At 69.0% G+C, this 48,625-nt stretch carries 44 protein-coding genes (1 of these 44 cut by a window edge); 19 read left to right on the top strand and 25 right to left on the bottom strand.

Going from position 1 to position 48,625, the window contains the following annotated elements; translation table 11 throughout:
* Positions 1–134 precede the first annotated feature (134 nt).
* The 4 genes from ACZ4UV_RS10625 to ACZ4UV_RS10610 form a co-directional block, all read right to left on the bottom strand.
* Entirely contained in the window at positions 135–1,649 is a 1,515-nt protein-coding gene (locus tag ACZ4UV_RS10625; protein WP_467837354.1) for an MFS transporter, read from the bottom strand.
* 397 nt (positions 1,650–2,046) lie between these two features.
* Complete coding sequence (locus tag ACZ4UV_RS10620) at positions 2,047–2,709, bottom strand: NAD(P)-dependent oxidoreductase (RefSeq protein ID WP_316769129.1); 663 nt, start codon at positions 2,707–2,709, stop codon at positions 2,047–2,049.
* A gap of 78 nt (positions 2,710–2,787) precedes the next feature.
* Positions 2,788–4,998 (bottom strand): MMPL family transporter, encoded by a 2,211-nt coding sequence (locus ACZ4UV_RS10615; protein ID WP_316769131.1) that lies wholly within the window; start codon positions 4,996–4,998, stop codon positions 2,788–2,790.
* A gap of 467 nt (positions 4,999–5,465) precedes the next feature.
* Positions 5,466–6,221 carry an SDR family NAD(P)-dependent oxidoreductase gene (locus ACZ4UV_RS10610; protein ID WP_467837351.1) on the bottom strand — a complete coding sequence of 252 codons (756 nt, stop codon included), beginning with the start codon at positions 6,219–6,221 and terminating at the stop codon, positions 5,466–5,468.
* Positions 6,222–6,335: 114 nt separating this feature from the next.
* On the opposite strand from ACZ4UV_RS10610, the gene ACZ4UV_RS10605 reads away from it, so the two are divergent.
* A complete protein-coding gene (locus ACZ4UV_RS10605; protein WP_316769134.1) occupies positions 6,336–6,815 on the top strand; it encodes a MarR family winged helix-turn-helix transcriptional regulator in 480 nt (159 codons plus the stop codon).
* 347 nt (positions 6,816–7,162) lie between these two features.
* Here the strand turns inward: ACZ4UV_RS10605 and ACZ4UV_RS10600 are convergent, their stop codons facing one another.
* Positions 7,163–7,828: a TetR/AcrR family transcriptional regulator gene (locus ACZ4UV_RS10600; protein ID WP_316769136.1), complete on the bottom strand. Its 666-nt coding sequence runs from the start codon at positions 7,826–7,828 to the stop codon at positions 7,163–7,165.
* A 363-nt stretch (positions 7,829–8,191) separates the two neighbouring features.
* Here ACZ4UV_RS10600 and ACZ4UV_RS10595 point away from each other — a divergent pair, with 363 nt between their 5' ends.
* A complete protein-coding gene (locus tag ACZ4UV_RS10595) occupies positions 8,192–9,274 on the top strand; it encodes a lipocalin family protein (protein WP_388915872.1) in 1,083 nt (360 codons plus the stop codon).
* A 166-nt stretch (positions 9,275–9,440) separates the two neighbouring features.
* Here the strand turns inward: ACZ4UV_RS10595 and ACZ4UV_RS10590 are convergent, their stop codons facing one another.
* Complete coding sequence (locus ACZ4UV_RS10590) at positions 9,441–10,238, bottom strand: IclR family transcriptional regulator (RefSeq protein WP_451021175.1); 798 nt, start codon at positions 10,236–10,238, stop codon at positions 9,441–9,443.
* Positions 10,239–10,416: 178 nt separating this feature from the next.
* On the opposite strand from ACZ4UV_RS10590, the gene ACZ4UV_RS10585 reads away from it, so the two are divergent.
* The 6 genes from ACZ4UV_RS10585 (at position 10,417) to hmgA (ending at position 17,257) form a co-directional block, all read left to right on the top strand.
* Positions 10,417–11,427 (top strand): fumarylacetoacetate hydrolase family protein, encoded by a 1,011-nt coding sequence (locus ACZ4UV_RS10585; protein WP_451021174.1) that lies wholly within the window; start codon positions 10,417–10,419, stop codon positions 11,425–11,427.
* On the top strand, positions 11,424–13,058 hold the full coding sequence (locus ACZ4UV_RS10580; protein ID WP_467837348.1) for a bifunctional 3-(3-hydroxy-phenyl)propionate/3-hydroxycinnamic acid hydroxylase: 1,635 nt from the start codon (positions 11,424–11,426) through the stop codon (positions 13,056–13,058). Before ACZ4UV_RS10585 ends, ACZ4UV_RS10580 begins: the two co-directional genes overlap by 4 nt.
* Before the next feature lie 211 nt (positions 13,059–13,269).
* Positions 13,270–13,983, top strand: a complete 714-nt coding sequence (locus ACZ4UV_RS10575) for a CoA transferase subunit A (protein ID WP_467837346.1) — start codon at positions 13,270–13,272, stop codon at positions 13,981–13,983.
* A 58-nt stretch (positions 13,984–14,041) separates the two neighbouring features.
* Entirely contained in the window at positions 14,042–14,695 is a 654-nt protein-coding gene (locus ACZ4UV_RS10570; RefSeq protein WP_316769148.1) for a CoA transferase subunit B, read from the top strand.
* Entirely contained in the window at positions 14,695–15,882 is a 1,188-nt protein-coding gene (locus ACZ4UV_RS10565; RefSeq protein WP_467837344.1) for a thiolase domain-containing protein, read from the top strand. The genes ACZ4UV_RS10570 and ACZ4UV_RS10565 overlap by 1 nt, the downstream gene beginning before the upstream one ends.
* Before the next feature lie 37 nt (positions 15,883–15,919).
* On the top strand, positions 15,920–17,257 hold the full coding sequence (gene hmgA / locus ACZ4UV_RS10560) for a homogentisate 1,2-dioxygenase (protein WP_450898704.1): 1,338 nt from the start codon (positions 15,920–15,922) through the stop codon (positions 17,255–17,257).
* 110 nt (positions 17,258–17,367) lie between these two features.
* On the opposite strand, the gene ACZ4UV_RS10555 is transcribed toward hmgA, so the two are convergent.
* The 3 genes from ACZ4UV_RS10555 to ACZ4UV_RS10545 are packed head-to-tail and all read right to left on the bottom strand — an operon-like array spanning position 17,368 to position 19,633.
* Positions 17,368–18,081, bottom strand: a complete 714-nt coding sequence (locus ACZ4UV_RS10555) for an RraA family protein (RefSeq protein WP_467837342.1) — start codon at positions 18,079–18,081, stop codon at positions 17,368–17,370.
* Positions 18,078–18,863: an HpcH/HpaI aldolase family protein gene (locus ACZ4UV_RS10550; protein ID WP_451020381.1), complete on the bottom strand. Its 786-nt coding sequence runs from the start codon at positions 18,861–18,863 to the stop codon at positions 18,078–18,080. Before ACZ4UV_RS10550 ends, ACZ4UV_RS10555 begins: the two co-directional genes overlap by 4 nt.
* On the bottom strand, positions 18,848–19,633 hold the full coding sequence (locus ACZ4UV_RS10545) for a fumarylacetoacetate hydrolase family protein (RefSeq protein WP_316769157.1): 786 nt from the start codon (positions 19,631–19,633) through the stop codon (positions 18,848–18,850). Before ACZ4UV_RS10545 ends, ACZ4UV_RS10550 begins: the two co-directional genes overlap by 16 nt.
* Positions 19,634–19,743: 110 nt before the next feature.
* On the opposite strand from ACZ4UV_RS10545, the gene ACZ4UV_RS10540 reads away from it, so the two are divergent.
* The 3 genes from ACZ4UV_RS10540 (at position 19,744) to ACZ4UV_RS10530 (ending at position 22,423) form a co-directional block, all read left to right on the top strand.
* Positions 19,744–20,481, top strand: a complete 738-nt coding sequence (locus tag ACZ4UV_RS10540) for a fumarylacetoacetate hydrolase family protein (protein WP_467837339.1) — start codon at positions 19,744–19,746, stop codon at positions 20,479–20,481.
* A 62-nt stretch (positions 20,482–20,543) separates the two neighbouring features.
* Positions 20,544–21,662, top strand: coding sequence for a DUF3500 domain-containing protein (locus ACZ4UV_RS10535; RefSeq protein WP_467837337.1), 1,119 nt, complete (start codon positions 20,544–20,546; stop codon positions 21,660–21,662).
* Between the two features lie 86 nt (positions 21,663–21,748).
* On the top strand, positions 21,749–22,423 hold the full coding sequence (locus ACZ4UV_RS10530; protein WP_316769163.1) for a GntR family transcriptional regulator: 675 nt from the start codon (positions 21,749–21,751) through the stop codon (positions 22,421–22,423).
* 9 nt (positions 22,424–22,432) lie between these two features.
* On the opposite strand, the gene ACZ4UV_RS10525 is transcribed toward ACZ4UV_RS10530, so the two are convergent.
* The 4 genes from ACZ4UV_RS10525 to ACZ4UV_RS10510 all read right to left on the bottom strand — a co-directional run bounded on the left by ACZ4UV_RS10525 (position 22,433) and on the right by ACZ4UV_RS10510 (position 26,763).
* Positions 22,433–23,248, bottom strand: a complete 816-nt coding sequence (locus ACZ4UV_RS10525; protein WP_467837335.1) for an HpcH/HpaI aldolase/citrate lyase family protein — start codon at positions 23,246–23,248, stop codon at positions 22,433–22,435.
* Positions 23,245–24,081: an HTD2 family dehydratase gene (locus ACZ4UV_RS10520; RefSeq protein WP_467837333.1), complete on the bottom strand. Its 837-nt coding sequence runs from the start codon at positions 24,079–24,081 to the stop codon at positions 23,245–23,247. Before ACZ4UV_RS10520 ends, ACZ4UV_RS10525 begins: the two co-directional genes overlap by 4 nt.
* 89 nt (positions 24,082–24,170) lie before the next feature.
* Complete coding sequence (locus tag ACZ4UV_RS10515) at positions 24,171–25,637, bottom strand: aldehyde dehydrogenase (protein ID WP_467837331.1); 1,467 nt, start codon at positions 25,635–25,637, stop codon at positions 24,171–24,173.
* 154 nt (positions 25,638–25,791) lie between these two features.
* On the bottom strand, positions 25,792–26,763 hold the full coding sequence (locus ACZ4UV_RS10510; protein ID WP_467837329.1) for a LysR family transcriptional regulator: 972 nt from the start codon (positions 26,761–26,763) through the stop codon (positions 25,792–25,794).
* Between the two features lie 132 nt (positions 26,764–26,895).
* Between ACZ4UV_RS10510 and ACZ4UV_RS10505 the strand changes: the two genes are divergently transcribed.
* The 3 genes from ACZ4UV_RS10505 (at position 26,896) to ACZ4UV_RS10495 (ending at position 30,367) form a co-directional block, all read left to right on the top strand.
* Positions 26,896–28,095: a CaiB/BaiF CoA transferase family protein gene (locus tag ACZ4UV_RS10505; RefSeq protein WP_316769174.1), complete on the top strand. Its 1,200-nt coding sequence runs from the start codon at positions 26,896–26,898 to the stop codon at positions 28,093–28,095.
* 49 nt (positions 28,096–28,144) lie between these two features.
* Positions 28,145–29,314 (top strand): acyl-CoA dehydrogenase family protein, encoded by a 1,170-nt coding sequence (locus ACZ4UV_RS10500; RefSeq protein WP_316769175.1) that lies wholly within the window; start codon positions 28,145–28,147, stop codon positions 29,312–29,314.
* Between the two features lie 231 nt (positions 29,315–29,545).
* Positions 29,546–30,367: an alpha/beta fold hydrolase gene (locus ACZ4UV_RS10495; RefSeq protein ID WP_316769177.1), complete on the top strand. Its 822-nt coding sequence runs from the start codon at positions 29,546–29,548 to the stop codon at positions 30,365–30,367.
* A 171-nt stretch (positions 30,368–30,538) separates the two neighbouring features.
* Here ACZ4UV_RS10495 and ACZ4UV_RS10490 read toward each other — a convergent pair whose 3' ends face one another.
* From ACZ4UV_RS10490 to ACZ4UV_RS10465, 6 genes are all read right to left on the bottom strand, one after another.
* The gene (locus tag ACZ4UV_RS10490) at positions 30,539–31,729 is read right to left on the bottom strand and encodes an acyl-CoA dehydrogenase family protein (protein ID WP_451017697.1); all 1,191 of its coding nucleotides are present in this window, start codon (positions 31,727–31,729) and stop codon (positions 30,539–30,541) included.
* Between the two features lie 186 nt (positions 31,730–31,915).
* A complete protein-coding gene (locus ACZ4UV_RS10485; RefSeq protein ID WP_316769181.1) occupies positions 31,916–32,803 on the bottom strand; it encodes an NADP-dependent oxidoreductase in 888 nt (295 codons plus the stop codon).
* Between the two features lie 23 nt (positions 32,804–32,826).
* On the bottom strand, positions 32,827–33,885 hold the full coding sequence (locus ACZ4UV_RS10480) for an LLM class flavin-dependent oxidoreductase (RefSeq protein WP_467837324.1): 1,059 nt from the start codon (positions 33,883–33,885) through the stop codon (positions 32,827–32,829).
* Between the two features lie 31 nt (positions 33,886–33,916).
* Positions 33,917–35,134: a DUF3500 domain-containing protein gene (locus tag ACZ4UV_RS10475; RefSeq protein ID WP_316769185.1), complete on the bottom strand. Its 1,218-nt coding sequence runs from the start codon at positions 35,132–35,134 to the stop codon at positions 33,917–33,919.
* Positions 35,131–35,991: a cupin domain-containing protein gene (locus ACZ4UV_RS10470; protein WP_316769187.1), complete on the bottom strand. Its 861-nt coding sequence runs from the start codon at positions 35,989–35,991 to the stop codon at positions 35,131–35,133. The genes ACZ4UV_RS10475 and ACZ4UV_RS10470 overlap by 4 nt, the downstream gene beginning before the upstream one ends.
* 45 nt (positions 35,992–36,036) lie before the next feature.
* Positions 36,037–36,639, bottom strand: coding sequence for a cysteine hydrolase family protein (locus tag ACZ4UV_RS10465; RefSeq protein ID WP_467837322.1), 603 nt, complete (start codon positions 36,637–36,639; stop codon positions 36,037–36,039).
* Positions 36,640–36,989: 350 nt separating this feature from the next.
* Here ACZ4UV_RS10465 and ACZ4UV_RS10460 point away from each other — a divergent pair, with 350 nt between their 5' ends.
* From ACZ4UV_RS10460 to ACZ4UV_RS10440, 5 genes are all read left to right on the top strand, one after another.
* Positions 36,990–37,532 (top strand): flavin reductase family protein, encoded by a 543-nt coding sequence (locus ACZ4UV_RS10460; RefSeq protein WP_316769190.1) that lies wholly within the window; start codon positions 36,990–36,992, stop codon positions 37,530–37,532.
* 219 nt (positions 37,533–37,751) lie between these two features.
* The gene (locus tag ACZ4UV_RS10455; RefSeq protein ID WP_388915934.1) at positions 37,752–38,621 is read left to right on the top strand and encodes a fumarylacetoacetate hydrolase family protein; all 870 of its coding nucleotides are present in this window, start codon (positions 37,752–37,754) and stop codon (positions 38,619–38,621) included.
* Positions 38,618–40,261, top strand: a complete 1,644-nt coding sequence (locus ACZ4UV_RS10450; protein ID WP_316769194.1) for a class I adenylate-forming enzyme family protein — start codon at positions 38,618–38,620, stop codon at positions 40,259–40,261. The genes ACZ4UV_RS10455 and ACZ4UV_RS10450 overlap by 4 nt, the downstream gene beginning before the upstream one ends.
* Before the next feature lie 24 nt (positions 40,262–40,285).
* The gene (locus ACZ4UV_RS10445) at positions 40,286–41,431 is read left to right on the top strand and encodes a thiolase family protein (protein ID WP_467837318.1); all 1,146 of its coding nucleotides are present in this window, start codon (positions 40,286–40,288) and stop codon (positions 41,429–41,431) included.
* A 72-nt stretch (positions 41,432–41,503) separates the two neighbouring features.
* Positions 41,504–42,238 carry an SDR family NAD(P)-dependent oxidoreductase gene (locus ACZ4UV_RS10440; protein WP_316769198.1) on the top strand — a complete coding sequence of 245 codons (735 nt, stop codon included), beginning with the start codon at positions 41,504–41,506 and terminating at the stop codon, positions 42,236–42,238.
* On the opposite strand, the gene ACZ4UV_RS10435 is transcribed toward ACZ4UV_RS10440, so the two are convergent.
* From ACZ4UV_RS10435 to hpaB, 6 genes are all read right to left on the bottom strand, one after another.
* Positions 42,239–42,955 (bottom strand): GntR family transcriptional regulator, encoded by a 717-nt coding sequence (locus tag ACZ4UV_RS10435; protein ID WP_388915942.1) that lies wholly within the window; start codon positions 42,953–42,955, stop codon positions 42,239–42,241.
* 556 nt (positions 42,956–43,511) lie between these two features.
* Positions 43,512–44,513, bottom strand: coding sequence for a 3,4-dihydroxyphenylacetate 2,3-dioxygenase (gene hpaD, locus ACZ4UV_RS10430; RefSeq protein WP_316769202.1), 1,002 nt, complete (start codon positions 44,511–44,513; stop codon positions 43,512–43,514).
* The gene (gene hpaE / locus ACZ4UV_RS10425; protein ID WP_451017703.1) at positions 44,510–45,997 is read right to left on the bottom strand and encodes a 5-carboxymethyl-2-hydroxymuconate semialdehyde dehydrogenase; all 1,488 of its coding nucleotides are present in this window, start codon (positions 45,995–45,997) and stop codon (positions 44,510–44,512) included. The genes hpaD and hpaE overlap by 4 nt, the downstream gene beginning before the upstream one ends.
* A complete protein-coding gene (dapA, locus tag ACZ4UV_RS10420; RefSeq protein WP_467837315.1) occupies positions 45,994–46,941 on the bottom strand; it encodes a 4-hydroxy-tetrahydrodipicolinate synthase in 948 nt (315 codons plus the stop codon). The genes hpaE and dapA overlap by 4 nt, the downstream gene beginning before the upstream one ends.
* Positions 46,938–48,395, bottom strand: a complete 1,458-nt coding sequence (locus tag ACZ4UV_RS10415; protein ID WP_467837313.1) for a fumarylacetoacetate hydrolase family protein — start codon at positions 48,393–48,395, stop codon at positions 46,938–46,940. The genes dapA and ACZ4UV_RS10415 overlap by 4 nt, the downstream gene beginning before the upstream one ends.
* A 15-nt stretch (positions 48,396–48,410) precedes the next feature.
* Positions 48,411–48,625, bottom strand: partial view of a 4-hydroxyphenylacetate 3-monooxygenase, oxygenase component gene (hpaB, locus tag ACZ4UV_RS10410; RefSeq protein WP_316769210.1) — the end only. The gene runs 1,237 nt beyond the window's last position; the window shows 215 of its 1,452 coding nt (coding positions 1,238–1,452); the start codon falls outside the window, past its right edge; its stop codon occupies positions 48,411–48,413.

Here is a 48,625-nt window from a genome sequence, read left to right as displayed (position 1 = left end):
CGTCTCCCCCCCAACCCACCCAAACACAAAAAAAAAAAAAAACAAACCCCCCCCCCCCCCCCCCGCGGCGGGGGGCGCGCGCCCCCCCCCCCCCCCCCCCCCCCCCGCCCCAACTGCCTCACGAGCCAGTCGCATTACACGGCCAGCGCGGTTCCCTCGACGGATGCCATCGCCTGCTTCTCGGCCACGCCTCCGTCGCGGGGGCGAAGGAAAATCACACCGATGAGCAGAGCGGCGAAGGCGACACCGGCGACGGCCAGCAAGGCGGTCGTAATGCCGGAGTCGCCGTAGATGAGCACACCGGGCGCCGGGGACTTCGCGGTGGGCGTCATGATGGCGAACACCGTGGTGGTCATGACGGCGCCGACGAGGCCCGAGCTGAGTCCGCCGGCCGACGACATCGCACCCTGCTCCGACGCCGACGTGCCCGCGATCACCAGGTTCGGCATGGAGGCAATCGCCGCACCGGACCCGAGACCCGCGATCGTGCACGCGACGAGGATCTTCCCCAGCGTGTCGTGCGCGGACACCAGCACCAGCGATCCGGCGGTGAGCAGGCCCAGGCCCAGATACATCAGCAGCCGGGGACCGACTCGCCGGACCAGCACGCCGACCGCGACGCCGGCCACCACGCTGGCGAGGGTGAACGGCACCGTCACCAGGGCGAAGTGGGTCGCCGAGAAGCCCAGGCCGTAAGTGCCGCCCAGCTTCCGCGGTGTCATCGCCAGCAACGCCAGCACCGTCGTCAGCACCAGCGCGAGGCTGTTGCCCAGACCCCCGCCCAGCACGCCGAACAGGACAGTCCGGCGGAACAGAACCCGCAGGTTCAGCACCGGTTCCTGGATTCGAAGCGAGACGAGGGCATAGACCGCGAGCACGGCCGCGGCGCCGATCAGCAGGCCGATGACCCGGGCCGAGCCCCACCCCCAGTCCGCGCCCTTGCTCACCGGCAGCAGGACCAAGGTGACGCCGCCGGCCAGGAGCAGCACACCGAGCACGTCCATGCGCGCGGGACGGCGCACGCTCGTCTCCGGCGTGGTCAGGACCAAGAGCACCCCCATCACGACCAGCCACGCGAGGTTGAAGACGTACACCGAACGGAATCCGAAGTGATCGATCAGCACTCCGATCAGGAACGGCGCACCGACCAGCAGCAGCCCCATGCCCGTCACCGACACGCTCGCCGCGAAGGGAACGAGCTTCTTCGGATAGACGTCCCGGATCAGCGAGTAGCACAGGAACAGCAGGGCGGTGAGCGCGCCGAGCAGAACATGGCCGACGATCACCACCCAGAACGCGGGAGCGGCCGCAGCGAGGATCTCGCCGAGGCCGGCCACGACCAGCGAAATCAGGATCATCCGGCGCTTGCCGTGCAGGTCGGCCAGCTTGCCGAACAGGGGGGAGGACGCGGCTCCGGCCAGGGAGGCCATCGTCACCAGCCAGCCACCCTGGGTGGTGTTGAAGTGGCCGATGATCCGCGGAAGCGCGGTGTTGGTGGCTATGTTGGCGAACGCCGCCGACTCGACGAGGCAGACCAGGGAGATCAGGGACAGGACAAGCCGTGGAGTCCATCCGGCACTGCGGAAGGAGACCGTGCCGGCGGGGACGGGAGTGGACGAGCTCAAGGGGTCCTCCGAACGCGTCGTCATTGATACGCCGTGGGTCCTTGAAATATCAACTCACATTTCTGCTATGTCAACCAGTCCGGTTGCCCTCTTGTCGTGCAGGTTTTGACATCTCAGAATGTCCCCGTTCGCGAGCGAATCCTCTCCGCGAACGCGGGCGGGGCAGCAGGGCCTGGTGACCGGCGGCTTTTCCTCATCGCGACCGGAACTTCCTGGCCTTCTCGGCCTTTCCCGTTTCGACGACGCCCTACGAAGGGTACGTTTCCGGCCACATCCGCGCCGAGCCACCGTGCCAGCGGCCGGTAGTGATGTGGCAGTCGGTCCTGGATCGGGTGCAAGTGGTTCCGTCACCCACACCAAAGGCAGTGATCGGAGGACAAGCTTGTCCTCCGATCACTGCACTGATGACGGGCGCGGGCGGTCAGCCTCCCGTGTTCCACACGACCGGCGCCTTGTGGATCCACGTGCCCTGCTCCACGGTGTCCAGGAGGAAGCCGGCGAGGTCGGCTCGGTTGATCCGCGTGCCCGGCTTCTCCGTCCCGGCCTCGGCTGCCCGCACCGGGGTGACAACGGGCTTGTCGGCGAGCAGGACCGCCCGGACAAGGGTCCAGTCCGTGTCGGAGGCGCGCACGACCTCGTCCACCCCGTCGTGGTCGGCGAAGCTGGCCTTGAGGTTGGAGAGCTTGACGAGGGCCTTGAATGCCGGGTTGAACTGGTCCCGGCCGTCTCCGGAGTTCTGGGTGGAGGTGAGGACGATCCGGCGGATGTGCTGCTCGCCCATGACAGCCAGGGTGTTGCGGATGGCGTCGGTCATGAACATGGGCGGGCTGACGGGCTTGGCCCAGGGGTTGTCGGAGGCGCGGGAGTTGTTGAGCGCACTGATCACCGCCTCGCTGCCCTGGGCGGCCTTGCGGATGTCGTCGATGTCCGAGGGCGTGCCCCGGATCAGCTCGACACCGACCGGGGGCTGGACGGCATCGGGGTTGCGCACCAGCGCCCGGACCCGATGGCCGCGTGCCACGGCCAGAGTGAGCACATGCGTTCCGGTGCGGCCACTGCCGCCGAGAACCAGCAGATTGGTCATGGAGATCACCTGGGTAGATGGGACAGACGAGGACGTCGAACCCGGATGCCTTGTCCACCGGGCTGTGCGGCACGGTCCTCAGGGGCGGGTGGACGCCTCGCGCTCCGGGGCCGGGCTGTCCGTCGACGGGGCTGGGACGGGCTCGTCCGGCGGGTCGACGGAGAGGTGGGGCATCCTGCGGTCCAGCCAGTCCGGGAGCCACCAGTTGGCCTTGCCGAACATGTGCATGGCCGCCGGGACCAGGATGGTCCGCAGGATGAAGGCGTCCAGGGCCACCGCGGAGGCCAGGCCGATGCCGAACTCGGCGATCGTGCGCTGCCCGCCGAAGACGAAGGCGATGAAGACGCAGACCATGATGGCGGCGGCGGCGGTGATGACCCGCGCGGTCTCCACCTGGCCGACCCGCACCGCTCGCGCGTTGTCCTTTGTGTGGATCCACTCCTCGTGCATCCGGCTGACCAGGAACACCTGGTAGTCCATGGACAGGCCGAACAGAATGGAGATCATCATCACGGGGAGGAAGGCCTCCACCGGACCTGCCCGACCGAGCCCCATGGCGTCCGAGCCCCAGCCCCACTGGAACACCGCGATCAGGACGCCGAAGGAGGCGCCGGCGGCCAGCAGGTTCATCACGGCCCCGATGAGCGGGATCAGCAGGCTGCGGAAGGCGAGCATGAGCAGCAGCCCGGCGAGGACCACGATCACCACGATGAACAGCGGCAGTTTGCCGGTGAGCACGGTCGCGAAGTCGTTGAATATCGCGGTCGTTCCGCCGACGTAGACCTTGAGGGTGGTGCCCTTCTCGGCCGTGGGGATCACCTTGTCCCGCAGGTGATCGATCAGGTCGGAGGTCTGCTTGTCCTGGGGGGAGGTGGTGGGGAACACCTGGACGATGCCCACCGTGGAGCCCGGTCGGACGGGCGGCGCGACGACGCTCGCGACCCCGTCGACGTCCTTCAGCTGGGCGGACAGTTTCGTCAGGGCGGCCTTGTCCTCGGCCGAGGGGGCCTGGGCGACCAGTTGCAGCGGCCCGTTGAAGCCGGGGCCGAAGCCGTCGGCCAGCAGGTCGTAGGCCTTGCGGGTGGTGTTGGACGCCGGGTCGTTGCCCGAGTCGGACGACCCCAGGCGCAGGGAGAACACGGGAATGGTGAGGGTGACCATCACCACCAGTGCGACCAGGGACAGCACTCGCGGACGTCGTTCCACCACAGCCGCCCAGCGGGCCCAGGGGCCGGAGGCGGCGTTCTCGGGCAGCGGCTCTCCCGCCGCCAGCCGGCGCCGTGCCCGCCGGCCGAGCACCCGGGTGCCGAGCAGTCCGAGAAGGGCCGGAAGCAGGGTGACCGAGGCGAGCACGGTCAGTGCCACCGTCAGCGCCGAGGCGACGGCGATGCCGTTGAGGAACTTGGTCTGGAGGACGAACATGCCGAGCAGGGCGATGCAGACGGTGCCGCCGGCGAACAGGACGGCGCGTCCTGAGGTGTTCACCGCCCTGACCAGGGATTCCTGGACGTCGATCCCGGACTGCAGGCCCTTGCGGTGGCGGGTGACGATGAACAGGGCGTAGTCGATGCCCACGCCGAGGCCGATGAGGGCGGACAGGGTCGGGGCGATCTCACCAATGGTCATCGCGTGACTGAGCAGGCCGGTGGTGAGGATGGCGGTGCCGACCCCGGCCACCGCGGTCAGGATCGGCAGGAGCATGGCGAACAGCGAGCCGAAGGCGACGAAGAGCACGATGGCGGCCGCCAGCACGCCGACGAGTTCGCTGGTGGCCGGAGGTGTCTGCTCGGTGCTCTTGATGGCCTGGCCGCCCAGTTCGACCTGCAGGCCGTCGGTCCTGGCCGCCTCGGCGGTGTCGATCACCCGCTGGATGTCCGCCTTGTCGAGTTCCTGCTGGACCTTGGCGAAGTTCACCTGGGCGTAGGCGGTGCGGCCGTCCTTGCTGATCTGGGCCGCGCCCTGCGGGCCGTAGGGGCTGGTGACGCCGCTGACCTCGGGCAGTTTCGCGATCTTGTCCAGGGTGCCGGTCATCCGCGCCTTCGTCGCGCTGTCGCGCACGGAGCCGGCCTTGACATGCCAGACCACGGTGTCCGTGTCACCCGACTGGGCCGGGAAGGACGACTTCAGCAGGTTCAGGGCCCGGGTGGACTCGGTGTTCGGCAACGAGAAGCTGTTGCTGTAGGCGCTTCCGGCGCCCTGCGACACCGCGGCGAGTCCGATGAGCGCTGCGAGCCAGAGCAGGAGGACGACGAGCCGGTGCTGATAGCACCATCGTGCAAGAGTGGACAATTCGAGCTCCACGTTCAGGGGTGGGCAGTTCGGCGGGTGCCGATAGACGGAAGGGCCGGTTCACCGCCGGCAGGGACGCTCCCGCTCCGTGCGGGGGTCGTGATGCTCCCGCCGGGAGCCGGAGCCGGTCAGCGCGCGCGGGCGATGGCGAGTCAATGGGTGGCACTCGTCGACAGATCGGCGGGACGCCGGGCTCCACCTCGGCCAGGAGCCCTTCGCCGCCTCGGCGGCTTCTCGCGGGTGGTGCGATGGGGAGGCACCTGGCCGGGTGCCGACGGTGTCGCCGTACCAGGCGGTCCGGCCGGCCCCTGAGACCGGGGTAGTGCCCTGGAACCTGGAAGCGTCCGCCGCGACCTAGGTGAGCACCAGGAGAGTGACGTGATGCTCCGACGGCCGCGAGGCGGCGGGCGTCGGCACCGCATACGAGTCCGGTGGCACCGATCGAGAAGATCTCCACGGCGGCTTCCTCACGCCGGCAGCCGGCTGGTCTCGCCGCCGTCGGCGAAGATGATCGCGCCGTTGATGTAGCTGCTCGCGGGGCCGGCGAGGAAGGCGACGATCTCGGCGATCTCGCTCGGCTCGCCCGCCCGGCCTCGGGCGCTGACCTGGTCCAGTACGCCGATCTGGTCCCCGAGCGCGGCGGAGAGGCCGTCGGTCCTCACCGGACCGGGCGAGACGGTGTTGACGCGTACCCCGCTGCCACCGAACTCGGTGGCCCAGTACCGGGTGAGGATCTCGACGCCGGCCTTGGAAGCCCCGTAGGCCGCGCCGATCGGCGCGGGGGTCCTGACGGAGCTCGACCCGATCGTGATGATCGAACCGCGTCCCCGGGCCGCCATGGCCGGGGCGAGGGCGCCGACCAGGAGGAACGGGGCCCGGGTGTTGACCGCGATGTGCAGGTCGAAGGCGGCGGCGTCGGTCTGCGCGGTCGGCGTGAAGGCGGTGAAGACACCCGCGTTGTTCACCAGGATGTCGATGTCACCCGCCTCAGCGGCCAACCGCAGTGTGTCCTCGGCGTCGGCCAGGTCCGCGGCCACGAACCGGGCGGATCCGCCCGCCTGCTCGATGGTCTTGGCCAGGGCCTCGCCACGGGTGCGGTCCCTCCCGTGAAGGACGACCTCCGCGCCCTGCTCGGCCAGTCGCTGAGCCACGGCACGACCAATGCCCGCGGTGGCTCCGGTCACCAGAGCGGTGCTGCCCTGCAGCGGGGTACCGGCACTCATCACGTTCTCACTTCCTGTCCGCGCAGGTTGGGTTCATGGCCCGAAACTATGCACCACAGATGTTCTGATGGCAATACGATCTGGCGGGCTGTGCAAGTGCGGTACATTGACCGGATGAGCGCATCCCCTTCCTCTGCCAACGGAGCCGGTCTCGAGTCGGAGCTGGGGTGGGCAATCCGCATGGTCTCCTCGACCTTCGGCCGAATGGCCACCAGCTGCGTGGAGGACCTGCCGGGCGGACCGCGGGGCTACCTCGTCCTGGTCGCCCTGGCCGCAGGCGAGCCCCCGTCCCAGCTCGCCCTCGCGCAGCAGGTGAACCTCGACCGAACCGTGGTGACCTATCTGCTCGACGATCTCGAGGCCCGTCAGATGATCACGCGCAGGCCCGACCCCCGCGACCGGCGGGCCCGCCAGGTCCTGATCACCGACGAGGGACGCACCCACCTCGAGCGCGCCCAACACAGCCTCTCCCTCGCCGAGGCACGCCTGCTCGCCGACCTCGACGAGGACGACGCCCGCCAACTCCGCCGTCTCCTCACGCGGGTGGCCCTGTCGGCTCAGCGCGAGGCGCTCGCCCCGGACACCGACTGCTGAGCAGCCCCGGGGCCCCGCGCCGGGTGTCGCCAGGTCACGGGGTCCCGGTAGCTCTACGACTCCTGCGAGACCGAGTCCGGTGGGCGCATGGACGGGCTGACCACCTCTTGAACCGCACCGGCCGCGTTCACCCGCTGCCCACGCTCCCCACGGCCGGCCGGCACGACAGGAGTGGACGAGGACGTCAGCGGCCGCATACTCGGCTGGACGGCAGGCGCGGTGACGCCGTGCACCTTGGACAGGTGGGCCACCGTCTGCGGGCAGCTCGCATGTCCGCCGTCAGTAGTGGTCCGTAGGTGAGTTGGCGAGTTGCCCCCCATTCGCGGAGCATGTCGTTTCACACCTCGCTACCGGCGCCTGGCGTCCCCCGGGGCCAGAAGGCCGTCCACCACCAAACCGGCCAGGGCCTCCGCCTTCGCGAGACGGTCCGCCTGCGTCATGTGCCCGTAGCCGCCCATGCGCCGGGCGAGCGGCTCCTGCACCAGTGCTGACACCGGAGTGATGACGGCGAAGAACACGACGTCCATCGGGACCCGTGCCATGCGACCGGATGCCATCAGCCTCTCCACACTGGGCGCGACGAGGGCCAGCGTCGGCTCGATGTAGCTCTGGTAGAGGTAGTCGAGCCGCTCGGTGTCCCGTGCGGATTCATCCGCCATCAACATGGCGAGGTACGGCTCGCCGATGGTGGTGCGGTAGAACTCGCTGACGAACTGCCGCACCACGTCCCCGTCGTCGCTTCCCGGGGCGGCCGGCGCCATGCGGGTGAGCTGAGCCCGGAGTGCGGCGTCCACCACCGCGCGCCAGTAGGCCGCCTTGGAACCGTAGCGGTCGTTGATGAAGGTGGGGCCGACCCCGAGACGGCGCGCGAACTCCCGCGCCGACGCCCGGTCGTATCCCAGTTCCGCGAACGCCTCCAGGCCTCGCAGCAGCACGTCCGGCTCCGAGGGCACCGCGGCGGAATCCGCGCCGGGACGGCCCGGGCGTCGCGTGGTGGTCGGCTTGCCTCCCACGTGTCCTCCTCTGTCGGCTGTGCGGGCGCGCGCCCGTCGGCCGGACCAGCGTAGCCGCCCCGATCGACACATCTGAGCGCCATCCCAGGTCAGCACCTGTGACGGATCTGGCGCACCGGCCCCTGCCGGGACACCGACTTGACAAGGGCCACGCGCCCCATAATCCTACAGGTGTTGGATAATTCTTCCGGGTGGCCGACGCGAAGCACCCAGGAACAGGCGCCGCCCGCCATCGGAGAGGCGCAGCACTCATCCGGCATCAACAGGTTTTCCTCCACCACACAACCGCATCCGCCGAGAGTACGAAACCGTTTCGTACACTCACACCGCAATCCGTGCGGGACATCCGCACAAGGAGTCATCATGCGCAAGTCCACCGTAGGCGCGGCAGCCGTCGCCTCGGCAGTCATCGCCTCGCTCACCCTCGTCGCGGGAGGAACGGCCACCGCGACCACCACCGGCGCCGGCCCGGCCGCGGCACACAGCACCTCCGGGAAGGGGCTGAACCAGACCAACCTCCCGGTCGCCGTCGACCCGGCCGCGGACCTCACCGCCAATCCCGACCGGGTCAACGAGTCCTGGTACGTCACCGCACACGTGACCGCCGGCGGCCACCGCTACGGATTTCTGGCCCACTACCTGAGCGCCGGTGACGCCAAGCAAGGACGCGCCGCCTCAGCTGTGTCGATCACCGACGAGGACACCGGCTGGTACACCAGGTCGGAGGCCACCCTCCCGGCCCGGGCGGGTCTGTCCGACAGGCAGGGCGTGGACATCCACACCGACAACATCACCTGGACCGGCGACGCCAAGGAACAGACGCTGCGCGCCAAGGTCCCCGAGGGGACCATCGACGTCACCTTCCGCCCCCGCGGCAACGTCCTCTACAACATGGGGACCGGCTACTTCCCCATGTTCGGCGACGCCAAGTACCCGAACTACGAGTACGCCCTCCCCACCATGGACACCTCCGGCACGCTGACCCTCAAGGGCCATTCCGAAAAGGTCCGCGGGCAGTCCTGGCTGGACCGCCAGTGGGGCCCCCTTCCCAACGTCGCCGCCGGCGAGGCCTCCTGGGGCTGGATGAACCTCAACCTGTCCAACGGCGACAAGGTCAGCCTCTGGAAGACGGAGGACAGCAAGGAGAACACCTGGGCGACCGTCCTGAAGCCCGACGGCACGCAGACCGTCGCCGAGGCGACCCTCACGCCCGACACCGCCACCCTCTGGACCAGCCCGACCACCGGCAAGAGCTATCCCACCCGCTGGAAGATCACCATCCCGGGCGAGCACGCCAAGCTCAACGTCAAGACCTACGCCGACGACCAGGAACTGGTGATCACCGGGCCCCGCTACGAAGGCGGCGCCGCCATCTCCGGCACCTACGACCACCGCCCGGTCACCGGCACCACCTACATCGAGGTCGCCCCCTCGAAGCAACCGTGACCTCCACCTGACCGCACGAGCCACGTCGTCGGTGTTCTCGGCGCCGCCCCTCAGGGACGGCGCCGAGATTCTTCAGGTGGGCCCCCGGACCCCTGGTCGGTGACCATGTCCGCGCAAGGGGTCGGCGTCGAGATGGGGCAGCAGCCCGCCTGTGCGCGCGACGAGGTCACGATCCCCTGGTTTGCCGGGCGCGTGATCCGTGCGCGAAAAGTCGCGTCTCGATGTGGCCGACCGCGCGTCCCACGGCGTCGGCCACGTCCCGTACCCGGGCCGGCGGCATGCGACTGATCGGTGCCGCGACTCCCACGCTGCCGATCGGCTGCCCGAACAGGTCGCGGATCGGCACGCCCACCCCGGCGACACCGACCGTGATCTGGTCCTCGATGTGGGCGAAGCCCTGGCGTCGGGTTCGAGCGACGAGCTCGTCGAGAGTCTGTTCGGTGATCCCCCAGTCGTGCTCGATCTGCTCCACGACGTCCCGCAGCACGTCGTCGCGTTCCGGTTGCTCGATGGCCGCGAGGATGGCGAGACCGGCGGCGCCCACACCGAGCGGACGGCGGCTGCCGATGCGCAGGGTGACGACCTGGATCGGCGCCGGGCCGCTTTCGACTTCCAGACAGACGGCTTCCGACCCGCTGCGCATCATGAGGAAGACGGTGTCGCCCAGTTCGGTCGCGAGCGTGATCAGGGCGGGACGGCTCCGGCCCCGGATGTCGAACTGCTGCGCGGCGGCGACACCGAGCTCGAAGGCAAGCGGTCCGAGGGAGTACATGCCGTCGGGCGAGTCCTGGTGCACCAGATGAGCTTCGCGGAGCTGGCTCAGGACTCGGTGGGCGGACGAGTGGGGCAGGCCGCATCGCTGGGCGATCTGGGTCAGCGCGAGACCGCCGGGCCCGGCGCTCGCGAGAGCCTTCAGTACGACGACTCCACGCTTGAGCGAGCCCACGGCTCCTGTCTGCGGCATGGTCCGGATAGTGGATCGGCTGAACGTCGGAAGTCAAGGGCGGTGGCGCGACAGGGCAGTGGCCACGCGAAAGAGGGGAAGGAACCGTCTTTCCGATAAACGGAAACTGCTCCTGACACCTGCGCGACCGGTCTCTTCAATGGGGCGCGAAGCCGAACGACTGGGGAAGGACCGCACAGTGAAGCTGGGCAGTTTGGTTGAAGGAGGCCGTGACGGCACTCTCGTCGTCCTCGATCGCACGCTGACCCGTGCCGTACCGGCGACCGGGATCGCGCCGACGCTCCAGGCCGCGCTCGAGAACTGGACCGAGGTGGAGGAGCCGCTGCGGAAGCTGAGCGAGGCCCTCGACGGGGACGGCGTCACCGGCGCCCTGCGCGTCGCCGACCTCGAGATGGCGAGTCCGCTTCCCAGGAGCCACCAGTTCCTCGACGGCTCCGGCTACCTCGACCACATGCGCAAGGCGCGGGCCGCCCGAGGCGCGGACATGCCGCCGAACTGGGAGACGGAGCCCCTGATGTACCAGGGCCTGTCCGACCGTTTCCTCAAGGCCCGGGACGAGATGGTGATCCCCGAGGAGGAGCTCGGTCTCGACTACGAGGCCGAGATCGCGGTGGTGCTCGACGACGTCCCGATGGGCACCTCCGTCGAGGAGGCGGCGGCCCACATCAAGCTGTTCGTCCTGCTCAACGACTACACGCTGCGGACCCTGACGCAGAGCGAGCTTCCCAAGGGCTTCGGGTTCCTCCAGGCGAAGCCGACCAACGGGTTCGCTGTCGCGGCGGTGACCCCCGACGAGCTCGGCGCCCGGTGGGACGGTGAGCGCGTCCACCTGCGGGTGCGGACCAGCCGCAACGGATCGGTCGTCGGCGAACCCGACTCGGGCACCGGCATGTACTTCACGTACCCGCAGTTCATCGCCCACGCCGCTCGTACGCGCGACCTCGCCGCGGGCACCATCCTCGGTGCGGGCGCGGTCTCCAACGAGGGCGCCGAGAGCGGGCACGGATGTCTCGCCGAGGTGCGCATCTGGGAGACCGCGACCTACGGCGCCGTACGCACCCCCTGGCTCCTTCATGGCGACGTGCTCGAGATGGAGGCCTTCGCCGACGGAGAGTCGGTCTTCGGCCCGCTCGAGCACCGCATCACCGCGCTGAACAAGACGGGCGAGCCCGCGGGCGAGCGGCGATGAAACGGTACGACGTGGTGATCGCGGGCATGGGCCCGACCGGGGTCACTCTCGCCAACCTCCTTGCGCGCAGAGGGTGGAGGGTCCTGATAGCGGACCCCGCGCACGAGGTCTACCCGCTCCCCCGGGCGATCACCGCCGATCACGAGGTGATGAGAACCTTCCAGGCCATCGGCGTCGCCGATGAGGTCGCCCAGGAGTGCGTCCCTCATCCGGGATCGGACTACCTCGGCGTCGACGGCGGGCTCATCAAGACGTTCTACCCGGCTCCGCCTCCGCACCCGCTGGGCTGGGAAGCCAACTTCCTCTTCTACCAGCCGAGGCTCGAAGCCCGGTTGAGGCGGGAGCTGGAGCGCTACCCGAACGTCGAACAACGACCGGGGACCTCGCTGGTCGACGCGGCCGAGAACGCGGACTCCGTCGTGGTCGTCCTGGAGCGCGACGGAGAGACGGAACGCGTCGAGGCGGAGTTCCTGGTCGGCTGCGACGGCGCGAGGAGCCGGACCCGCTCACTCGTCGAGCCCACGATCACCGATCTCGATTTCGACGAGTGGTGGGTGATCGTCGACGCCAACCTCGTCGCCGACACCGACCTTCCCCCCAGGGCCACGCAGTACTGCCGGCCCTCCCGGCCGGGCTCCTTCATCATCGGACCGGGCTCGCTCCGGCGCTGGGAGATCAAGGTGCTTCCGTCGGAGGACCCCCAGGACTTCAAAGACCATGCCGTGCTGAGAAGGGTCCTGTCCCGTTTCGTCGATGTCGACGCTCTCGAGATCGCACGGGTCGCCGTCTACAGGTTCCACGCTCTGGTCGCCGACAACTGGCGACGCGGACGCATCCTGCTCGCCGGCGACGCGGCTCATCAGATGCCGCCCTTTCTCGGGCAGGGCATGTGCTCCGGAATCCGGGATGCGGCCGGGCTCGCCTGGAAACTCGACGCCGTCGCCAAGCGCGGCTGGCCCGAACACGTGCTGGACACCTACGAGGCGGAGATGCGTCCGCACGTGGCCGAGGTCGTCGGGCTCGCGAAGTCGTTCGGCGAGATCATCGGCGAGCTCGATCCGGACCGCGCGAGGGCTCGGGACGCCCGGCTCCGTGAGGCACGCCGGCTGCGTCCGGACCCCACACGGCAGCAGGTCATACCGCCGCTGTCGGCAGGGCTGATCGCGTCGCCGCCGAACGTGGCGGCCGGCACCCAGTTCCCCCAGCCGTGGGTGAGGGACGCGAGCGGTGACCGGGTCCGCCTCGACGAGGTACTCGGCGACTGGTTCGCCGTAGTGAGCATCGAGAACGACGACGCCTCCCGGGCCGGCGCAGGCGACGGCTCCGGGCGGTTCTTCGAGAGCGCGTGCCGGGCACTCGGTGCCCGACACGTGGCCGTCAGGAGACCGACCGGTGGTGAGAACGGCCGTACGGCGTCCAGGGCGGGGGACGCGGCGGTGACGGAGGTCGTCGACCTCGACGGCACCCTCGTGGACTGGGCCTCCCGGCTGGGGATCTCCTGGGCGGTCGTTCGGCCGGACCGTTACGTCTACGGCACGGCCACCTCGCAGGGCGCGGCCCTCGGGCTCGTGGAGGAGCTGTGCCTGCGGGGAGAGGTGCTCGCGTCCGAGCCGGTCGTCGAACGGCACTGAGCGCTCCGCTGGAAGAACAGTGACAAACATGCGGGCCGGTGAGGACCGGTCGCGCCCACACGGCGGAGCCGCACATCGATACAGCCCCGCGCCCCTTACGGGGCGAGGAACAGCTGAGGCGTCTCCCGTCCCCTCCCCTTCGCCCACACCGATCCTCGACTCCCCCGTCCCCTCCCGCTCTGCCGACGAACCGGCCGTGAAAGGAACCGACATGGCTGTCATTCACCCCACCGCCACCGAGGCGCTGCACGATCTGCTGTCCGACGGGATGACCCTGGCCGTAGGCGGGTTCGGCCTGAGCGGCATACCTGACGACCTGATCGCGGCGGTCCGCGCGTCGGGCGTCCGGGATCTCACCGTCATCTCCAACAACATGGGGGTGGACGGGATCGGCCTCGGCGTCCTCATCGAGGGCGGTCAGGTCCGCAAGGTCATCGCCTCCTACGTGGGTGAGAACAAGCTCTTCGCGCAGCAGTACCTCGACGGAGTGCTCGACGTGGAGTTCAACCCGCAGGGCACCCTGGCCGAACGGCTCCGCGCGGGCGGCGCCGGGATCCCCGCCTTCTACACCCGCACGGGGGTGGGCACCGAGGTCGCGGCGGGCAAGAGGACCGAGGCCTTCGACGGAGTCGAGTACGTGCTGGAACGGGGCCTGGTCGCCGACCTCGCGCTGGTGCGCGCCCACCGCGCGGACACCGCAGGCAACCTCGTCTACCGCTACACCGCCCGCAACTTCAACCCGGTCGTCGCGACGGCCGGCCGGGTCACCGTGGCCGAGGTCGACGAGGTGGTCGAGGAGGGCGAGATCCATCCCGACCACGTGGTCACGCCGAGCATCTACGTGCAGCGCGTCGTACGGACGTCGAGCCGGGTCAAGCACATCGAACAACGCACCACGCGGCAGCGGACCGAGACGTCCGCGTGAGCGTGTACCGCGCAAGCCGCGCAAGAAGAAGAGCCGCGTGCGAAGAAGAGGAGCTGTCATGACATGGTCCCGCGACGAGATGGCCGCCATCGCCGCCTCCGAACTGACAGACGGTGCCTACGTCAACCTCGGCATCGGCATCCCCACTCTGGTCGCCAACCACCTCCCCGAGGGCGTGAAGGTCACCCTCCAGAGTGAGAACGGCCTCCTGGGCATGGGCCCGTTCCCCTACGAGGGGGACGAGGACGCCGACTTGATCAACGCCGGCAAGCAGACGGTCACCGTGCTGCCCGGCGGCAGCATCTTCGACTCGGCCGCCTCCTTCGCGATGATCCGCGGCGGACACGTCGACCTCACGATCCTCGGAGCCATGCAGGTGTCGGGCTCCGGAGACCTCGCCAACTGGAGCATCCCGGGATCCGTCGTCAAGGGCATGGGCGGAGCCATGGACCTGGTCGCGGGCGCGCGCCGCGTGATCGCCCTGACGACCCACCTCGCCAAGGACGGATCCTCCAAGATCGTCCGCGAGTGCACCCTCCCGCTGACCGGTGTCGGCGTGGTGGACCGTGTCATCACCGACCTCGCCGTCCTCGACGTCGTCGAGGGCGGCCTGGTGCTGGCCCGGACCGCCCCGGGGGTGACGGTCGACGAGCTCCGTGCCACCACCGAGGCCGAGTTCACCGTCGGCTCCGCGTACGAGGCGGCTGCCTGATGGCTCTCGCCCAGACCTTCGGAACCGACATCGTCATCTCCGGTTGGGGGCACACGCGCTTCGGCTCACTGCGCGACCAGTCCCTCGAAGACCTCGTCGTCGCCGCCGCCCGCGACGCGATCGCCGCCGCGGGGATCGACGCCGGGGACGTCGACGAGATCTGGTTCGGCCAGTTCAACTCGGGCCTTTGGCCACTGGCCTTCGCCTCGTCCCTGGCCCTCCAGATCTCCGACGGCCTGTTCGGCGTACCCGCCACCCGGGTCGAGAACGCCTGCGCCTCCGGCTCGGCGGCCGTCCACGGCGGAATCAAGTCCCTCCTCGCGGGCACCGCCCGGACCGTCCTGGTGATCGGCGCCGAGAAGATGTCCCACGCCCCGGCGGAGCAGGTCGGCGCCGCCCTGCTCGGGGCCGACTACGAACTCGCCGGCCAGGAGTCCCGCACCGGGTTCGCCGGGCTGTTCGCTAAGGTCACCGAGGCTTACCAGCAGCGGTACGGCGACCTGGGCGACGTTCTCGGGCAGATCGCCGCGAAGAACCACCGCAACGGCCTGGCCAATCCGTGGGCCCACCTCCACAAGGAGCTCACTCCCGAGTTCTGTGCCACGACGTCGCCCAGGAACCCCGTCGTCGCGGGTCCGTTGCGGCGCACCGACTGCTCGCCGGTCTCCGACGGCGCGGCGGCCCTCGTCCTCACGACCAGGCCAAGCGGCAGTGCGGCCCAGAGCCCGGTCCGGCTGATCGGCTTCGGCCAGGCGAACGACTTCCTGCCCGCCGGCAAACGCGACCCGGTCGAGTTCGCCGGCAGCGCCGCCGCCTGGAACCGCGCCAAAGGCATGGCCGGCGTGGAACTCGGTGACCTCGACCTGATCGAGCTGCACGACTGCTTCACGATCGCCGAGCTGGTGATGTACGAGGTGCTCGGGATCGCACCTCGGGGGAAGGGGCGCGTCGCGCTCGACGAGGGCACCGTCTTCCGGGGCGGCAGCCTGCCGGTGAACCTCTCCGGAGGGTTGAAGAGCAAGGGCCACCCGGTCGGCGCCACCGGGGTCTCCCAGCACGTGATGGCCGCGATGCAACTGTCCGGCACCGCCGGTGACATGCAACTGCCGGGAGCGCGTCGCGCCGCCGTGCACAACATGGGCGGGCTCGCGGTGGCCAACTACGTCAGCGTCCTGGAGGCGACCTGAGCCCGTCCCAGGCCCCGAACACCTAACGGAGGTACTCATGACCACAGTTGACAGGTCACTCACCGACATCACCGGACCGGCTTCCGCACGCGACCTCGCGTATCTCTCGGGTTTCGGCAACCAGCACGTCACCGAAGCCGTCCCGGGGGCTCTCCCGCAGGGCCGCAACAGCCCGCAGAAGGCACCGCTGGGACTCTACGCCGAGCAGCTGAGCGGCACCTCGTTCACCGCGCCGCGCCAGGACAACCTGCGTACGTGGGTCTACCGCATCCGACCGTCCGCGAAGCACTCCCCGTTCCGGCAGGTCGATGCCGGCGGCCTGACCGCGAGCCCGATCGCGAACGCCGCTCCCTCCCCCAACCGCCTGCGGTGGGACCCCTACGAATTCCCCGCCGAGCCGAAGACGTTCGTCGAGTCGCTGTTCACCATCGGCGGCAACGGCGATGTACGCGCGCAGTCGGGTGTCGCCATCCACATGTACGCCGCGGCCAGGTCGATGGACCGCGAGTACTTCGTCAACAGCGACGGCGAAATGCTGATCGTCCCGCAGCAGGGCGGTCTGCGCGTCGCCACGGAGCTCGGCGTCCTCGCGGTCTCTCCCGGCGAGATCCTCGTCCTCCCCCGGGGCCTCCGCTTCAAGGTGGAGCTGCCCGACGGTGTGGCTCGCGGGTACGTCCTGGAGAACTACGGCCAGATATTCAGGCTGCCCGAACTCGGCCCGATCGGTGCCAACGGCCTGGCCAACCACCGGGACTTCCTGTACCCGACGGCGGCCTTCGAGGACCGGGACGAGGAGGTGCAGGTCTTCAACAAGTACCTCGGCAACCTGTGGGTCTCCGACTACGACCACTCCCCCCTCGACGTCGTCGGATGGCACGGCAGCCTCGCGCCCTACAAGTACGACCTGAGCAACTTCATGGTGATCGGCACGATCTCGTTCGACCATCCGGACCCGTCGATCTACACCGTGCTGACGTCGCCCAGCGGAATCCCCGGGACGGCGAACGCCGACTTCGCGATCTTCCCGGACCGCTGGCTCGTCGCGGAGAACACCTTCCGTCCGCCGTGGTTCCACCGCAACGTCATGAGCGAGTTCGTGGGGCTCGTGCACGGCACCTACGACGCGAAGGCCGAAGGCTTCCTCCCCGGCGGCGCCAGCCTGCACAACTGCTTCGCCTCGCACGGCCCCGACCGTGAGACCTATGAGACCGCCAGCACGGCAGAGCTCAAGCCGCGCAAGATCGACAACGGGCTCACGTTCCTGTTCGAGACCCGGCTGCCCCTCATCCCGACCTCTGCCGCCCTCGCGTTGCCGACGCTTCAGGAGGACTACGACGCGGTCTGGGACGGCCTCCAGCGTCACTTCCAGGGCTGACACCGCCGTACGACACATCTTCCGGCCCGCATCCCATGGCGGGCCGGAAGCACGTGTGTGAAGCCACCAGCTCGGGACGGACAGTCAGTGTCGCCGGCTGCCCGGCATCGTCAATGGCTCTCGCGCCACTTGTCGAACTCCTGCTTCCAGCGACCAGTAGGAGGGAACAGCCTCTCGACGGGATTCCCTTCCGCGATCCGCTCTGCCACCCAGGCGTCCTGTTTCTCCTGGTCGGCCGCGGCGTCGGCCACCTCTTCGACGAGGTGTGCCGGGATGACGACGACACCGTCGTCGTCTCCGACCATGATGTCCCCGGGCTGGACCGCCACTCCCCCGCACGTGATCGTCGTGTCCGTCTCCCAGGGGACGTGACGGCGGCCGAGGACCGCGGGGTGAAGCGACTGGGTGAAGGTCGGCAGGCCGATGCCGACGACAGCGGCCGAGTCCCGAACACCTCCGTCGCTGACGATTCCGGCAGCGCCGAGCACCTTGGCGCGCAGGGCGAGAACATCGCCGAACGTCCCCGTGGAGGGATCCTGGCGCGCCTCGATCACCAGCACGTCGCCGGCCCGGAGATCGTCGAAGGCTCGTTTCTGGGCGTTGTAACCGGATCCGTACTCATCGGAGAGGTCGGGCCGGTAGGCGACGAAGCGGAGCGTTCGAGCAGGGCCGACGAGCTTGCCGCCCGGCACGCGGGAGTGGACGCCGTCGATCGACATGTCCGGGTAGCCCCGTCGGCGCAGTTCCGCGCTGATCGTGGCAACGGCAGTGTGCGTCAGCTTGTCCCGCACTCCGATGTCCAACGTGGCTCGGGTGCCCTTCACGACGTGCCTCCTCCCGTGTAGGCGGACATCAACCGCTCACTGCCCCGCGCCAGCAGATCGACGTCGGCGCCGACGAGGATGAAGTCGGCACCCGCTTCGATATAGCGCTGGGCGAGGGCGGGGGCGAACGCATTCACCCCGACCTTCCTTCCGGCACGCTTCGCAGCCGTGATGCAGGTGGTGACGGCGTGTACCACATCTGGGTGATCCTGCCGACCCAACAACCCCATGGATGCCGCCAGATCGGACGGGCCGACGAAGACGCCGTCGATGCCGGGCGTGGTGGCGATCTCCACGATGTTCTTCACCGCGGTATCGGACTCGACCTGCACGTACACCGAGAGCGTTTCCCGGGCCTGTCCCAGGTAGTCCGGCACCCGGTTCCAGCGCGACCCGCGGGCCAGCGCACTGCCGACGCCCCGGATCCCCTCCGGCGGATAGGTGACGGCTCGTGCCACTTCCCTGGCCTGCGCACCGTCGTCGATCATCGGAATCAGCAGGTTCTGCACGCCGAGGTCGAGATACTGCTTGATCGTGACCGGGTCGGCGCTGGGGGGCCGTACCACCGGGGTGATCGGGTAGGCGTGGGTTGCCTGCAGCTGGGCCAGCAGCGTCATGAGGTCGCCGGGGCTGTGCTCCGTGTCGATGAGCAGCCAGTCGAGGCCGCTGCCGGCGCAGATCTCGGCGACAAGGGGACTGCCGCTGCACACCCACATCCCCACCAGTGGCCGGTCCGCGTCGGCGAGTACCGAAGCGAATGTCGGGTCTAGACGAAGCGGCATGTGACCGCCCCCAGGTTCCCGTAGTCGGCATGGATCGTGTCACCGCGCTCGACCCACAGGGGACGGATGAAGGATCCCGAGAGAACGATGTGACCGGCGCTGAGCGTCGTGCCGTGCTGGAACAGCTTGTTCGCCAGCCACGCGACTCCGTTGGCGGGGTTGCCCAGCACGCCGGCGGCGAGGCCGGTCTCCTCGATGGTCTGGTTGCGGTAGAGGAGCGCGCCGACGCGCCGCAGGTCGATGTCGCCGACGGACACGGGACGACCGCCGACCACCATGGCTCCCAAGGCCGCGTTGTCGCTGATCGTGTCGACGATGGTTCGTCCCGCCAGCTCGATGTGGGAGTTGAGGATCTCGATCGCCGGTACGACGTACTTGGTTGCGGCGAGAACGTCGACGACCGTGCAGCGCGGTCCCGTGAGGGGCCGACTCAGCACGAAGGCCAGTTCGACCTCGACTCGCACGTTGGAGAAGTCGTCGTGCGGGATGTCGACACCGCTCTCCAGCACCATGTCGTCGAAGATGACGCCGTAGTCGGGCTCGGAGATGCCGGTCGCCTCCTGCATCGCCCGGGACGTCAGGCCGATCTTGTGTCCGACGACGGTATGCCCTTCCTCTTCACGCCGCCGCGACCACAGCCCCTGCACGGCGTAGGCATCCTCGACCGTCATTCCCGGGTTGCGGGCCGCCAGCAGAGGCACCACCGTGCGACTGTGACCCGCCTTGGCCAACTCGTCGGCGATCTCCTCGATGCGCGCATGTTCGAGCATGTACCCTCCCAGCCAATCGTGAGCTAATATCGTATATGATTACAGCTACGAAGCCATGCATGATGCTGGGGGCTCTGGTGATCAACCCACTCCGCGATCAGCCTTCGAAGATGGTGGCCGTCCACCTCAACTACCGAAGTCGCGCCGATCAGCGCGGCAGGACGCCCGCGTTCCCGTCGTACTTCCTCAAGGCGCCATCCACGCTGGCGCCCTCCGACTCCGTACTCGGCGTGCCCGCCGACTGTGAACTCCTCGCCTACGAGGGAGAGATCGCCCTCGTCGTCGGAGCCGAAGCGCACCGCGTCAGCCGTGACACCGCATGGCAACACGTCGGCGGGGTGACGGCGGCGAACGACTTCGGCCTGTACGACCTGCGCTATGCCGACCCCGGGTCGAACGTCCACTCCAAGGGCCTCGACGGATGCACCCCGATCGGTCCCTCAATCCTGGACGCGGCCCAGCTCGACCCATCGAGCCTGCACCTCCAGACCTACGTGAACGGTCGGCTGGAGCAGGACGCGCGAGTCGCGGACGACATGATCTTCGACTTCGCCTATGTGATCGCAGATCTGTCACGGTTCATGACGCTCCAGCCGGGTGACGTGATCCTGACCGGCACACCGGCCGGCTCCTCCGTCGCACAGCCCGGGGACGTGGTCGAGGTCGAGGTGTCCGGCATCCACGTGAACGGACTGCGCACGTCGACCGGCCGCCTGCGCACGTCGATCGTCAAGGACGACTACCACGTCGGGCCACTACTGCCGACTCCACAGGCCGACGCGGCCGCGAAGGCGGCGGCGTACGGGCACCCAGCCCCCAAGGCCACGGGCGCCACCCCGCGCGGGTAGCCGCCGTCCCCTGCTGCCGGACCGACACCATGTCAACCCACGGAAGCGAAGGACTCACCCAGGTGACTGCGCCGTACGAGGCCCCCGGCACCATCAAACGAATGCTGTTCGCCACGTGGGCGCTGTGGAACTCACTCACCCCCGAGCAGCGCGCCATCGCCACCTATCCCATGTCCGATCCCCGACGCCTCGACTGGGACTTCATCCCGAAGCCCGACCGCACCGGGATCGCGATCTCGGCGCTGCACGGGCACCAACGAACGCTGGCCCAGAACCTGCTGGCTTCAGGGCTGAGCACACGGGGCTACAGCCAGGCACTGCAGATCATGGCCATGGAGAACATGCTGCGCGAGAAGGAGGTCCATGAGCGCGGCCTCGGAGTCATCGCGGGCGACTTCCGCGATCCCGACAACTACTCCTTCTCGTTCTTCGGCCGCCCAGGCTTCGAGGACACTTGGGGCTGGAGAGTCCTCGGTCATCACCTCTCCCTGAGCTACACGATCATCGGTCAGCGCTACCTGACGGTCACACCGTGCAACATGGGTGCGCAGCCGGTTCCCTCGGGAGTCTTCCACCCGCTCAGGGACGACGAGGAACTCGCCTTCGAACTGCTGCACTGCATGTCGGACGCCCACCGCAAGGCGACGTTGATCCACGATGTGGCTCCCGCCGACTACGTCACCCGGCAGGTGCCCCGCGTCGGCCGCGTCGAACTGCCCGACCACGTCGACCTGGGCATCCCGAGCTACCGCATCTCGGACGCGGACCGGGAGGCGCTCAAGTTCGAGGCCGACCGGCCGCGCGGGGTGGCCGCGAGAGACCTGGACAGCCGGGGGTCCGCGCTGGTCAAGGACCTCGTCCGGACCTACGTCGGCCGCATCCCCGACGAACTGGCCGACACCTATCTCCGCACGCTCGACGGTACGAACGACGACAAGATCTTCTTCTGTTGGGCGGGCGGGACCGAGCACGGAACGTCGCACTACTACCGCATCCAGACCGACACGTTGCTCATCGAGTTCGACAACGCGATCGACAGCGGCAACCACATCCACTCGGTCTGGCGGGACTACCACAACGACCTGGGACACACGTTGCTGATCGACCATTACGAACAGTCGAAGAACAGCGATCACCATCTGTCCCGCCGGACTCGCTCCACCGTGCCCGCGGAGGGATGACATGCTGAGGGACGCCGGTCCCCCGCCTGCCAGCCGGCCGTGCCCCATGTACGTTCCAGACCAGACCCACCGGCGAGGATGAACCGATGCCTTCCCCCGATGCACAGACGACTCGCCTGTCGAAGTCACAGCTGGTCTACCGCGCACTTCGCGAGCGCATCATGGACGGCACCTACAGCCCGGGGTACCGTCTGGTCCTCGAACAACTGGCTCGTGAGTTCTCGGTCAGCGCCGTCCCGGTACGCGAGGCGGTGCGGCTCCTGGAAGCCGAGGGCCATGTCACCTTCGAGCGGAACGTCGGCGCCCGGGTCGCGATCGACGAGACGAAGTACGAGACGGCGGCGGAAGCGCTTGCGGTGGTCGACGGTGCCGCCGTCGGCCTCAGTGGTCCGCTCCTCACCGAGGACGACCTCGAGGCGGCCCGCGAGGTGAACGAGAAGATGCGCCGGAGCCGCGAATCCTTCGACCCGGTCGGCTTCGCCAGGCTGAACGGCGAGTTCCACGCCATCCTGCGCAGCAGGTGCCCGAACACCGACCTGCTGAACATGGTCGACAGGCAGTTGCAACTCCTCGACCGGATCAGAAGGTCCCCCTTCGACTTCGTACCGGCACGCTCGCTCCAGTCGGTCGAGGAACACGAGGAGTTGCTGGCGCTCATCGAACGGGGTACGGAACCGGACAAGGTCGAGCGCTACGCGCGGCAGCACAGGCTGAACACCTTGCAGGCGTTCATCGAGCAGCGCAGGCAAAGCGCCGAGTGAGCGCGCGCCTTACACGCGGGCGGCCAGTGCCAGGAGGCGCCGTGCGCGTTCCATGACGGGTCTGTCGACCATCTGGCCGCCGACAGTGGTGACGGAGTCACCGGCCTGGAGGACGGTGCGGGCCCAGCGCAGTTCGTCCGCGGTGGGGGCGAATCCGTCGGTCACGTACGAGAGTTGGTACGGGTGGATGCAGAGCTTGCCTGTGAAGCCCAGGCGTCGGGCGTGGGCGATGTCCGAGCCGAGGGCTTCCCTGTCCCGTACGGCTGTGGTGACGCCGTCGATCGGCGGGCTGATGCCCGCGGCGGCCGAGGAGAGGACCAGGCTGGAGCGGGCGTAGGTCAGTGCCGCATGGTCGTCGTGGGCGACGCCGAGTTGGGCGGCGAGGTCGACGTTGCCGAAGGCCGCCCGGACGACACCGGATGTGGCGCACACCTCGCGGGCCCGCTGGACGCCGAGGGCCGTCTCGATGAGCGGCACGAGGGCACACCGTCCGGCCGTACGGGCGGCGAGCCGTGTGAGTAGCGTCGGATCCTCGGCCTTGGGCACCATCACTGGGCAGCCGTGGTCGGCGGCCATGGCAAGGTCGCTCTCGGACCAGGGCGTGCCGAGCGGGTTGAGGCGTATGACCGCCTGGTTGCCAAGGGCGAGCCAGCCGGCGGCGTTGCTCCGGGCGCGGTCCTTGTCCTCGGGGGCGACGGCGTCCTCCAGGTCGATGATGACCAGGTCGGCACCGGAAGAGGCCGCCTTGTCGAAGCGGTCGGGCCGGTGTCCCGGGACGAACAGCAGGCTGGTCGCGGTGGCGATCCGGTCGTGGGGTGCGGTCATGCGAAGGTCACCTCGGCGGTGGCGTGCCGGTCCTCCCGGTGGGTGGCGATGTGCAGTTCGGTGCGGTCGTCCCCGGGGGTGCCGCAGGCGACGATGTGTTCGCCGGCGAACACCGGCCGCCGGAGCCGGTAGGAGAGCGAGCGCACGGGCCGGTCGGGAGCAAGGCGTCGGGGCAGTTCGAGCATGAGCAGGGCGAGCAGAGGGCCGTGGACGACGACGCCGGGGTAGCCCTCCTCGTCCCGGCAGTACGGGGCGTCGTAGTGGATGCGGTGGGCGTTCGCGGTCAGGGCGCTGAACCGGAACAGCAGGGTGGGATCCGGGCGCAGCGGAATCCGCCACGGGCTGTCGGGGTGGGGGGAAGCGGATGCGTCGATGCCGGCCGGGTGCTGTCCCGCCGTGCGTCCGGACCGGTAGACGATGTCCTGTTCCTCCACCAGGCAGACACGGCCGTGCTGGCGGAACTCACGGCGTTCGGTGACGAACAGCATCTCTCCGGTGCGGCCCTGCTTGGCGGTCACCGCGGCGAGGCTGCTGGTCCGCTCGGCCGGCTCGCCCAGGCGCAGCGGCCGGGCGATCTCGCAGCGGCCGCCCGCCCACATGCGCTGCCGTCGCGGGACGGGCGGCAGGAAGAGGCCGTCGACGGGGTGGCCGTCGACGCCGAGATCCCGCCCGGCGGGCCAGCTGAGGAAGTACAGCCAGTGCCACAGCGGGGGAAGCGGATCCCCGGTCTTCGCGACCGTGTCGGGTAGGTCCAGAACCGCCGAGAGGGCGGCCACCGGCCCGGTGGGCAGGGGGTCTTCGTCGGTGACGGGCCCGGGAGTCCAGGACTCCACGTATGAGTCAAGTGGGGGCGGAGGGGGCTGCATCGTCGGTGTGTCCTCTGTCCTCTGTCCTCTGTCCTTGTCGGCCACCGCGAGTTCTCTCAGCGGAGGACGAAGGGGTTGCCGGTGGGGGCGCCGGTGTTGATCCATACGGTCTTGTCCTCCAGGTAGGAGGTGAGTGCGGCGATGCCGTTCTCGCGGCCGATGCCGGAGTCCTTGAAGCCGCCGAAGGGAGCCAGGTAGCTGACCACGCGGTAGGTGTTGACCCAGACGGTGCCGGAGCGGATGCGGTCGGCCATGCGGAAGGCGCGGCCGATGTCGCTCGTCCACACGCCGGCGCCGAGGCCGTAGCGGCTGTCGTTGGCGATCTCGACGGCCTCGTCCTCGTCCTTGAAGGGGATGACGGACAGGACGGGGCCGAAGATCTCTTCCTGGGCGATGCGCATGCCGTTGCTCACGCCGGTGAAGACGGTGGGTTCGACGAACCAGCCGCCACGGTCGGCGGCCTTGCCGCCGAGGGCGAGTCGGGCGCCTTCCTGCTGCGCGATGTCGATGTAGTCGAGGACCTTGGCGTACTGGGTGGGGGTGGTGATGGGGCCGACCTGGGTGGCCTCGTCCATGGGATCGCCCATGCGTGCGGTGCGCGCCAGCTCCACGAGCCTGTCCACGACTTCGCCGTGCACATCCTCCTGCACCAGAAGCCGGGAGCCGGCGATGCAGGTCTGCCCGGTGGCGGCGAAGATGCCGGAGACGGCGCCGTTGACCGCGGCATCGAGGTCGGCGTCGGCGAAGACGATGTTGGGGGACTTGCCGCCGAGTTCGAGGCTGACGTGCTTGAAGTCGCGGGCGGCGGCCTCGTTGATACGACGGCCCGTGGCGTCCGAGCCGGTGAAGCTGACCTTGCGGACCAGCGGGTGCTCGACGAGTGCGGCGCCGACGTCCCGGCCGAAACCGGTGACGACGTTGAACACGCCGGGCGGCAGCCCCGCATCGTGGAAGAGCCGGGCCAGTTCGAGAGTGGAGGCGGAGGTGAACTCCGACGGTTTCACCACCACCGTGCAGCCCGCGGCGAGGGCCGGAGCGATCTTCCAGGCCAGCAGCAGAAGCGGGGAGTTCCAGGGCGTGATGACGGCGACGACCCCGACGGGCTCCTTCTTCGTGAAGGCGAAGTAGCCCTTCTTGTCCAGCGGCGGGACAGTGCCCTCGACCTTGTCGGCGAGCCCGCCGTAGTAGTGGAACCACTGGGGGACGTAGGCGACCTGCCCGTGCATCTCCGTGAACAGCTTGCCGTTGTCGCGGACTTCGAGCTCGGCAAGGTGTCGGGCGTTCGAGGCGATGGCGTCGCCGAGCCGACGCAGCAGGGCGCCGCGGGCGCTGGCGGTCAGTTCGGCCCAGGGGCCGGCGTGCAGGGCGTGATGGGCGGCGCGGACCGCGTCGTCGACGTCCTGGGGTGTGGCCTTGGCGATCTCGGCCCACTGGGTGCCCAGGTAGGGGTTGTCGGTGGGGAACCACTCACCGCCGGCGGCCTCGCGGCTCTCCCCGTCGATGAACAACTCGTAGCGCTGCATGGAAGGGGGGTCCTGTCGGCTAGAAGTCGGCTCACATCACACAGCATCATGAGTGCTGATAGCCAAGGTTGAACAATAGAAAGCCGTGATGGTCGCATGCTCCGCATGCATGCATGCGGAGCATCGCCGCAGGGGCACCCTGGACCTGGGCGAGTCACTCTCCCGCGGCAGGGGCGTCGTCTCCCCGGACCTGGACCTGGACCTGGACCTGGGCCGAGGGCCATCTGCCCTGAGCCACGGCGGAGTTGATCTGGTGGACCAGCTCCCGTGCGACGACCTCCACGGCGGGCGGGGTGCGCCCGAACCGCGGCGTACCGAGGACGACGGAGCGCCACACGTCGGGCTCGCTCAGCGGCGCGGCGCTCAGCGCGCCCCGAGCGACGTCCTCGGCGATGCCCACTCCGGGCAGGACGGTCCAGCCGTGTCCCGCCTGGACGAGTTGCTTCTGCACCCGCATGGAATTGGTCTGCACGGCGACGTCTACGGCGGCCCCGGACCGCACCGCGGCCGCGTCGATCAGCCGGCGGAGCGCGTGCCCCGAGGTGGGCATGACGAGCGGGTGCTTCGCCGCCTCCGGAAACGGCACGGGACGGTCGGCCCGGAGGCAGGCCGACGGCGGCGCGACCGCCCACAATCGCTCCCGCAGCAGCGGATGCGCGCTGAGCGAAGGCGTGCTGTCCAGGTTGTAGAGCAGGGTCAGGTCGAGGTCGCCGTCGTCGAGCCACTGCTGCAGATGCCCGGAGTAGGCCGTCATCAGGCGGAGTTCGACGCCGGGGTGGTCACGGGCGACCGCGGTCACGAGTGGCTCGGCCAGCAGGTCGCTGGTGCTCTCCAGCAGCCCGACGGTGACGATGCCGGTCACCACGCCCGGGGTCGGCTGTACCTCGGCGCGGGCCCGCTCCAGCTCGTTCAGGGCACGCTGGGCCCGGTCGACCATGATCGCCCCGGCCTCGGTGGGCCGCATGCCCGTCCTGGTCCGTTCGAAGAGGGCGATGCCCAGTTCCTGCTCCAGGGTGCGGATCTGCCGGGTGACCGCGGGCTGCACCAGGTGCAGCAGCTCCGCGGCGCGCGTGACACTGCCCACCTCGGCGACCGTGACGACCGCCCTGAGTTGCTTGAGGTCCAAGACGTCGTTCTTCCTTCCGCTGCCATCCGAAGCACGCATGGGGACATGACGTATTGGTATTTCACCTTCGCCGTCATGAGTGTTCATGATGGCACCCCGGCATGGGACCCACACCCTCCTGGAGGTCACCTCATGACCGAGCCCCCCGCGGCACCGCCGCTCTCCGGCATCACCGTCGTCAGCGTCGAACAGGCGGTGGCCGCCCCGTTCGCCACCCGCCAGCTGGCCGACCTCGGCGCACGGGTGATCAAGGTGGAGCGGCCCGGCGGGGGTGACTTCGCCCGTCGGTACGACACCACGGTGCACGGCGAGTCCAGCTACTTCGTGTGGCTCAACCGCTCCAAGGAGTCGGTGACGCTGGACCTGAAGACAGACACCGGCCGCGCGATCCTGGAGCGACTGCTCGCCGACGCCGATGTGTTCGTGCAGAACCTGGCCCCGGGCGCGGCCGCCCGGATGGGCCTGGGCGCCGAGGCCCTCGCGGAACGCTTCCCCTCCCTCATCCCCTGCTCGATCTCCGGCTACGGCTCCACCGGCCCGTGGGCCGACCGCAAGGCGTACGACCTGCTGGTGCAGTGCCAGACCGGGTTGGTCTCCCTCACCGGCAACGAGCACGGTTCGGCACGGGTCGGTGTGTCGATCGCCGACATCGCGGCCGGCATGTACGCCTACTCGGGCATCCTCACCGCCCTGTTCACCCGGGCCACCACGGGTGTCGCCCGTGCCGTGGAGGTCTCGCTGTTCGAGGCGCTGGCCGAGTGGATGAGTCAACCCGCCTACTACACCCGTTACGGCGGCACCCAGCCCCCACGCCTGGGCACCCAGCACGCCACCATCGCCCCCTACGGCTCCTACACCGCCGCCGACGGCAAGGCCGTGCTGTTCTCCGTCCAGAACGAGCGCGAATGGGCCGCCCTGTGCGGGCGGTTCCTGGACCAGCCCGGGCTCGTCACCGATCCGCGTTTCGCCACGGGCTCGGCCCGGGTGGCCCACCGTGAGCAGTTGAACGCGATCGTGGCCGAGCGTTTCGGCGAACTGGACAGCGACGAGGTGACGAAGCTGCTGGACGCGGCGGGCATCGCCAACGCCGGCGTCAACGACTTGACCGACTTCCTGGCACACCCGGTGCTCAGCGGCAGGGACCGCTGGAGGGACGTACGGATTCCCGGAGGAGCCGCGGTGTCCGCGCTGCTGCCGCCGGTGGTTCTGGCCGGCACGGCCCCGCGCATGGACGCCGTCCCCGGCGCCGGGCAGCACACCGACACGATCCTGGCCGGCCTGGGATACAGCCCGGCCGACATCGACGGCCTGAAGGCCGAGCACGTCATCTGAACCGCGCTTCGCCACCCGAGCCTGTCACTTCAGCAAGGAGCATCGCCGCATGGGCATCCTGGACATCCTGTCCGAGGACGAACAACTCGTCGTCCGTACCGTGCACGACTTCGTCGACAGGGAAGTTAAGCCCGTCGTCCGGCAGTTGGAGCATGCCGACACCTACCCCGAGGCCCTCGTCGAGCAGATGAAGGCCCTCGGGATCTTCGGTCTCGCCGTCCCCGAGGAGTACGGCGGCACCCCGGTCTCCACCCCCTGTTACGTCCTGGTCACCGAGGAGCTGGCCCGTGGCTGGATGAGCCTGGCCGGAGCGATGGGCGGCCACACCGTGGTCGCCAAGCTGCTGCTGCACTTCGGCACGGAGGAGCAGAGGCGCCGGTATCTGCCGAGGATGGCCACCGGCGAGATCCGCGCGACCATGGCCCTGACCGAACCGGGCGGCGGCTCGGACCTGCAGTCCCTGCGCACCGTCGCCCGCAAGGGCGCCGACGGCGGATACGTGGTCAGCGGGACGAAGACCTGGATCACCAACTCGCGGCGCTCCGGGCTCATCGCCCTGCTGTGCAAGACCGACCCGGACGCCACTCCGGCGCACAGGGGCATCTCGATCCTGCTCGCGGAGCACGGTCCGGGCCTGACCGTCTCCCGTGACCTGCCCAAGCTCGGCTACAAGGGCGTGGAGAGCTGCGAGCTGTCCTTCGAGGACTACCGGGCGCCGGACGACGCGCTGCTCGGCGGTGTCGAGGGCAAGGGCTTCGCGCAGATGATGAAGGGCCTGGAGACCGGACGCCTCCAGGTCGCCTCCCGCGCGCTCGGGGTCGGCCGTGCGGCGCTGGAGGACGCCCTCGCCTACGCCCAGGAACGCGAGTCGTTCGGCAAGCCGATCTGGAAGCACCAGTCCATCGGCAACTACCTGGCCGACATGGCGACTTCACTGACAGCGGCGCGACACCTCACCCTGTACGCGGCACGGGAGGCGGACGAGGGCCGCCGCGTGGACATGGAGGCGGGCATGGCCAAGCTCTTCGCCTCCGAGACGGCGATGCAGATCGCGCTCAACGCCGTGCGCATCCACGGCGGTTATGGCTACTCCACCGAGTTCGACGTCGAACGGTACTTCCGTGACGCCCCGTTGATGATCGTCGGCGAGGGGACGAACGAGATCCAGCGCAACGTCATCGCGAGCCAGCTCGTCAAGCGCGGAGGGCTGGACGGCTGACGCGGCAGGTCTTCGAGGAACCGGACCTGTGATCCGCCACGGCAGCCCGCCGAATGCTTGACACTTCAGAACCGAATTGAAATATTTACTTAAGGTCATTTAAACATGTCTCAATGGGGTCTACGAGGCCTCTGAGGCCGTCTACGCCACGGAACCCGTCGTCCGGAAGACGGTCGGCTCCGAATCACGAGCAGGATCACCCAGCTTCCATGTGATCGAAAGTTGGCTCCAATGACATCCGCATCCGCACAGTACGGTTCCGCCTTCACCGAAGGCGTCGCCCAAGCCGACGGCCACCCCATCCGGTACTTCCGCGCCGGCTCCGGCGACACCCTCGTCGTCATCCACAGCGCCGTCGGTATCCGCTTCACCCCCATGCTCGACCGCCTCGCCGAGCAGTACGACGTCATCCTCTTCGCACTGCCCGGCTGGGGCGACGAGCCCGACGGCGGCCGCGAGCTGACACTCACGGAACTGGCCGACACCGTCCACCAGGCGACCCAGAACCTCGGGCTCAAGAGCTTCCACCTGCTCGGAAGCACGCTGGGCGGCGACGTCGCCCTCAACATCGCCCTCGATCACCCGGAACGGGTGGCCTCTCTTGTCCTCGACACACCGGGCACGTTCCACGAAGGGGCCGAACCCTCACCGGGAAACATCACACCTGAGGAAGCCCTTGCCAAGGTTCGCGTCCACCCCGAGCGGGAGCCGGTCTTCGTACCGCCTCACCCCGACTCCCAGGCTCGGATGTTCGCGTTGATCTCCAGGCTCCAGGGAGCGAACCCCGACTACTCGAAGCAGATCACCGAACGTCTGCCTGAACTTTCTGTTCGCACGCTGGTGGTGTTCGGCGAGAAGGACGGCTTGATCCCACCCCAGAACGGACGCACTTTCGCCCGTCTCATGCCCGACTGCAGCTTCGTCCTCCTTCACGATGCCGCGCACGACGTGCAGGGCGACCGCGCCGAGGATCTGGGCGCCCTCGTGGCCGACTTCCTCGCTCACGGATCGGACTTCCAGCTTCCCCCGGACGCCACCCTCGTCACCCCGTGAGTCACGCCATAGCGCCATGAAAGTGGGCGGTCAGCTCGGAATCCCGAACTGACCGCCTACTTCGCTGCCTGGCCCCGGGCGCTCCGGTGGCAAAGGCGACGCCCGCACGTCGAGTACGGAACGTCGCCAGTCCTGTCACTGATCAGGCCGCCACTTCACAGACGGGCGCGGTCACAGACCGGGGGGCACAACAAGTGCCGTGCCCATCCACTGCAGCTCCGGCGGCGCGCCGATGAGTTCGTGACCGATGTCCGCCAGCTGACTGCGGCTGATCACCGCGTGCTGACAACCGGAGATGGCGTCGCGGATGATGCGCTGAAGAGTTCCGGCGCGCAGTGCGGTGCCTCCGCCCTTGTTGAACGCCCACAGGGCGACATCCCGACAGATGTCGTGCATGTGCACGCTGGCGCCGGCGAGCAGACTGGTCTGCCGACGGCTGAGGGGCTCCCCACGTGCAGCCGAGGCGTCGACCTCGGCGAAGACTTCGGCCCCGAACGCGCGAGCGGAGCGGTAGGCGAGTTCGAAGTCCGCGTACTCGGTGCGGAAGACCGGGTTGTCCGCGAGCCGGGTCGCTCCGGGCTTGGGGTCACGGCTCGCGAAGGCGGCGATCTCGTCGAGGAGTCGACGGGTGGTGCCGGACGCCCACGTCTGGCGCCCGAGATGAACCACTGCCAGCAAGCCGGCGGCGACGTCGGGGAACAGCGGCACGGCGTGGTGATCCGGAACGAAGTAATCGGTCACGGTGAAGTCGACGGAGCCGGTGCCACGGAGCCCGATCGTGTCCCAGTTACCCCGGAGGGTGGTCTCCGAGGCCGGTACGAGGAACATGAACGGCGGGCCGGGGACGGGCTGGTCGCCGTCGAAGGCCAGGGAGTTGCACAATACGTAGTCTGCGTTCGGAAGCCCGCTGCAGTACGAGTAGGACGCGGTGAGCCGGTAGCCGCCCTCGACCCGGACGGCGCGCCCGCTGGGGTAGGCGGTCGCGGAGAAGTTCGGAACCCCGTCGGCGAAGAGTGTTTTCTCGACGGCTTTGTCGAAGAACGCCGACAGGAAGCCGACGCCCGCGAAGATTCCTCCGGTCCAGCTGATCGACCCGTCGATGTAGGCGAACTGTTCGAGGACCTGGGCCGCGTCGCCGGGAGACAACGCCAGGCCACCCAGGTCCTTGCTGACGAACATCCAGCCGAGGCCGCTGTCTCGCAGCAACTCCATCGTGCGGTCCGTGAGCTTGCCCGCGTCGTCACAGGCCGGGCCTTCGGCCTGGAGGTCGTCGGCCATCGTGTCCAGGGCGGCGAGCAATCGGTCGCGGCCGGCGGCGGAGTCGGTGCCGGCTACATCGGCCACGTCAGTTGTGGTGGTCATGGGAACCTCGATCCGTGAGAACGGTGCTGTCAGGGCGAGAACCGCGGGAACGGTCCTCCTGTGTTCGGCTCGGCCGAACCTTTCTGTGATGCGATCTGAAAAACGTGCCCGCACGGTGTTCCGGGGGGCGCATTCCCGGCCGGGCAGGAGATCCGCCAGGCCGTCAAGGGTGCGGAGGAGCAAGCGTTACGAGGGCAGCAGCACCAACCGCCCCCGCACCCCGCCCTCCGCGAACCGGGCGTGCGCCTTGGCCGCGTCGTCCAGGGCGTAGGTCCCGGCCACCCGAGGGGTCAGCACCCCTTCGTCGGCGAGCCGGACCAGCTCGGCCAGGCTCGCTCCGTCGGCGTTCACCTCGACACCACTGATCCGCACGCCACGCTCCGCCGGCGGCAGCAGGTGTGGCAGGAGGCCGACGAAGGCGCCGCCGTCCCGCACCCATGCGAGGGCCTTTTCACCGAGGACCGCCGCGTCGAGGACCGCGTCGACGCTCTTCGGCTCCCCACTCGTGACGTGCGCCGCCCCCAGCGACCGTACGAACTCCTCGTCGCCTTCCCGCGCCTGGCCCGTCACCACGAGCCCGCGGCGGGCGGCGAGCTGCACGGCGTAGGCGCCGACCGCGCCCGCGGCGCCGGTCACCAGGACCGACTGTCCCTCCGTCAGCTCCAGGAGGTCCAGGGCCTGGAGCGCGGTCAGTGTGTTCAGCGGCAGAGTCGCGGCGTGCGCCGAGTCCACCGTCGTGGGCGCCTCGGCGACGGCGTCCGCGGGTACGACGACGTATTCGGCATGGGTGCCCAGCGGCTTGACCAGGCCGAAGAGGAGCGCAACGACGTTGTCTCCGACCTTCCAGTCACTCTGCTCGCCGACCGCGTCGATCGTCCCGGCGACGTCCCACCCGAGCCCTATCCGCTGTCCCCCTCCCCCGTAGACCCCGGACCGCGCCGCGACGTCACACGGGTTCAGCGCGGCCGCGGCCACCTTGATCCGCACTTCCCGCGCCCCCGGCTCGGGCACCTCGGTGTCCACGACCTCCACGACCTCGGGTCCGCCGAAGCTGTTCACTACTGCAGCACGCATGGCATGTCTCCTGAAATCATTGATCACTCGTCTGAAGCGGCGGTGGTTGTGGGGTGCTGCCAGGCCCGGAGTTCGGGCATGACGTGTTCGGCGAACAGGTCCATGGAGTGGCGGACCGCGGCCGTGTCCATGAACACCTGGCGGAAGGACAGGGCGAGGTTCGTGTTGCGTGCCGACCGGACCCGCCGGAGCAGCGACTCGGCCACCTGGTCCGGTGTGCCGACGTGGTACGGGATCGGTGAGTCGGCGGCCCAGTCGCGCAGTCGGTCGGGTGCGGGCACGTCGAGTCTGCCGCCGGTGAATTCCAGCCCGACCCATTCGTGGCCGGCGAGGAAGGTGAGCCAGTGGTGGACTCCGCGGGCGGCCTCGGCCCACGCCCGGTCCTCGTCGTCGGCGACGTGCACCATGGACAGGAGCCCCGACCCATGGTCGGCGGGGTTGTGCCCGTGGGCGCGCAACTCGCTGTCGAACAGCTCCATGAGCTGCGGACCGAACGCGGAGGCGCCGGCGACGTTCAGTCCTCGGCGCGCGACGCGCTTCACTCCTACGGGACCGCTGGCGGCGACCCAGACCGGCAGCCTCTCCTGCAGCGGTTTGGTGGTCATCCGCACGCCGGGGAAGGTGAAGTACTTGCCCGCATGGCTGAACTCGTCCTCGGTGAAACACTTGAGGATGACGTCGAGCCCTTCGAAGAGCCGCCCGAAGCGTTCGGCGGCGTCGACGTCGTAGGAGCGGAACTCCTCGTAGAACGACCCGGCGCCCACGGTGAGTTCGAACCGGCCCCCGGAGAGGATGTCGAGCACCGCGGCGTCCTCGGCCACCCGGAGCGGATGGTGGTAGGGCAGCACGGTCACATGGGTGCCGATACGGATCCCGCTGGTCCGTTGCGCCACCGCGGCCAGTACCGGGAAGAGTCCGGGCGTCGCCTGGTCCCAGGCGAAGTGGTGTTCGCCGGCCCAGGCGTGGGTGAACCCGAGCCGCTCGGCGTGTACGACGTCGTCGATGTGGTCCTGGTAGACCTGCCGCAGGCTGCGCTGCTCCTCGGGGTGACGGCGGATGTTGAACAGGAAACCGACGTCCATCGCGGTTCTCCTTCCGTAACGCGTTACTCCGTCACGTGTGTGGGTGCTGGTGTGCGTAGTGCTGACGCAGCAGGTCCTTGCCGTAGTCACCGCCGTTGGGGGTGCGCACGATGGTGTGCACGTGGTACGGCTCGGGTTCGTCGTTGTCGAGGAAGATGCCGGCGTGGTTGTCGTACTCGATCAGCACGACCGGACTGTGCACCCGGTAGTAGAAGGGCGCGTGGGGTTCCCACGTCCCGATCCACCCCAGGTGAGTGTCGTCGAGGAAGCGCTCGATCTGGTTGCGGCGGTGCGCACGAGGCGCTGGGGGCAGGTTCTCCAGGTAGGGGTCGGTGAGCGAGAGCAGCAGCTCTCGCTGGCCCGGCGTCAGCCGGTCGCCCGCCAGACCGACGTAGGGGAGCACACGGTTGTCCCGGCCCGCTGCCGCGCGGTGGCGGCCGTCGACGATGCCGGACAGCTCGGGCGGAAGGTCCGCGGACAGCATCGAGCCGTACAGCAGGGCCCGGTCGCGCTGCGCCGCGCTCAGGGACTCCATGAACTCCCGGGCGCGCTCGCGATGGTCGGAGAACACGGCCTCACCGCCGAACTCCACGCCGAGGAAGGTCGGTGTGAGCACCAACTGGCCGCCGATGAAGACCGCGTGGAGATCGATGTGGTGCCCCGCGAGCTGCCAGCCCCACGGCTGCTGGAGCGAGGGCTCGCCGAACAGGGTGAACCGGTAGCAGTACTCGGTGAGTGTGTCCGGGTACTTGCCGACAAACGTGCCCAGTTGGGCGTTGAGACGCATCGCCTCGCGCAGCAGCTCGTAGCCCTCGGGGCTGACGGTGGCTTCGATCACCGACAGCGCCGCCTCACGCGCGCGCCCGGGCAACTCCTGCAACAGCAGACCGTGTTCGGGGAACGTCAGAAACGCGTTGGACCACACCCGCCATTCGGTGGCGTCGACCGGCAGCACGCCGAGCGCCTGTTGCTCTGCCGTGAGCTGATCCAGATAACCCCGTGCGTTGTGCACCGCCTGCTCTGTCGGTGCACCTTCGTCGGTCAGGGTGAAGAGGTCGGTCAGGGGCTGCCCGTCGGTCGTGATCCCCACGAAGGGATCGCCGGCGGTCTCCCCCACCGGCGGCAGCTCCGCGCCCGCGACGAGCTTCATGATCGCCGCCACACCGGCGTCGTCGGAGAAGTCCACCGCGCCCCGCTTCAGCGCCAGGCGCTCCGGGCGCGGCCGGTACCCACCGCGCAGATCGGTCATGACCGCCCCGCTCCGACCTGCTCGAAGACGGACTGAGGGCCGGTGGCATCGTGGCCGTTGGCGCTGAAGTCGACACCGCTGTCCCAGGGCTTCACCGGCTCCGGCGCGGGCGAGAGAACCGAGATGTGCTTCTCTGCCACCGTGCCCGCGTTGTACTGCCGGTGCGGTACGCCCGCGGGCAGCACCACCAGCGTGCGGGGGCCGACGACATGCTTCTCCAGAGCGATCTCGACGGTCAGTTCCCCCTCCAGCACCAGGTAGTACTGGTCGAAGGCGTGGATATGAGTGCCCGGCCCGGCCCCGCCGGGAGCGACTTCCATGTAGTTGACGACGGTGTGCCGCGCGCCGGTCGCAGGACCGGCCAGAGCGACCATCTTGAGACCCGGCATCGGCTCGTCCAGGGCGTCGGGATCGACGCGCCGGGTGTAACCGGGGTGGTCGGTGCGGTGGGTGGCCGGTACATCGTCGGGAGAGTCCACCATGTACGCCAGCTGGGCCATCGGCCCGGGAGCGGGGATCAGCATCTCGAAGTGGGTCTCGGCTCCCGGCCCGTCGTTCCAGTTGCGGTGTGCCAGCCCCGCCGGGATGAACACGAGGGTGCCGGCACTGATGTGCTGGACCTCGTGCCCCAGTTGCACGTTCATGGTGCCCTCGACCAGGTAGTACAGCTGGTCGACGTGGTGGTAGTGCAGACCGGGGCCGCAACCTCCTTCCTCGATGTGGCTGTTGATCAGGATCGCGCTCTCCAGATGGGAGAGGAACTGCGCGCGGTAGCCGGGGAACCCCGTGTCGATGGCCTGGTCCGGGTCGAAGGGGCGGACGTACTGCATGCGGGTCGGCGGTGTGCTGGGCGGCATCGGCCTACTCCTGCGTCGTCGTGTGGGTCTCGTGGTGTGCGCGGCTCAGCGGGAGAAGGCGGCCTCGACGTCCTGGGTGGTGACGATCTCGCCCAGCAGCGTGAAGGTGTCCAGGGCGGCCTGGTGCGACTCGTCGCTGGCCGCCGAGCACGCGTCGGAGACGATGAGGGTGCGGTAGCCGTGGTTGGCCGCCTCGCGGGCGGTGCCCTGGACGGCGTGGTCGGTGGCGACCCCGGAGAGGACGACGGTGTCGATGCCCTTCCCGCGCAGGATGCCGTTGAGGTCGGTGCCGTGGAAGCCGGTGAGGCGGGTGTGGGTGATGACCAACTCGCCGGGCTCGGGGCTGAGTTCCTCGATGTGATCAGCGCCGCGCGTTCCGTCGACGAGGGCCTTGCGCTCTTCCACCAGGGCCAGCAGAGGGCAGTTGATGATCAGATCGCCATAGCCGGGCCGGAAGGCCGTCCGGATGTGGATGACGGAGGCTCCCGCGGCTCGGGCCGCCCGGGTGAGCAGCTGGTTCTTGGCGATGACACCGTGCCGCTGCACGCCCTCGGCGAAGAACGGTCCGAAAGCACCCTCGGGTTTCACGATGTCGTACTGCCAGTGGATGTTGATCACGGCGGTACGGGCTGGATCGAACTCGGTCATGTGTCCTCCGACTGGCAGGCCCGCGGGCGTCCGGTTGACCGCTGAGCAACCATGTTTCAGATCGCAACATGACAGTCCACTGCTGTCAATAGAAATGTTTGTTTTCAAGACAGACATGTCTGTGTTACGTTCATATTGGCTCCTCAAGGGCGTCGCCGGATGGTTCGCGCGCGCCCCGGTATCTGATCCACCCGGCCGGGATCGGCCAGGTGACCCAAGTCTCAGCGCGTTGTGACTCCGCTCGAATCGGTCCGCCGCAGCTTCGAGCTGTCAGCCGCCCGGGGATCTGCCCGCCGCGCGTGCCTGCGGCGGCGACATGGTCCCCGCCTGACCGGAAAAGGACTGCAACAATGGCATGGACATCACTACCGGCCTCACCGAGCGGCTCTGCCGGGAGTGGGGCGACCCTGGAAGCCGCCCGTTTCCGCGACGTCCTCTCCGCGGTGCCCACCAGTGTTGTCGTGGTGACCGCCCTGGACCGCGGCGAGCCGGTCGGGCTGGCCGTCGGCACCTTCCTCTCGGTGTCGATGAATCCACCACTGGTCGGGTTTCTGCCCGCGGCGACGTCGAGCAGCTTCCCCCGCATACGACAGGCCGGCGCCTTCTGCGCGAACGTGCTGACCGTGAACCAGCAGCACGTTTCCCAGGCGTTCGCCACCAGTGGCGCCGACAAGTTCGCCGGCCTGTCCTGGCGTCCGGCACCGGTGACCGGCTCGCCGGTGCTGGAGGGAGTGGCGGCGTGGATCGACTGCCGGATCACGACCCTGCACGAGGCCGGGGACCACTTCATCGTCATCGGTGAGGTCGCCGACCTCGATGCCGCGCCGGAGGAGACACCGCTGGTGTTCCACCGTCGCCGCTACACGGGCGCCGTCGGGCCGACCGCGGCCTGAACGCCGTACGTCCCGCCGGAGGTTCACGGGGCGTAGGCCGCTGCTGGCGGAGCTTCGCGGCTCACACCGCAAGAAGGATCGCAGGTGGTCGTCCGCACCGCCGATGCCCCCGACCGGCCGGTCTCAACGGAGGACCCCGACGAACGGGCGGTCCCCCGTCGAAGGCGTCGGCCTCGACACGGCGCAACCGCGCGCCGGAATCCATGAGGAGAAGCACCGATGAAGCTGCTCACGTACCGCATCGGCGACAAGGTGTCGTTCGGCGTTCTCTCGGCCGACGGCGTCATCGACGGCGCCGAGACACTCGGCGGGGAGGCCACCTCGATCCGAGAGCTCCTGGAACGCGATCTCACGGGGCGACTGGAGCGGCTCAGCGCGGGCCGCGAGGCCACCCACTCCCTGGCCGAGATCGAGTTCCTCCCGCCTGTCCCGGACCCGGCGAAGATCCTGTGCGTGGGCGTCAACTACGTCGACCACCGCGACGAGACCGGGCACGTCGACAAGCCCGAACACCCCACCGTCTTCAGCCGGTTCGCCGACACCCAGGTCGGACACGAACAGCCCGTCGTCCATCCGCCGAACACGAGGCAGCTGGACTACGAGGGAGAGGTCGCGATCGTCATCGGCCGTCATGTGTCGGTGATCGAGACGGACGCCGACGCCCGGGCGGCGATCGCGGGACTGTCGGCCTACAACGACCTGAGCGCACGGGACTGGCAGTTGCACAACAGCCAGTGGCTGCCCGGCAAGAACTTCCGCGGCGTCGGTTCCTTCGGTCCGTACCTGGTCACGCTGGACGAGTTCGACGACCTCGGATCGGTACGGCTCACCACCCGGGTCAACGGCGAGCTGCGGCAGGACGCCACGCTGGACCAGCTCGTCTTCGATTTCACGGCGATTCTGGGGTACGTCACCGGGTTCACTTCCCTGAATCCCGGCGACGTGATCGCCACCGGAACGCCTGGCGGTGTCGGACTGGCGGCGAAGCCGCCGCGTTTCCTCGCCCCCGGCGACGTGACCGAGGTCGAGGTGTCGCGCGTCGGGGTCCTCCGGAACGAAGTCGTGGCGGTACCGAAGGACGCGCGGTGAACCGGCGTCCCTGGCTGAACACGTATCCCGGTGATCTCCCGAGGCAGATCACTCCCGAGTCCGAGTCGATGCTCGAACTGTTCGCGACCACCGTCTCCAGGTTCCCCGACAGAACCGCGATCGCCTATTTCGACGGCGCCGTGTCCTTCCGAGACCTCGACCAGCACTCGGACGCCCTGGCGATCGCCCTGACGGAGGGCGGCTTCGCCGCCGGCGACCGGCTCGCGCTCTACACCCAGAACAACCCGGCCTTCGTGGTCGGCCTCCTCGCGGCCTGGAAGGCCGGTGGTATCGCGGTTCTCATCAACCCCATGAACAAGACGCGCGAACTGTCCTACCTGCTCAGGGACTCGGGCGCGACGGCCCTGCTGAGCCTTGACGATCTGTACGTATCGGTTGCCCGTGAGGTGCTCGACGGCGGGCAGACCGAGGTACGGCAGGTCTTCGTGGCATCCGCACGCGACGACCAGAAGCGCGACGACGGGCGCGTCATCCCCGTCGCGGAGCAACCGGCGGTCTCCGGGGCCCTCCGGCTGACGGACGTGTTCTCCCGACACGGCGACCGCAAGCCGGCACCAGTCAGCGTGAACGCCGAGAAGGCGGCGGTCCTGACCTACACCTCCGGCACGACCGGAGTACCGAAGGGGGCGATCAACACTCACGGCAACCTGGCCTTCAACACCCACACCTACCGCGAGTGGATGAAGCTGAGCCAGGACGACGTCGTGCTCGGTATCGCTCCGCTGTTCCACATCACCGGGCTCGTCGGGCACGTCTGCGTCTCGTTGGTGATCGGCTCGAAACTCGTGCTCGCTCACCGTTTCGACGGCAGGGTCGTCCTGGACGCGATCCGCGAGCACCGGCCGACGTTCACCGTCGGCGCCATCACCGCCTTCAACCATCTCTCCGGACTGCCCGGAGCGACAAAGGACGACTTCGCGTCGCTACGGGTGGTCTACTCCGGCGGCGCACCGATCGCACCTCAGCTGCGCGACAAGATCCTGGCCCGCACCGGGATGGACATCCACAACTGTTACGGGATGACCGAGACCACCTCGCCGACACACGCCGTGCCGCTGGGTGTGGCGGCGCCCGTCGATCCCGACACGGGCGCTCTGTCGATCGGCGTGCCCGTCTTCAACACGTCCGTGCGCATCATCGACGACAACGGCACGGAGCTGCCGCCGGGAGAGACCGGCGAACTCGTCGTCTCCGGTCCGCAGGTCACCCCCGGCTACTGGAACAAGCCGGCGGAGACGGCGGACAAGTTCGTCGACGGCGAGCTCCACACCGGTGACCTAGGCCTGATTGACGAAGAGGGCTGGTTCTACCTGGTCGGCCGGAAGAGCGACATGATCATCGCCTCCGGCTACAAGGTGTGGCCCCGGGAGGTGGAGGACGTCCTCCTCGGCCACCCCGCCGTCCGTGAGGCCGCGGTGATCGGCGTCCCGGACGAATACCGCGGCCAGACGGTCAAGGCGTTCGTGTCCCTGCAGTCCGGGCGAACGACCAGTCCAGACGCCCTCATCGTGTTCTGCAAGGAGCGTTTGGCGGCCTACAAGTACCCCCGTGTCGTCGAGATCGTCGACGAACTGCCCAGGAGCCCGGCCGGCAAGATCCTGCGGCGCGAGCTGCGGTGAGGACCGAGAAGGAATGAGCAGATCATGAACGACGCCGTCATCGTCGCCGCCGTGCGCACCCCGGTGGGGAAGCGCGGCGGTGCGCTGTCGTCCATCCACCCGGCCGACCTGTCCGCCCACGTCCTCGAAGCTCTCGTCGAACGCACGGGAATCCACCCGGCGCTCGTCGACGACGTCGTGTGGGGATGTGTCAGCCAGGTCGGGGAGCAGACCTTCGACATCGCCCGCACCGCGGTTCTGTCAGCGGGTTGGCCCGAGTCCGTACCGGGGACCACGGTCGACCGTCAGTGCGGCTCCTCGCAGCAGGCCGTGCACTTCGGAGCCGCGGGACTCATAGCCGGCTACTACAGCGTGGTCGTCGTCGTCGGCGGTGTGGAGAACATGTCCCGGGTTCCCATGGGGTCCGCGGCCGCGACCGGCAATCCGTTGGGTGAACGATACACCAAGCGCTACGGCGCCGAGTTCCCGAACCAGGGCATCGGCGCCGAGATGATCGCCGACGCGTGGGGGCTGTCACGGACCCAGCTCGACGAGTTCGCGCTGACCTCGCACGAGCGCGCGGCCATCGCCACGGATGCCGGACTGTTCACCACGGAGATCGAACCCATCGTGGCGGCCGACAAGATGGTCACGACGGACGAGGGCATACGACGCGGCGGGACCCTCGACAAGCTGAGCACGCTCCGCCCGGCCTTCCGCGAAGACGGCCGCGTCACCGCCGCCAACTCCTCGCAGATCTCGGACGGAGCGGCCGCGTTGCTGATGATGACGAGCGAGGCGGCGGCCGCTCTGGGGCTGACGCCGCTCGCCCGCATCCACACGGCGGTCGTCACCGGCTCCGCGCCGATGCCGATGCTGACCGGCCCGATCCCGGCGACGCACAAGGTGCTGGCCAAGTCCGGAGTCGGCCTCGACGAGATCGGCGTCTTCGAGGTCAACGAGGCCTTCGCCTCGGTGGTGCTGGCCTGGGCGGCGGAGTTCGACGTGGACATGGCCCGTGTGAACCCTCGCGGCGGCGCCATCGCACTCGGCCATCCTCTGGGCGGATCCGGGGCCCGGCTGATGACCACCATGCTTCACCACATGCGCGCCGAGAACATCCGGTACGGCCTGCAGACGATGTGCGAGGGCGGGGGCCAGGCCAACGCGACGCTTCTCGAACTTCTCTGACGGCGTGAACCCCACGGACTACAAGAACCACACGAACAGCACGAAGCCCCCTTTCTCAGGAGAGAACTCGCGATGAACCTGTCCTTCGACTTCACCGGCCAGTCCGTGATCGTGACCGGCGGCGCGCGAGGTATCGGTCTCGAACTCGGCCGGTTCTTCGCGGACTCCGGTGCCGACGTCTTCCTCATCGACTACGACGGCGAGGAGGTCCGCAAGGCCGCGGCCGAGGTGGGAGCGCGAGCCATCCCCGGTGACGTCAGCAGCACCGAGGACATCGACCGGGCCGTCGAGCAGGTCATCACCGAGACCGGCCGGATCGACGTCGTCGTCAACAACGCCGGAATCCTGCGCGACAAGGTCCTGTGGAAGCTCACGGACGACGACTGGGAGAGTGTCCTGGCCATCCACGCCGGCGGCACCTTCCGGCTGACCCGCGCCTGCGTTCCGCACTTCCGCGCCCGGGGCTACGGCCGCGTCGTCAACGTCACTTCCTACACGGGTCTGCACGGCAACACCGGTCAGGCGAACTACGCCACCGCCAAAGCGGGCATCATCGGATTCACCAAGACGGCAGCCAAGGAACTGGCCCGGTTCGGGGTCACCGTCAATGCGATCTCCCCCAACGCCGAGACCCGGATGGTCGCCTCCATCCCGGAGGACAAGAAGGCCGAACTGGCGGCGGGCATCCCGCTGGGCAGGTTCGGCGACGCTTCCGAGATGTGCGCCGCGGTGGGCTTCCTCGCCTCCCGCGAAGCGGGGTACGTCACCGGCGTCGTCCTGCCCGTCGACGGCGGGATCTCGATCTGATCAGGAGGCACGTTCGATGTGCAGGGGAACCGACCGGATGGACTCCGCGGCCTGAAGGATCCGGTAGAGCTCCGACGCACCGACGTGAATCACTTTGAGGACCGCCTCCCGTGCACGTTTCTCATCGCGGGCAGCCAAAGCTTCAAAGAAGGCGCTGCGCCAGCGGACGTGAGCGCGGTCCAGGAAATTGTCATGCAGCAGTCCGAATCTGAAAACTCGTTCCACATGCGTCGCCAAGGGAAGCGCCATTTCCGTCATCACCGGATTGCCGCAAATCTGGACGAGGTAACGGATAGGCGCTGCCTTCATCAGGTCAGGATTGAGTTCGGACGCGGGGCGGCCGCCCGGTGCCGTCGTCGTCACCAATTCGGCGAACGTGGCGATCTGCTCGTCAGTGGCGTTGCGGATGATCAGCACCACCAGCGACGGGGCGGTCAGCTCGAAGGCTTCGAGGATGTCCTGGACACTCTGCAGCGTCATCGGGGTGACCTGCCATCCCTTGCGCTTCACGGGGCGGGCGAACCCGGCCGCCTCCAGGCGCTGCAGCGCCTGCATCGTCGGCGTCCGCCCCAGGCCGAGCGACTCCGAGAGCTCGGACGCCTTGATCCATGTCCCAGGCGCCAGTTCGCAGCTCACGATGGCCTCGCGGAGCGTCTCATAGGCCTTGTCGCTCATCGACCGTGCCTTGCTCTGCCTGCCGTCCCCCATCATCGTCATAGCTGTATTATAAACGAAGATCCGTGTGTACCGGACGGCTCCGCAGCCGACTTTTTCGGCACTGTAATTCGTTCGAACTATTCGGCTTGTTTCTCGCCGACCACACTGTGATCTCGCTCCGCGTTTCCATGTGGCACTACCGGTCTCTTCGGGCCCACGTGGCGACGATATGGCACGGTCGGCCGGCGGCGGCCGCATTCACCGAACTCGCCGCCGCCCACACCGCGGGCGCAGAGACGGCGACGCACCCGCCGCTTCCTCTGCCGCGTGCACGCGTTCACCACCCGCGGCATTGCGGCAGGAACTTGGCCGGATCTCCGTATCGCGCACCAGGAACACCGGGCAGCCTCCGGGCCAGAGTGGCCTGGTCGGCCGCGAAGGAGCGCGACGAGTGGGTCGGCGGCCACTGACCGGGCAGCGGCCGCCCACACACTCGGCCTTGACGTCCGGCGTGATGCCGCACATCCTCGCGGGCGGGTCGGCGCCCCGCCATAGCGCTTCGGCACGAAGAGCTTGAACAGTCCGGCGCCCTCGATCGCCTTGATGTTCCACGCGGTCAGCCGAGTCCGTCGGCCCCCACCTGGACGGCGGACTCGTCCAGCAGGGAGCTGCTCACCGGCTGCTGCCGCCCGTCGAGGTCGAGGACCGGGGTCGCCTCCTTGTACCAGGACTCGATCACCGCGTTGCCCCAGAAGTCACGGCGGCGGTCGTCGTGGACGTTCCACCGGTACGTCTCGTGGTCCGGGTCGCCGGTGTAGTAGTCGGAGGTGTAGATCTCCACCCGGTGGCCGTCGGGATCGCGCAGGTAGACGTAGAAGGCGTTGGAGACACCGTGCCGGCCGGGCCCGCGCTCGATGTGCTTCTCCGCGTGCAGCGCGCCGAAGATGTCCGCGGTGCGCAGCACCTGGTGGGACTCGTGGGTGGCCACCCCGAGGTGGTGCAGGCGGGGGCCCGCGCCGCCGGTGAAGGCGACGTCGTGGACGGTCTGCTTGCGGTACATCCAGGCGGCGTACAGCTCGTGCTCGTCACCCTCGATGGTCTCCGAGCAGCCGAAGCCGAGGGACTTGTAGTGGGCGTATGCGGCGGGGATGTCGGGGGTGCAGATGTTGAAGTGGTCGAGGCGTGCGATCTGGGCGCCGCGGTGGAGGTCGTAACGCTGGATGAGGCGCTCACCCCGCTCGATCTCGTGGAAGAACTCGACCGGGAAGCCGAGCGGGTCGACGACGCGTACGGCGTCTCCGACTCCGACCGTGCCCTCGCCCTTCTTCAACCGCTTGACGGGGCGGCCGAGTTCGGTGAAGAACTTCTCCGCCTTGTCGACGTCCTCAGGGGTGCGGACCCGGTAGGAGATGTGGTCGAGAGCGGCGACCTCGCCCTTGCGCAGCACGAGGGAGTGATGAGTGAGCTCGTCGGTCCCGCGCAGGTAGACCGAGTCGGCGTTCTCGTACTGGACGTGGAATCCGAGCATGTCCACCCAGAACCAGCGGGCCCTGGCCAGGTCGGTGACGGCCAGCTGGGCGTAGGCGGAGCGGACGACGTCGGGTGCCGGGGTGCTCATGAGGCGGCTCCGAATCGAGGGGTGTGGACGTCACCGAGCGCGACGTGGACGATCTTGGACTCGGTGTAGAAGTCGATGCTGTGGGCGCCCCCCTCGCGGCCCACACCGGAGGCCTTGACTCCCCCGAAGGGGGTGCGCAGATCGCGTACGTTGTGCGAGTTGATCCAGACCATGCCGGACTCGACGGCGTGCGCGATGCGGTGGCCGCGCTTGAGGTCCGAGGTCCAGATGTACGCGGCCAGGCCGAACTGGGTGGCATTGGCCAGCCCGATCGCCTCGGTCTCGTCGTCGAAGGGCGCGACGGCCACGACGGGGCCGAAGATCTCCTCCTGGAAGATACGGGCGTCACGGGACACGTCGGCGAACACGGTCGGCTGGAGATAGTTGCCCTCGGTGAGGTGGTCCGGGCGTACGCCGCCCGCCACGAGCCGGGCCTCCTTCCGGCCGATCTCGACGTAGTTCAGGACGCGCTCGTAGTGCTCCGTGTGGACCAGTGCCCCCACCTCGGTGGCGGGGTCGGACGGCAGGCCCACCGTGACCCGCTCGGCGCGCTCGGCGAGGCGGCGGGTGAACTCCTCGTACAGCGGGCGCTCGACGAGCACCCGGGAACCCGCCGTGCAGCGCTCGCCGTTGAGCGAGAACACGCCGAAGACCACGGAGTCCAGGGCCGCCTCGATGTCGGCGTCGGCGAAGACGACGACCGGGGACTTGCCGCCCAGCTCCATCGACGTGGTCTTCAGGTGCTCGGCCGAGGAACGGATGATGTGGCGCCCCGTGTCGGTCGAGCCCGTGAAGGAGATCAGGGGTACGTCCGGGTGGTCGACGAGGGCCTGCCCGGCCTCCTCACCGATGCCGTGGACGATGTTCACGACTCCGGCCGGCACACCCGCCTCGGCGAAGATCTCCGGCCAGAGCGAAGCCGAAAGCGGCGTCCACTCGGCGGGCTTGAGGACGAGCGTGCAGCCGGCGGCGAGGGCCGGCGCGAGCTTCCAGCTCTCCAGCATGAACGGGGTGTTCCACGGGGTGATCAGGCCGGCGACCCCTACCGGGGTGCGGACCACGTAGCTGAACTGCTCCTCTCCCTGCCGGAAGGCCTCCTCTCCGAGCGCGACGATGACGTCGGCGAAGTAGCGGAAGTTCTCCGCGGCGCGCCGGGCCTGGCCCTTGGCCTGGGTGATCGGCAGACCCGAGTCGTACGACTCGAACCGGGCGAGGCGGTCGTGGCGGGCCTCGACGGCGTCGGCGACGCGGTACAGAACGCGGGCGCGCTCACGGTTGGAGATTCCCGACCAGCCGGGGAAGGCGGCCCGCGCCGCCTCGACGGCCCGCTGGACGTCGTCCCGCGCACCCCGTGCGGCCTGGGTGTAGGCGGTGTTGGACACCGGGTCGGTGACGTCGAAGGTGCGGCCGTCGGCCGCGTCGACGAGTTCGCCGCCGATCCAGTGCCGGATGGTCGAGGGCAGGCCCTCGGGGGCGGTGCTCACTTGTCGGCTCCGTTCTGCTGCGTTCCGAGCTGCTGCGTCAGGTCCCCGCCCTCGGCGAGGAGGGCGCGGATACGGGTCAGGCCCGGGGCGGTGGGCGTGATGAGCGGCGGCCGTACGTGCGGCGAGGCGATCCGTCCCTGCTGGGCGAGGACCCACTTCGCCGGGGCCGGGTTGGTCTCCACGAACAGCAGGTCCACCAGCGAGTGCAGGCGGTAGTGCAGGTCCCGTGCGCCGTCGAAGTCCCCCGCCTCCCACAGCTCGTACATCCTCGCCACGGCGCCCGGCGCCAGGTTGGCGACGGCGCTGACGAAGCCGGCGCCGCCGAGGGCGAGCAGCGGCAGGCAGAGGAGTTCGATGCCGGACCACACCAGCAGCGAGCGGCCGCAGGCGTGCAGCACGCGGGAGAAGTGCTCGAAGTCCTTGGTGGTCTCCTTGACTCCGACGAAGTTGTCGAAGTCGGTGAACAGCCGCTTCACCGTCTCGGGGGCGATGTCGACCGCCGTGCGGGAGGGCACGTTGTACGCGACGATCGGCAGGTCCGGGAACTCCCGGGCCACCCTCGCGTACCACTCGTAGAGGGCCTCCTGCGTGGGCCGCGCGTAGTACGGCGTGATGACCAGGGCCGCGTCGGCGCCCAACTCCTGGGCGGCGGCGGTGAGTTCCAGGGTCTCGTTCAGCTTGTGGGAGCCGGTTCCGGGCAGGAAGGGCACCCGGTCGCCGATCTCCTCGACGGTGGTACGCATCGCGGCGATCCGCTCGGCGACGGTCTGTGCGCTGGGCTCGCCGGTGGAACCGCCGAGCGAGATGCCGTGCGAACCGGACTCCAGCTGGAAGCGGATCAGGGAGCGCAGGCTGTCGTGGTCGACGGCGCCCTCGTCGGTGAACGGGGTGACGACCGGGGCGATGGATCCGCGGATGGCGGAGGGGTCGCTGCGGAACTTCATGCGGGTTCTCCTTGCGAGGCTTGCGAAGGGTCATGGCTGCGGCGCCACTGCTCGAACGGTTCGAGCCAGTCGGGACCGAGGGGATACAGCCCGTCGACGCTGTGCCCGGCACGCACCTGCTCGGTGATGAAACGCTCCCGCAGCTCCTGCTCCCTGCAGTCGGCGATCAGCTCCTCGGCCAGCTCGGGTGGTACGACCACGACGCCGTCCGCGTCACCGACGATGAGGTCGCCCGGCTGCACCAGGGCGCCGCCGCAGGCGATGGGCACGCCGGTGTCCCACGGGACGTGGCGGCGGCCCAGGACGGAGGGGTGCTCCCCGCCGTGGTAGACGGGCAGCCCGAGCTCGGTGACCGCGGCGCTGTCGCGCAGGCCGCCGTCGGTGACGATCCCGGCCGCCCCACGCATCTGGGCACGCAGCGCGAGGATGTCGCCGAGGGTCCCGGCGGAGGTGTCACGGCGGGCGTCCATGACGAGCACGTGGCCCGGCCGCAGCTCCTCGATCGCCCGCTTCTGGGCGTTCATGCCGTTGCCGTACTTCTTGAACAGGTCCTCGCGCAGCGGCAGGTAGCGCAGGGTGTGCGCGACGCCGACCATGGTCCGGTCCGGCAGCGTGGGGCGGACGCCGTCGATGGACATGTGCGGCAGGCCGCGGGCACGGAGCTGTGCGCTGAGGGTGGCGACGGCGACCGAGCGCAGTCCCTCCTCGACCCGCTTGTCCAGCAGGGGCGCGGGAGTGTACGCCGTCCCGTAAGCGGCCTCCCGCTCCGCCGCATCGGCCTTGGGCATCGCCCCGTACGGCTCCAGGGCGGGCCCGGCGGCGACGGGATTGCGCAGGCGTCCGGTGGACAGCCCATTGCCGGACACCTCGACCTCGACCACGTCACCCGGGGCGACCACGGAGGCGCCGGCCGGCGTGCCGGTGAGGATGACGTCCCCCGGCTCCAGGGTGACCTGCCTCGACAGGTCCGCGATCAGCTCGCCGAACGGGAACAGCAGCGTGTCCGTGGTGTCGTCCTGGACCAGTTCGCCGTTGACCCAGGTCCGCAACCTCAGGGCAGCCGGGTCGAGTTGGCGTGCGTCCAGCAGTCGCGGCCCGAGCGGCGTGAAGCCGTCTCCGCCCTTGGAGCGGAGGTTGGAGCCGCGGTCGGCGTAGCGCAGGTCGTACACGCCCGCGTCGTTGGCGGCGGTCACCCATCGCACGTACTGCCAGCCGTCCTCGGGCCTCACCCGCTGCGCGCGCGAGCCGATGACGAGGGCGATCTCGCCTTCGAAGCCGAGGAGTTCGCATCCCTCGGGGCGGACGAGCGCCTCCTTGGTGCCCGCCAACGACGAGGGTGGCTTGAGGAAGTAGGAGGGATGGGCGGGGATCCGGCCGCGCTCCTTGGCGCGGCTGGGGTAGTTGAGGTGCAGGGCGATGATCTTCGACGGGGGGTTTCCGAGCGGGTGCGTCATGTCGTCCGCCCGGGATCAGGCGCGGTCGAGGAAGGCCTGGACCCTGGCCTTGTACGGTTCGCGGTCGTAGCTCTTCACGTACGCGCCGGCCATCCGGACCGGGTCGCCGAAGAAGTAGTACTCGTACAGCGCCTGGCGGCTGGAGAACGCCGAGATGCAGGTGTCCCACACCAGGCGGAAGAGCTTGACGCGCTCGGGGCCGGTCAGGGTGGCGGACTGCAGGTACGCCT

The sequence above is a fragment of the Streptomyces sp. NPDC028289 genome (assembly GCF_055565975.1).
This window is presented reverse-complemented; position numbering and strand designations above follow the sequence as displayed.

Bases quoted from the DNA above. Each gene is read 5' to 3' on its own strand.
- ACZ4UV_RS10625 (WP_467837354.1), bottom strand. From the start codon at position 1,649: ATGACGACGCGTTCGGAGGACCCCTTGAGCTCGTCCACTCCCGTCCCC.
- ACZ4UV_RS10620 (WP_316769129.1), bottom strand. From the start codon at position 2,709: ATGACCAATCTGCTGGTTCTCGGCGGCAGTGGCCGCACCGGAACGCAT.
- ACZ4UV_RS10610 (WP_467837351.1), bottom strand. From the start codon at position 6,221: ATGAGTGCCGGTACCCCGCTGCAGGGCAGCACCGCTCTGGTGACCGGA.
- ACZ4UV_RS10605 (WP_316769134.1), top strand. From the start codon at position 6,336: ATGAGCGCATCCCCTTCCTCTGCCAACGGAGCCGGTCTCGAGTCGGAG.
- ACZ4UV_RS10595 (WP_388915872.1), top strand. From the start codon at position 8,192: ATGCGCAAGTCCACCGTAGGCGCGGCAGCCGTCGCCTCGGCAGTCATC.
- ACZ4UV_RS10590 (WP_451021175.1), bottom strand. From the start codon at position 10,238: ATGCCGCAGACAGGAGCCGTGGGCTCGCTCAAGCGTGGAGTCGTCGTA.
- ACZ4UV_RS10580 (WP_467837348.1), top strand. From the start codon at position 11,424: ATGAAACGGTACGACGTGGTGATCGCGGGCATGGGCCCGACCGGGGTC.
- ACZ4UV_RS10575 (WP_467837346.1), top strand. From the start codon at position 13,270: ATGGCTGTCATTCACCCCACCGCCACCGAGGCGCTGCACGATCTGCTG.
- ACZ4UV_RS10570 (WP_316769148.1), top strand. From the start codon at position 14,042: ATGACATGGTCCCGCGACGAGATGGCCGCCATCGCCGCCTCCGAACTG.
- ACZ4UV_RS10565 (WP_467837344.1), top strand. From the start codon at position 14,695: ATGGCTCTCGCCCAGACCTTCGGAACCGACATCGTCATCTCCGGTTGG.
- hmgA (WP_450898704.1), top strand. From the start codon at position 15,920: ATGACCACAGTTGACAGGTCACTCACCGACATCACCGGACCGGCTTCC.
- ACZ4UV_RS10550 (WP_451020381.1), bottom strand. From the start codon at position 18,863: ATGCCGCTTCGTCTAGACCCGACATTCGCTTCGGTACTCGCCGACGCG.
- ACZ4UV_RS10545 (WP_316769157.1), bottom strand. From the start codon at position 19,633: ATGCTCGAACATGCGCGCATCGAGGAGATCGCCGACGAGTTGGCCAAG.
- ACZ4UV_RS10540 (WP_467837339.1), top strand. From the start codon at position 19,744: ATGGTGGCCGTCCACCTCAACTACCGAAGTCGCGCCGATCAGCGCGGC.
- ACZ4UV_RS10530 (WP_316769163.1), top strand. From the start codon at position 21,749: ATGCCTTCCCCCGATGCACAGACGACTCGCCTGTCGAAGTCACAGCTG.
- ACZ4UV_RS10525 (WP_467837335.1), bottom strand. From the start codon at position 23,248: ATGACCGCACCCCACGACCGGATCGCCACCGCGACCAGCCTGCTGTTC.
- ACZ4UV_RS10515 (WP_467837331.1), bottom strand. From the start codon at position 25,637: ATGCAGCGCTACGAGTTGTTCATCGACGGGGAGAGCCGCGAGGCCGCC.
- ACZ4UV_RS10505 (WP_316769174.1), top strand. From the start codon at position 26,896: ATGACCGAGCCCCCCGCGGCACCGCCGCTCTCCGGCATCACCGTCGTC.
- ACZ4UV_RS10500 (WP_316769175.1), top strand. From the start codon at position 28,145: ATGGGCATCCTGGACATCCTGTCCGAGGACGAACAACTCGTCGTCCGT.
- ACZ4UV_RS10495 (WP_316769177.1), top strand. From the start codon at position 29,546: ATGACATCCGCATCCGCACAGTACGGTTCCGCCTTCACCGAAGGCGTC.
- ACZ4UV_RS10490 (WP_451017697.1), bottom strand. From the start codon at position 31,729: ATGACCACCACAACTGACGTGGCCGATGTAGCCGGCACCGACTCCGCC.
- ACZ4UV_RS10485 (WP_316769181.1), bottom strand. From the start codon at position 32,803: ATGCGTGCTGCAGTAGTGAACAGCTTCGGCGGACCCGAGGTCGTGGAG.
- ACZ4UV_RS10480 (WP_467837324.1), bottom strand. From the start codon at position 33,885: ATGGACGTCGGTTTCCTGTTCAACATCCGCCGTCACCCCGAGGAGCAG.
- ACZ4UV_RS10475 (WP_316769185.1), bottom strand. From the start codon at position 35,134: ATGACCGATCTGCGCGGTGGGTACCGGCCGCGCCCGGAGCGCCTGGCG.
- ACZ4UV_RS10470 (WP_316769187.1), bottom strand. From the start codon at position 35,991: ATGCCGCCCAGCACACCGCCGACCCGCATGCAGTACGTCCGCCCCTTC.
- ACZ4UV_RS10465 (WP_467837322.1), bottom strand. From the start codon at position 36,639: ATGACCGAGTTCGATCCAGCCCGTACCGCCGTGATCAACATCCACTGG.
- ACZ4UV_RS10460 (WP_316769190.1), top strand. From the start codon at position 36,990: ATGGCATGGACATCACTACCGGCCTCACCGAGCGGCTCTGCCGGGAGT.
- ACZ4UV_RS10455 (WP_388915934.1), top strand. From the start codon at position 37,752: ATGAAGCTGCTCACGTACCGCATCGGCGACAAGGTGTCGTTCGGCGTT.
- ACZ4UV_RS10445 (WP_467837318.1), top strand. From the start codon at position 40,286: ATGAACGACGCCGTCATCGTCGCCGCCGTGCGCACCCCGGTGGGGAAG.
- ACZ4UV_RS10440 (WP_316769198.1), top strand. From the start codon at position 41,504: ATGAACCTGTCCTTCGACTTCACCGGCCAGTCCGTGATCGTGACCGGC.
- ACZ4UV_RS10435 (WP_388915942.1), bottom strand. From the start codon at position 42,955: ATGACGATGATGGGGGACGGCAGGCAGAGCAAGGCACGGTCGATGAGC.
- hpaD (WP_316769202.1), bottom strand. From the start codon at position 44,513: ATGAGCACCCCGGCACCCGACGTCGTCCGCTCCGCCTACGCCCAGCTG.
- dapA (WP_467837315.1), bottom strand. From the start codon at position 46,941: ATGAAGTTCCGCAGCGACCCCTCCGCCATCCGCGGATCCATCGCCCCG.
- ACZ4UV_RS10415 (WP_467837313.1), bottom strand. From the start codon at position 48,395: ATGACGCACCCGCTCGGAAACCCCCCGTCGAAGATCATCGCCCTGCAC.